At 61.0% G+C, this 52,553-nt stretch carries 47 protein-coding genes and 2 tRNA genes (1 of these 49 running past the window's edge); 26 read left to right on the top strand and 23 right to left on the bottom strand.

From position 1 onward, the window contains the following. Nucleotides 1-64 precede the first annotated feature (64 nt). The 7 genes from H5P28_RS18615 to H5P28_RS18585 form a co-directional block, all read right to left on the bottom strand. Nucleotides 65-652 carry a PD-(D/E)XK nuclease family protein gene (locus tag H5P28_RS18615; RefSeq protein WP_185677195.1) on the bottom strand — a complete coding sequence of 196 codons (588 nt, stop codon included), beginning with the start codon at nt 650-652 and terminating at the stop codon, nt 65-67. Beyond that, on the bottom strand, nt 643-1,239 hold the full coding sequence (locus tag H5P28_RS18610) for a RecB family exonuclease (protein WP_185677194.1): 597 nt from the start codon (nt 1,237-1,239) through the stop codon (nt 643-645). Before H5P28_RS18610 ends, H5P28_RS18615 begins: the two co-directional genes overlap by 10 nt. Next, nucleotides 1,236-1,760, bottom strand: coding sequence for a hypothetical protein (locus H5P28_RS18605; RefSeq protein WP_185677193.1), 525 nt, complete (start codon nt 1,758-1,760; stop codon nt 1,236-1,238). The genes H5P28_RS18610 and H5P28_RS18605 overlap by 4 nt, the downstream gene beginning before the upstream one ends. Nucleotides 1,761-2,018: 258 nt before the next feature. Further along, the gene (locus H5P28_RS18600) at nt 2,019-2,393 is read right to left on the bottom strand and encodes a primase C-terminal domain-containing protein (RefSeq protein WP_185677192.1); all 375 of its coding nucleotides are present in this window, start codon (nt 2,391-2,393) and stop codon (nt 2,019-2,021) included. A 14-nt stretch (nt 2,394-2,407) separates the two neighbouring features. Further along, the gene (locus tag H5P28_RS18595; protein ID WP_185677191.1) at nt 2,408-4,333 is read right to left on the bottom strand and encodes a phage/plasmid primase, P4 family; all 1,926 of its coding nucleotides are present in this window, start codon (nt 4,331-4,333) and stop codon (nt 2,408-2,410) included. A 727-nt stretch (nt 4,334-5,060) separates the two neighbouring features. Beyond that, on the bottom strand, nt 5,061-6,260 hold the full coding sequence (locus tag H5P28_RS18590; protein WP_185677190.1) for a tyrosine-type recombinase/integrase: 1,200 nt from the start codon (nt 6,258-6,260) through the stop codon (nt 5,061-5,063). Nucleotides 6,261-6,390: 130 nt separating this feature from the next. Further along, nucleotides 6,391-6,468, bottom strand: a tRNA-Glu gene (locus tag H5P28_RS18585). A 138-nt stretch (nt 6,469-6,606) separates the two neighbouring features. On the opposite strand from H5P28_RS18585, the gene H5P28_RS18580 reads away from it, so the two are divergent. Continuing rightward, the gene (locus H5P28_RS18580; RefSeq protein WP_185677189.1) at nt 6,607-7,524 is read left to right on the top strand and encodes a phosphoribosylaminoimidazolesuccinocarboxamide synthase; all 918 of its coding nucleotides are present in this window, start codon (nt 6,607-6,609) and stop codon (nt 7,522-7,524) included. 171 nt (nt 7,525-7,695) lie between these two features. Here H5P28_RS18580 and H5P28_RS18575 read toward each other — a convergent pair whose 3' ends face one another. Continuing rightward, on the bottom strand, nt 7,696-8,679 hold the full coding sequence (locus tag H5P28_RS18575) for an exosortase/archaeosortase family protein (RefSeq protein WP_185677188.1): 984 nt from the start codon (nt 8,677-8,679) through the stop codon (nt 7,696-7,698). Nucleotides 8,680-8,816: 137 nt separating this feature from the next. Continuing rightward, entirely contained in the window at nt 8,817-9,512 is a 696-nt protein-coding gene (locus H5P28_RS18570) for a hypothetical protein (protein WP_185677187.1), read from the bottom strand. Nucleotides 9,513-9,798: 286 nt separating this feature from the next. On the opposite strand from H5P28_RS18570, the gene H5P28_RS18565 reads away from it, so the two are divergent. Then, on the top strand, nt 9,799-10,302 hold the full coding sequence (locus H5P28_RS18565) for an aminoacyl-tRNA deacylase (protein WP_185677186.1): 504 nt from the start codon (nt 9,799-9,801) through the stop codon (nt 10,300-10,302). 127 nt (nt 10,303-10,429) lie between these two features. Beyond that, nucleotides 10,430-12,511, top strand: coding sequence for an elongation factor G (gene fusA / locus H5P28_RS18560; protein ID WP_185677185.1), 2,082 nt, complete (start codon nt 10,430-10,432; stop codon nt 12,509-12,511). Nucleotides 12,512-12,695: 184 nt separating this feature from the next. On the opposite strand, the gene proB is transcribed toward fusA, so the two are convergent. From proB to pyrH, 3 genes are all read right to left on the bottom strand, one after another. Next, nucleotides 12,696-13,805: a glutamate 5-kinase gene (gene proB / locus H5P28_RS18555; RefSeq protein WP_185677184.1), complete on the bottom strand. Its 1,110-nt coding sequence runs from the start codon at nt 13,803-13,805 to the stop codon at nt 12,696-12,698. A gap of 94 nt (nt 13,806-13,899) precedes the next feature. After that, nucleotides 13,900-14,460 carry a ribosome recycling factor gene (gene frr / locus H5P28_RS18550; protein WP_185677183.1) on the bottom strand — a complete coding sequence of 187 codons (561 nt, stop codon included), beginning with the start codon at nt 14,458-14,460 and terminating at the stop codon, nt 13,900-13,902. A gap of 109 nt (nt 14,461-14,569) precedes the next feature. Continuing rightward, complete coding sequence (gene pyrH, locus H5P28_RS18545; RefSeq protein ID WP_185677182.1) at nt 14,570-15,316, bottom strand: UMP kinase; 747 nt, start codon at nt 15,314-15,316, stop codon at nt 14,570-14,572. Nucleotides 15,317-15,436: 120 nt separating this feature from the next. Between pyrH and H5P28_RS18540 the strand changes: the two genes are divergently transcribed. The 3 genes from H5P28_RS18540 to H5P28_RS18530 all read left to right on the top strand — a co-directional run bounded on the left by H5P28_RS18540 (nt 15,437) and on the right by H5P28_RS18530 (nt 18,190). Next, nucleotides 15,437-15,510 (top strand) — tRNA-Gln (locus H5P28_RS18540). A 279-nt stretch (nt 15,511-15,789) separates the two neighbouring features. Then, nucleotides 15,790-17,442 (top strand): CTP synthase, encoded by a 1,653-nt coding sequence (gene pyrG / locus H5P28_RS18535; RefSeq protein WP_185677181.1) that lies wholly within the window; start codon nt 15,790-15,792, stop codon nt 17,440-17,442. A gap of 274 nt (nt 17,443-17,716) precedes the next feature. After that, on the top strand, nt 17,717-18,190 hold the full coding sequence (locus H5P28_RS18530; protein WP_185677180.1) for a hypothetical protein: 474 nt from the start codon (nt 17,717-17,719) through the stop codon (nt 18,188-18,190). Nucleotides 18,191-18,206: 16 nt separating this feature from the next. Here the strand turns inward: H5P28_RS18530 and H5P28_RS18525 are convergent, their stop codons facing one another. Then, entirely contained in the window at nt 18,207-18,920 is a 714-nt protein-coding gene (locus H5P28_RS18525) for a hypothetical protein (RefSeq protein ID WP_185677179.1), read from the bottom strand. Between the two features lie 406 nt (nt 18,921-19,326). Here H5P28_RS18525 and H5P28_RS18520 point away from each other — a divergent pair, with 406 nt between their 5' ends. The 5 genes from H5P28_RS18520 (at nt 19,327) to H5P28_RS18500 (ending at nt 22,856) form a co-directional block, all read left to right on the top strand. Beyond that, a complete protein-coding gene (locus tag H5P28_RS18520; RefSeq protein WP_185677178.1) occupies nt 19,327-20,217 on the top strand; it encodes a ParA family protein in 891 nt (296 codons plus the stop codon). Between the two features lie 14 nt (nt 20,218-20,231). Beyond that, complete coding sequence (locus H5P28_RS18515; protein ID WP_185677177.1) at nt 20,232-21,215, top strand: hypothetical protein; 984 nt, start codon at nt 20,232-20,234, stop codon at nt 21,213-21,215. A 93-nt stretch (nt 21,216-21,308) separates the two neighbouring features. After that, nucleotides 21,309-21,959, top strand: a complete 651-nt coding sequence (locus H5P28_RS18510) for a hypothetical protein (RefSeq protein WP_185677176.1) — start codon at nt 21,309-21,311, stop codon at nt 21,957-21,959. A gap of 227 nt (nt 21,960-22,186) precedes the next feature. Continuing rightward, entirely contained in the window at nt 22,187-22,417 is a 231-nt protein-coding gene (locus H5P28_RS18505; protein ID WP_185677175.1) for a hypothetical protein, read from the top strand. 31 nt (nt 22,418-22,448) lie between these two features. Then, on the top strand, nt 22,449-22,856 hold the full coding sequence (locus H5P28_RS18500) for a type II toxin-antitoxin system VapC family toxin (protein ID WP_185677174.1): 408 nt from the start codon (nt 22,449-22,451) through the stop codon (nt 22,854-22,856). A gap of 70 nt (nt 22,857-22,926) precedes the next feature. On the opposite strand, the gene H5P28_RS18495 is transcribed toward H5P28_RS18500, so the two are convergent. Further along, nucleotides 22,927-24,171 carry a hypothetical protein gene (locus H5P28_RS18495; protein WP_185677173.1) on the bottom strand — a complete coding sequence of 415 codons (1,245 nt, stop codon included), beginning with the start codon at nt 24,169-24,171 and terminating at the stop codon, nt 22,927-22,929. 337 nt (nt 24,172-24,508) lie between these two features. On the opposite strand from H5P28_RS18495, the gene H5P28_RS18490 reads away from it, so the two are divergent. From H5P28_RS18490 to rlmB, 4 genes are all read left to right on the top strand, one after another. Beyond that, a complete protein-coding gene (locus H5P28_RS18490; protein WP_185677172.1) occupies nt 24,509-24,877 on the top strand; it encodes an acyl carrier protein in 369 nt (122 codons plus the stop codon). Nucleotides 24,878-24,879: 2 nt separating this feature from the next. Further along, nucleotides 24,880-25,347, top strand: coding sequence for a 3-hydroxyacyl-ACP dehydratase FabZ family protein (locus H5P28_RS18485; RefSeq protein WP_185677171.1), 468 nt, complete (start codon nt 24,880-24,882; stop codon nt 25,345-25,347). A gap of 125 nt (nt 25,348-25,472) precedes the next feature. Next, nucleotides 25,473-26,723: a beta-ketoacyl-[acyl-carrier-protein] synthase family protein gene (locus tag H5P28_RS18480; protein WP_185677170.1), complete on the top strand. Its 1,251-nt coding sequence runs from the start codon at nt 25,473-25,475 to the stop codon at nt 26,721-26,723. A gap of 129 nt (nt 26,724-26,852) precedes the next feature. Continuing rightward, on the top strand, nt 26,853-27,428 hold the full coding sequence (gene rlmB / locus H5P28_RS18475) for a 23S rRNA (guanosine(2251)-2'-O)-methyltransferase RlmB (protein WP_221773482.1): 576 nt from the start codon (nt 26,853-26,855) through the stop codon (nt 27,426-27,428). A gap of 170 nt (nt 27,429-27,598) precedes the next feature. Here rlmB and H5P28_RS18470 read toward each other — a convergent pair whose 3' ends face one another. Next, nucleotides 27,599-28,324 carry a glycosyltransferase family 2 protein gene (locus H5P28_RS18470; RefSeq protein ID WP_185677169.1) on the bottom strand — a complete coding sequence of 242 codons (726 nt, stop codon included), beginning with the start codon at nt 28,322-28,324 and terminating at the stop codon, nt 27,599-27,601. A 152-nt stretch (nt 28,325-28,476) separates the two neighbouring features. Between H5P28_RS18470 and H5P28_RS18465 the strand changes: the two genes are divergently transcribed. Together H5P28_RS18465 and H5P28_RS18460 are read left to right on the top strand one after the other, a co-directional pair. Beyond that, nucleotides 28,477-29,223 (top strand): TVP38/TMEM64 family protein, encoded by a 747-nt coding sequence (locus tag H5P28_RS18465; protein ID WP_185677168.1) that lies wholly within the window; start codon nt 28,477-28,479, stop codon nt 29,221-29,223. Nucleotides 29,224-29,349: 126 nt separating this feature from the next. Continuing rightward, complete coding sequence (locus H5P28_RS18460; protein WP_185677167.1) at nt 29,350-29,817, top strand: NUDIX domain-containing protein; 468 nt, start codon at nt 29,350-29,352, stop codon at nt 29,815-29,817. A gap of 369 nt (nt 29,818-30,186) precedes the next feature. Here H5P28_RS18460 and gdhA read toward each other — a convergent pair whose 3' ends face one another. Further along, nucleotides 30,187-31,524 (bottom strand): NADP-specific glutamate dehydrogenase, encoded by a 1,338-nt coding sequence (gene gdhA / locus H5P28_RS18455; protein WP_185677166.1) that lies wholly within the window; start codon nt 31,522-31,524, stop codon nt 30,187-30,189. A gap of 194 nt (nt 31,525-31,718) precedes the next feature. On the opposite strand from gdhA, the gene H5P28_RS18450 reads away from it, so the two are divergent. Together H5P28_RS18450 and pyk are read left to right on the top strand one after the other, a co-directional pair. Continuing rightward, the gene (locus H5P28_RS18450) at nt 31,719-32,528 is read left to right on the top strand and encodes an MBL fold metallo-hydrolase (RefSeq protein WP_185677165.1); all 810 of its coding nucleotides are present in this window, start codon (nt 31,719-31,721) and stop codon (nt 32,526-32,528) included. A gap of 97 nt (nt 32,529-32,625) precedes the next feature. Then, entirely contained in the window at nt 32,626-34,059 is a 1,434-nt protein-coding gene (gene pyk, locus H5P28_RS18445; protein WP_185677164.1) for a pyruvate kinase, read from the top strand. Nucleotides 34,060-34,152: 93 nt separating this feature from the next. Here pyk and H5P28_RS18440 read toward each other — a convergent pair whose 3' ends face one another. Further along, nucleotides 34,153-34,863: an SOS response-associated peptidase gene (locus H5P28_RS18440; RefSeq protein ID WP_185677163.1), complete on the bottom strand. Its 711-nt coding sequence runs from the start codon at nt 34,861-34,863 to the stop codon at nt 34,153-34,155. 121 nt (nt 34,864-34,984) lie between these two features. On the opposite strand from H5P28_RS18440, the gene H5P28_RS18435 reads away from it, so the two are divergent. Beyond that, nucleotides 34,985-36,136 (top strand): MalY/PatB family protein, encoded by a 1,152-nt coding sequence (locus H5P28_RS18435; protein ID WP_185677162.1) that lies wholly within the window; start codon nt 34,985-34,987, stop codon nt 36,134-36,136. A 95-nt stretch (nt 36,137-36,231) separates the two neighbouring features. Here the strand turns inward: H5P28_RS18435 and H5P28_RS18430 are convergent, their stop codons facing one another. Both H5P28_RS18430 and H5P28_RS18425 read right to left on the bottom strand, forming a co-directional pair. Beyond that, on the bottom strand, nt 36,232-37,203 hold the full coding sequence (locus tag H5P28_RS18430; protein WP_185677161.1) for a DUF4886 domain-containing protein: 972 nt from the start codon (nt 37,201-37,203) through the stop codon (nt 36,232-36,234). A gap of 112 nt (nt 37,204-37,315) precedes the next feature. Continuing rightward, nucleotides 37,316-38,314 (bottom strand): sugar ABC transporter substrate-binding protein, encoded by a 999-nt coding sequence (locus H5P28_RS18425; protein ID WP_185677160.1) that lies wholly within the window; start codon nt 38,312-38,314, stop codon nt 37,316-37,318. 34 nt (nt 38,315-38,348) lie between these two features. Here H5P28_RS18425 and H5P28_RS18420 point away from each other — a divergent pair, with 34 nt between their 5' ends. Both H5P28_RS18420 and H5P28_RS18415 read left to right on the top strand, forming a co-directional pair. After that, on the top strand, nt 38,349-39,890 hold the full coding sequence (locus H5P28_RS18420) for a DNA recombination protein RmuC (protein ID WP_246456594.1): 1,542 nt from the start codon (nt 38,349-38,351) through the stop codon (nt 39,888-39,890). 46 nt (nt 39,891-39,936) lie between these two features. Continuing rightward, nucleotides 39,937-40,242 (top strand): Smr/MutS family protein, encoded by a 306-nt coding sequence (locus tag H5P28_RS18415; protein WP_246456593.1) that lies wholly within the window; start codon nt 39,937-39,939, stop codon nt 40,240-40,242. Nucleotides 40,243-40,281: 39 nt separating this feature from the next. Here the strand turns inward: H5P28_RS18415 and H5P28_RS18410 are convergent, their stop codons facing one another. The 3 genes from H5P28_RS18410 to H5P28_RS18400 form a co-directional block, all read right to left on the bottom strand. Next, a complete protein-coding gene (locus tag H5P28_RS18410; protein WP_185677159.1) occupies nt 40,282-41,181 on the bottom strand; it encodes a hypothetical protein in 900 nt (299 codons plus the stop codon). A gap of 170 nt (nt 41,182-41,351) precedes the next feature. Beyond that, complete coding sequence (locus tag H5P28_RS18405) at nt 41,352-42,263, bottom strand: cation diffusion facilitator family transporter (protein ID WP_185677158.1); 912 nt, start codon at nt 42,261-42,263, stop codon at nt 41,352-41,354. A 71-nt stretch (nt 42,264-42,334) separates the two neighbouring features. After that, nucleotides 42,335-43,219 (bottom strand): helix-turn-helix domain-containing protein, encoded by an 885-nt coding sequence (locus H5P28_RS18400; protein WP_185677157.1) that lies wholly within the window; start codon nt 43,217-43,219, stop codon nt 42,335-42,337. A gap of 76 nt (nt 43,220-43,295) precedes the next feature. On the opposite strand from H5P28_RS18400, the gene H5P28_RS18395 reads away from it, so the two are divergent. Then, nucleotides 43,296-46,409, top strand: a complete 3,114-nt coding sequence (locus tag H5P28_RS18395) for a glycoside hydrolase family 2 TIM barrel-domain containing protein (protein ID WP_185677156.1) — start codon at nt 43,296-43,298, stop codon at nt 46,407-46,409. Between the two features lie 92 nt (nt 46,410-46,501). Here H5P28_RS18395 and H5P28_RS20060 read toward each other — a convergent pair whose 3' ends face one another. Continuing rightward, nucleotides 46,502-47,167 carry a CerR family C-terminal domain-containing protein gene (locus tag H5P28_RS20060; protein WP_185677155.1) on the bottom strand — a complete coding sequence of 222 codons (666 nt, stop codon included), beginning with the start codon at nt 47,165-47,167 and terminating at the stop codon, nt 46,502-46,504. Nucleotides 47,168-47,400: 233 nt separating this feature from the next. Between H5P28_RS20060 and H5P28_RS18385 the strand changes: the two genes are divergently transcribed. The 3 genes from H5P28_RS18385 to H5P28_RS18375 all read left to right on the top strand — a co-directional run. Then, nucleotides 47,401-48,660, top strand: coding sequence for an efflux RND transporter periplasmic adaptor subunit (locus H5P28_RS18385; protein ID WP_185677154.1), 1,260 nt, complete (start codon nt 47,401-47,403; stop codon nt 48,658-48,660). Between the two features lie 77 nt (nt 48,661-48,737). Next, nucleotides 48,738-51,926, top strand: a complete 3,189-nt coding sequence (locus tag H5P28_RS18380; RefSeq protein ID WP_185677153.1) for an efflux RND transporter permease subunit — start codon at nt 48,738-48,740, stop codon at nt 51,924-51,926. A 24-nt stretch (nt 51,927-51,950) separates the two neighbouring features. After that, nucleotides 51,951-52,553 carry the start of an efflux transporter outer membrane subunit gene (locus tag H5P28_RS18375; protein ID WP_185677152.1) on the top strand. It continues 852 nt past the right edge of the window, so the window shows 603 of its 1,455 coding nt (coding positions 1-603); its start codon is at nt 51,951-51,953; its stop codon lies beyond the right edge, outside the window.

The following is a 52,553-nucleotide window of genomic DNA, read 5'->3' as shown; positions in this document are numbered from 1 at the left end:
GGCGGGTGGCGGTCCGCCCTGGCAGGCGACCGCCACCCCCACGGTGAGCAGGGCGAGGATGAGGTTAGGCCACATCGTTGCCTCCCCTCCAGCGGACGCAGGGTCCGCGATACGGACACCAGCCGCAGTGCATGCCCGGCTGCGGATGCCAGCGCTCGTGATAGACCCCGTCCACCATGGCCTGGGCCATGCTCCAGAAGCGTTCCCGGGCCGCCTCGTCGGCGGGCGGGAGGCGGTGGACGATGACCTTGGGTGTCTTCGTCTTGACAAGGAAGACCAGTTCACGGGCCGAGACGGGCTGGCCGGTGGCCTCCTCGATCAGCAACTGGTAGGCGCACAGTTGTCCTTCGTGCAGGAAGGCCTCCAGCTCGACGTTGGGGGTGGCGGCGACCGTCTTGAAGTCGCACACCACCGGGCCGTCCGCAGCGGGCAGGACCAGGTCCACGTAGCCCAGCAGGGGCGAGGGCAGTTCCGGGAAGTCGTCCTGGAGCTTGACCTCGACCCCGATGGGCTTGGCTTCGTTCTGGGCGTGTTCGCTCTCGCAGTAAGCCCGCAGGAGGGACTCGCCCTTGGCCAGGGTGGTTTCCCGTTCCTCCTCGGCGAAGGAGACGGAGGCCTCCTGCTCGTGGGCGGCGAAGGCCGTTAGGCGCACAGTTGTCCTTCGTGCAGGAAGGCCTCCAGCTCGACGTTGGGGGTGGCGGCGACCGTCTTGAAGTCGCACACCACCGGGCCGTCCGCGGCGGGCAGGACCAGGTCCACGTAGCCCAGCAGGGGCGAGGGCAACTCCGGGAAGTGGTCCTGGAGCTTGACCTCGACCCCGAGGGGCTTGGCCCCGGTCTGGGCGTGTTCGCTCTCGCAGTAAGCCCGCAGGAGGGCCTCGCCCTTGGCCAGGGTGGTCTCCCGTTCCCCCTCTGCGAAGGGGACGGAGGCCTCCTGTTCGTGGGCGGCGAAGGCCGTCTGGTAGTGGTTTATAACTACATCGGTCGAGGCATCCCCGCCGCGCCAGCGGGCGATCCAGTAGGCCTGGATGCCCGCGTGGACGGCCTTGCCCAGGTGCAGGCTCACGCTGCCCGGCTCCGGCAGGCCCAGCACGCGCTTGAAGTAGAAGCGCAGGGAGCATTGCAGGTAGTCGCGGATGGCCGAGGGGCTGACGTGGGCCAAGGCCCCGTCGCTGGAGCGCAGCGGGAAGGCCACGACATCCGCCGGGGGGCGGTGGTCGGGATCGGCGGGCCGGATCATGGCACCCTCCCGTCTGGAGCCGTGCGGCGGGTGCTGCCCCGGCGTGGGGAGCGGGCGGCCTGGCCCTTGCCCCCGTGGCGTTCCAGCAACTCGTCGATCAGCCCGGAGGCTTCGAGCTTGTTGAGGGAGCGCACGCCCTTGCCGAAGCGTTCCCGGGCCAACTCGTTGATGGTCTGTTTGTCGAGGGCGTGTTCTTCTACGAGCCTGAGGATCAGCTCACGCTGCTTGGGTGAGCAGGCCCAGGTGTCGGCTCCGTTGGACTCCACCCCGTCGGCGGGGATGGAGTCCAACCGCCGGGCAGGCCCGGGTGCGGGTTCCGGCTGCCTGCCTTGCGGCAGCCAGCCGGTCTGTTGGAGTTCGCGGTCCACGGAAGTTTGGAGCAGGCGGTAGACCCGCTCCGACTCCTCCGGGACCTGGTTGATGTCGCCCAGCTCCGCCCGGATCGTCACCCCGTACTGGTGCGACGAGTACCCCGGCAGACCGAGCTTCTTGCAATAGTTGGCCTCCAGCACGATTGCCATGGAGCGCCTCCTTTCCTGGTTTATCGACCGGTCCAGATACAAAAGACCCGGGCGGCGGTCGATCCGTCCCGGGTCTCAGATAACGGACCTTCCGCTATCAATCATATATAACCCGGAAACGGGGCGTTTTGCCGGGGAAGGAAAAAGCAGTGACGGCAGGATGAGCAGGGGGCTTTTACGGTATGATGGTCGGACGCTTCGGACGCCGATTAGCTGTTTCCAATTGGCACGGCATCGCTGCAGGCACTGCTTTGGGTCTTAGTCTTCTTTGTCTATGGGAGAGGTGTCTGTAGAACGCGTCCTCTCGATTTTCTTCAAGACGATTGAGGGCGGATATTTGTAGGGCCGGATGGGGATCATTTCTGGCAAGGTTCGAGGCAACCGATGTCGAGATGGGCGAAGAGGCTGGGCTTTGAGGGCATCGTCCACCTTATGGGCCAGTTCCTTTTCCGACCATGGCGGTTCGCAGCGGAGATTATACATCCGTAGTTGTTCCAGGGCTTCTTCACGACTCAGGAGGAATCTCTGGACAAGGGCGCAGGCCACCTTGAAGGTCTGGTTGTGGCCCCCCTGCCCGGAAATGGCAGGGGGGCATGTTTCCAGATAGGCACGAGCTTTGGATTTTCTATCCATCGTTATTGCAGTACTTAGTCCTGAATGGCCAGGCCGCGATAACCACGTAACTCCTTGTCACCGACACGAATGTCGTGGGATCTGCGCAGACCGTATCTTTCTTGGATCAAGGCCGGGAATTTTCTTATGGCCTTATGGTAGCCATAGGGTTCCCATCCTTGCTCGTCGCAATAGTTCTCGTAGGCGTAGAACAAGTCCCGAGAAGTTATCGTGCCCCCCGGGCTGAGAACCAGTTTCTCGGTGACAAATGCCCGAACGGAATCTGACTCGTTTAACAAAGTGTCTATGCGGAGGCGCTGAGAGTCATTTAGCAGAAAGCCTCCATGGCTAGACAATTCCTTGCTGTGTTTATGTAACCCCTCCAGCATCCAGTTTAGAATGCCGGAGCCTTCCTCTTGCAGGAGTTGTTCGCTGAATTTGGGAATATTTGGTCTGCCTGTATTCCGTTTACTCCATTCCAGGATGATCAACCGTCGGCGCCAGGCTTCGCTGTCTCCATCGACCATCACGTGCAAATCCGAATTAGACGTAATGATAATGTGAAAATCTCCCTGTAGTGTGATAACCGTGCTAAGTCCCTTCTTCTCTGCCGAGAGCGTGTCACCTCCAGACAGTTTCTTGAGTATGCTGGCACCCTTTTCCTGCAGGAAATGTCCCGGGACATCCTTGCCAGCGAGCAGCCGTTTACCCACGTAGAACTGAAGTTCGAAACGTCCATTGAGATTGTTCGTGCGAAGCTCGTAAATATTATCCTTACCGATAAGCTTTTCGGCCAGATCGACAAAGGTGGACTTTCCGCTTCCGGCAGCACCCGTTATCAGGATGATTGCCTGGGCAGCGTTATAGGGCAGTAAAATACTACCCATGATTCGTTGGATAAGATCAATATCCTCCGGGCCAAGGCAGGGTTCCAGCAATTCATGGACGAAGCGTGGACATGTCGCTTCTTCCACGTATTCAACGGGGATTTGGTTGCGGGAATAGAATTCCGGGCTGAATGACTTCAGCAGGTACTCCTCCCCAGATATGTCAATGACGCCATTGTGGACATGAATGATTGATTGCGGGTGCGTAAATGCACCTGGCTTCTCGACCTTGGGGCGAAACAGTGTGAGGACTGATTCAATAAAGGGGGCGGTAATCTTGGCCAGAGAGCAGGTGAGCTCGTTCTCGATCATTAAGCGTCGAACCAGCTTATCGATCATTCCCTTGATTGTCGTGAGTTGCTTGTGTTCCCACAGGCCGTTCTCACCGTTATAGCAATAGAACTCACCTTCTTCGGGGATATATATCATCAGGTGCTCCCGGCTAAAAAGCGCTGCCAGGCACCCCTGGTTCAGGGTGACTCCGCCCTTCTCCCCATGGATAAATGGAGGGCCTTGTTCGGTGAAAAGCTCCTCCAGGGTGTCATCTGAGTCCAGGGCTTCTACATCCCTCCAGGGGCATTGAAGGTCCGTGGGCCAGTTAATTTCCTCGAAGGGAATCTCCACAATGGGCTGCTCGGCTGCAATTGAGTAGTTGCATCCAGAAGGATGCTTCCCCCAGATCACGGTTTGACCTCCATCGGCACGGAATTCTCCCCAGGGGGCTCCTTGCTTGTTCTTGAGCTTGGTGAGTTTCGGGTGCTCGCCGACAATCCGGACCCAGATGTTCGCTCCTCGTGCCCCTCTTGTTCGCAGTGAGGATTGAAGGGTGGGGTTCAACTGTAGGAATGGTTCAACCGCCTCGTCCTGGTCAATGTCGATGGAGCATAGGCCAGAAGAGGGTTTACCGAGAAGAACACCAATGTTGAACCGACCTGATGAGAGCTCTTCAAGATAGTCGGGCGTCATTTCGGCAAGGGTGGTTTTCTGCCAGTTCTTGTTAGAGGGATATTTCTCCCCACAGGGGAGCTTGAGAAGGACTGTGTTTTCTCCTAGTATTGTAAGAAGGTTATGCATGTGATTAAATCTATTTTTGTGTTTTTGTACCTGAGGTACGCGGTAAACACTCCTCCCGGGCGAAGGATTGAGTTCCAACGCTAGGAGGAGTATTTTAGGTTTGGGGGTTAGTTATCTCGAGCGCACGGTGCACTCGTTCTCCAACGCACTCCGAACGGCTTCGATATCGAAGCGAACCAGACCTCCAATTTTGAGGTAGGGTATCGTGCGTAACCTTGTCATTTGGCGTACCCAGCGCACCGAAGGTCTACTGCCTTCGTCAAATAGCGCGTCGATAAGCCCCTGGGCATCGACATATCGTTTTGTCGATGCATTTTCATTATGCATTTACTCTTATTTGATTGAGTATGCTTCCCTTCAGCAAAAGGGCCGCTGAATAAAAAACGGGTACATCTGTTTCTTACAGTACGACCTGTTTTTCTAGAACTCTCCAGCCTGACGGAGTGTTCTTGGTCTATGTATTCCGCATTGGCGATCTCGCCCTTGGCGTCACCGCGGAGGGAGTCGATATCCATCGTTTCTCCCGATCGCTTACGAAATCCCACGTCCAGGCGTTGCTGAGCCTGGTTGATACGGGTATTTGGTAAGCGCATAGAGATTTTCATTGTTCTTTATCGGATTTCCGAAATCCGAGTGGCGAAAAATGGAAAAATCACTCGACTGTGTAAAGACCTTTCTTGGAAAAATTCTCCCAAAAAAGAAGTTCGGAGAATTTGTTCACTTATCTTCATTTATGTTCCTCAATATACCGTCCGTCCTGCTTTTTCATGCGAGGCGGCAGGGACATCCCTTTGGGAATAATGTGCCAGAACGCGTCCGCTTCCACTTCGGACTTCAGGTCCAGATAATGCTTACGAATAATGGACTCCGAGTTGCCAGCTTGAAGCGCCGTGTCTCCGACTGACCGAAACGCCCCTACTGTCATCGAGATATACGTGTGGCGTAAGACGTCGTGCGTCAGAGAAAATCGTTGCCGCACTTGAGCTGACATGTCGTCAAATCGTTTGGTCCTGACGATGGGGTACTCAGAAACCGGGTATTTCTTCAGCCACAGTTGGAGATTGGGCTGGAGTTTGATCGTTCGCTTTTCATTGTTTTTGGAGACTTCTGGCTCAATCAGGATAACGCCGGTGTCCTGACGAATGTCTTTCAATCCCAGCTTGCTGATTTCCCCATTACGCCAGTCCGGGCGAATGCCAGCGAAGAGCGTCAGGGCAAAGTAGGGGACCATGCAGCCCGGTTTGTTCCACCACTGCCCGTTTTTGTTTTGCTCGCCTCGATAGTCTTCCAGCCAGTGCATCAGGGCTTCAGCCTCCTGGGCACTCAGCGTTTCTGCCGTCCCACGGGACTTTTGAATCTTGTACTGTTGAACTTTGGCAATCGGATTATCCGCAGCAAAGCCTTGGTTCAGGCAGTATTCGAAAAAAGTATTCAGGTAGCCCCGTCGATTGTTCCAAGTTTTGAGTGACGGACCTGAACTGCTTTTCCCTTCCGTTGTGGTCTCCAAGTAGGTTTTCAGTTCTGCGGAGTCAATACTGCTGACCTGACGCCCTTCGAAGTAGCGGGAGAATTTGTTCATCTCGAAGCGGATCGCCTGTTCTTGGCCAAAAGAGAGCGCACCCCGGTTGCGTTCTTTGGACTTTTCGTCGTAATATTCTGAGGCCGCTTCATTCGCCTTCTTGATGATGGCGGTTTCCTTGAAGTGCTTGAGGAAGTAATCCGTGGCAAAGGTCAGAGAGCGTTTTGACCCGGACTTTTTCAATAGGCTCAGGGCGGCTATTGCGTCCTGGTTCTCTTTCTGGCTAAGCGTTGTCCAGATGGTTTTGCCCTCGGGTTCTTCGTTTAGGGCACGTACATCCAGCCTCTGTCTTTCGGCGACGGCATGACTGCGATCTTTGAAGTTCTGGCGAATGCGTTTACCGTTCAAAGTGCCGGATAATCGCCAGACTTTTTCGCCGCTCGGGTTCGTGAATCGTGTAATCTTAAATCGACTTGCCATCTCTTTCTTGGATTTGCCAATTCAAAATGGCAAATATCCTTGAAAGGTCGATAAATAATGGCGTCCCCACGGGGATTCGAACCCCGGTCGCTGGAATGAAAATCCAGTGTCCTAGACCTGACTAGACGATGGGGACTTAGCCAGTTGGAAGCGGTTGAAGTTAGGATGAAACGAGGGAGGTGCAAGCACTTTTTTGCTGAAAATTAAAAAAATAAACAAAGGGCTAATTCCGCGTTTGCTCCCGAGGGGGCGGCCTCCTATGCAAAAGGGCATCATGACGTTCGACGAAGTCAAGGCGGCGCTGCCCAGGCAGGCCATGCGTGAAGTCTCCGGCCTGCCTTTCCGGCATCTCGGCTCGGGCAAGGTGCGCGAGATTTACGACCTCGGGGAGACTCTCCTCCTGATCGCCACGGACCGCTTGTCGGCCTTTGACGTGGTCCTGCCGGACGGCATCCCCGGCAAGGGGATTCTGCTCACCCAGGCCAGCTTGTGGTGGTTTCGCCAGACCGAGGGGCTCATCCCGAACCACTTGGTCGAGGACCACGACGACGTGCTGCGCGAGACGCTGAAAGACTTCCCGCAACTGGTCCCGTACAGCATGCTGGTGAAAAAGCTTAAGCCGGTGAAGCTCGAGGCCGTGGTGCGCGGGTATCTGGCCGGGGGCGGCTGGAAAGACTACAAGCAGACCGGCAAGCTCTTCGGGATCGACCTGCCCGTTGGCCTTGAAGACAGCTCGAAGTTGCCGGAGCCGCTTTTCACCCCGACGACCAAGGCCGACGAGGGGCACGATATGCCGATTGACGAGCCGGGCGCCAAGGCGCTGATCGGTGTGGCCGCCTATGACCGGATCAAGGCCGTCAGCCTGGAAATCTTCCGCATGGGCACGGAAAAGGCCGCTGCCTCCGGACTCATCCTGGCCGATACGAAGTTCGAGTTCGGCACGGACGCCGAGGGCACGCTTTACCTGATCGACGAGGTGCTCACGCCGGATTCGTCGCGCTACTGGCCGCGCGAAGATTATCACCCCGGCGGCCCGCAGACCGCCTTCGACAAGCAGTACGTGCGCGACTATCTGGAGACGCTCGACTGGGGGAAAACCTATCCGGGACCGAGCTTGCCCGACGAGGTGATTGCCAAGACACAGGAGCGTTACCTAACGGCGCTGGAAAAGCTTTGGCTGAGCCTTCGCTAGGGAGCCGTTACCGAAGTTCTGACTTAATTTAACAGGAAGGCCGGTAAGTAAGGGAAGAGCTACCTTCGGCCTTCCTTGCCGTACTTTCCGCTCTTCCTGTTAAATCCCTTGTCTGGTCAATGCGGCTGCAAGACGGGTCTGCTTCTTGTTCAGAAACGGTATCGGGCCGCTTCATCCGCGTTGCGTCAGATAGGCGGCTGTGGCGACGAGCACGCCGATGAGGGTGGTGGCCACCAATGCCCGGGCCATGAGCTTTGCGCCGTCGGGCGTGGGCAGGTGGTCAGCGGGGATGGCCGGGACCGGGATTTTCTTTTCCAGAGCGGTAAAGGCTTCTTCCTTGATGAAGAAGCCGAAGATCAGGATCGCGGCCATCGAGATGAGTTCCGAGCCGAAGCCGTGGTGAAAAAACTCGAACAGCTCGGGCCGTCCGACGATGAGCACGAGAAAGTCGATGCGCAGCACACTGACGATGAGCCCCGTCCCGGCCGCGGCGAAGAGCATTTTCCAGAAAATCCGGCGCAACTCGGGCAGGGCGAGCTGGAGGATGGCGAAAAAGGCGAAGAGCATGAAAAAGAGCTTCAGTCCGGAGCATTCGGCGATGATCTCGACCGCGTGGCCGTGGATCAGGATGGTGTTGCCCTCCGACTGCACGGTAAAGCCCACGTAGTGCAGGGAAAAGGCGGAGAGCTTGGCGATGAGGGTGGAGTAGTGCAGGCCGTGTTCGATCAGGTTTTCGATCGTTCCGGCGGGGATGGCGGCCAGCGCGAACAGCCCGAGGCAACGCGCCTGCAAGCCGCTGACGGTAAAGCCGCACGCGATCAGGGAAACGCCTGCCGCTCCGAGGATGAAGCCCAGGCCGGGGTCGCGCAGGTTGCCAGCGGCGTCGGCCAGCGTCAGCACGCCTCCGAGCAGGATCAGGCCGAGGCCGGCGGCGGCTCCGGCGGGGGAAGGGCGCAGGCGGAAGCGGGCGCGGTTGAGCGCGACGCAGCCGATACCGGCGGCGATGGCCACGGCCTTGATCGCCATGCGGGATTTTTCCAGCGAGGTCGTGTTGACCAGAAACGGCCCCAGGCAGACCGCGATCAGGGCGGCCACGGTCAGGCGTTGGAGCCAAAGGGTGCTGGCGGGAGTCGTACTGGTAGCCGGAGGGTTCATAGGTCAGGCAGGCCGGAGCATGGGAGTATCCGGCGGCGGGTTCGACTCAAATCGGACGGAATGGGCGGGCATTTACCCGCTTGGGAGATATTTTCGGGGGCTGCCGGGACGTGCCGAATGCGAGTGGGGGGAGGAGATCAGTCCTCCGGGTCGTCCTCTTCGCTGATGGCCGCGCGGGTGATGCCGACGTGCTCGCCCTTACCGATAGCGTCCTGATGGAGCAGGTAGCGGTAAACCCCGGTCTTGAAAAACAGCAGCAGAAAGCCGGTCGCGGCCAGCAGGCTGAGAATGCAGCTCTGCACGGTCGAACCCCAGAGCGCGATCCTGATCAGGCGCAGGTCCTCCTGCGGGTCACCGGTACGGGGGGCGGAGAGAGCGCGTGCGAGCTGGGCGGGAAAGTCCGTGGGCAGCGTGCTCTGGATCGAGGCGGTGAGGGCTTCCTGGGCGCGGAGGGTAACGATGATGCCGTAGGGAACCAGCAGGACGGCGGCTATCCCGGCGGCCAGCGCGACCCAGGTCACGGCCCCGCGCAGCTTCAGGTGGCGGAAGGAGCAGACCTTGGAAAAGGGAATCAGGATGAGCGCCAGCCCGATGAGGGGGAGCCAGGCGCAGCGGATGAGGCAGCCGAACAGTTTGTACTCCCAGAGAGGGTTGGCGAAATCCACCGGTACGTAGCAGAAAAGCGCCTGGACGATTCCGGCGATGAGCAGCACCAGCCCGAGCGCGGGCAGCAGGTGCTGGAGGTCGAAAAAGACCTTGGCGCGCAGCCGTACGCGGCGGTCGCTGTAATCGTCGTCTTGATAGGAGGAGCGGCGGGAAGAATGTCTGGGCATCGAGGGCGTCGGTCAAAGAAGGTTACAGGGCCGATCTTGCTGTATTTGTCGGAAGGCGGGCTGCGTTCTTAAGGCCTGGGAGGCGGACATTTGTGGCACTGGCGGTTAATTTGGGGAGAGCTTATGACTTATATGGGCCTGACTTATCTCTGCGGCAAGACTTACTGCATGGGGGGATTAGGTTTGCTTTTGGGACCGTTTACCCGCATGCTCAGGTTACCGCAGAGCGCCGTACCCCTCGGCCAATCCCGTTCTTTTTATCAACCCCCAGCCCCATCATCCGCCTATGTGCATAAAAAAACTGCGTGAGTATCTCGACCGGCACGGAGTGAAGTATGTATCCGTGAGCCATTCACCGGCCTACTCGGCCCAGGAGGTGGCGGCGAGCGTCCATGTCTCAGGCCGCGAACTGGCCAAGGTCGTCATGGTGACGATGCACAACCAGTTGGCAATGGTCGTCCTGCCGGCCAGCTACCACATCGACTTTCAGCGGCTCAACCAGGCGCTGCACAGCAAGGAGATGTACCTGGCGTCCGAGGAGGAGTTTGTACGGCGTTTTCCGGACTGTGAGCCGGGCGCGATGCCGCCGTTCGGGAACCTTTACGGGATGGAGGTCTTCGTCGCGCAGAGCCTGAGCGAAGACTCCACCATCACCTTCAACGCCGGGACGCACACGGATGCCATTTCAATGGCTTACACGGACTTCGCCCGGCTGGTCGAGCCCAGGGTGATCAGTTTCACCGACCGGGTTCGTTGCGGCGATGAGCGCCGCGAACCCGCCCCTCTCTGAAAGATGGAGCCATGAACGGGGATTTTCAGACAAAACGGAGAAGGTATCAGCCTTCTCCGTTTTGTTTACCAGTTTCCGGCTCGCGGGCTCTTTTTTTAGCTAAAATCTATTTAATCTTTTTTCTACGATGAAAAATTATCACGCCGCTGATATTCGTAATTGTGCCGTAGTCGGGCACGCTTCAACCGGAAAGACCCTCCTGTGTGACGCCATGCTCGTGTGTGCCGGGCAAATAGGCAAAGTCGGCAGCATTGAGGCCGGATCAAGCGTGTCCGACTATCATGCTGACGAGCGCGAGCACCAGATGTCCATCCACGCCTCGTTGCTGCATACCGAGTGGCTGGGCAAGAAGTTCAACCTCATCGACTGCCCAGGAGCGGCGGACTTCGTGAGCGAGCCGCTGAGCGCGCTGCGGGTGGCGGACTTCGCGCTGGTCGTGGTCAACGGTTGCCACGGCATCGAGCCGGGCACGGACATGGTGTACGACACCGCGCGGGCCTACGACATCCCGCGCATGATCGCGGTCAATCTGCTGGACAAGGAAAATACGGCCTTCGAGCTGGTGCTGGAGGAGGCCCGTTCGCATTTCGGAGCCAAGGTTTTTCCCATGACCATCCCGCTCAACGCCGGGCCGGGCTTTAACCGCGTGCTCGATGTCATGCGCACCTCGGTCATCACCTACCACACCGACGGCAGCGGCGGCTACGACGAGGCCCCGGCCACGGGCGAGCTGGCCGCCCGCGTCAAGGCGCTGCACAAGGAGCTGATCGAGTACGTGGCCGAGACCGACGACTCGCTCATGGAGCTGTTCTTTGAAAAGGAAAGCCTCTCCGAAGACGAACTGCGCGAGCACCTGCACGCCGCTATCCAGCAGCGGGTGGTGGTGCCGCTGTTCGCCGTCTCGGGGCAGGCCAATGTCGGCGTGGCCCGCATGATGGACATCATCGCCAAGTACGGCTCCTCCCCGCTGGACCGCCAGCGCGTGGCCGCTCGTGACGTTGCCGGGGACGAGACCGAGGTGGCACTCGATGGCGAGGAGCCGTGCCTGTTTGTGTTCAAGACGCTCAACGAGCAGCACGTCGGCGGACTGTCGTTTTTCCGGGTGTACTCGGGCGGCGTCAGCCACGGGATGGACCTGCGCAACGTCTCCCGCAACGGCACGGAGCGCATCGGGCAGATTTTCCTGCTCAACGGGCGCGAGCGCGCCGCCGTCGATCACCTCAACTGCGGGGATATCGGGGCCGCCGTCAAGCTGCGCGACACGCACACCGGCGACACCCTCTGCGGCGGCAAGCTCAGCGTCACTCTGCCCACCGTGGCCTTTCCCGAGCCGAACATCCACGGCGCGCTCCGGGTCGCCTCCCGCAGCGACGAGGAAAAAATTTCGCAAGGGCTGCACGAGATTCAGGAGGAGGACCCGACCTTTGTTTCCCGCTACGACCCGGAGTTGAAGCAGACGATCATCTCCGGCCAGGGCGAGGTGCAGCTAAAGGTCGCCGCCGAGGAGATCAAGCGCCGCTACAACGTGGACATCGAACTGATCGAACCGCGCGTGCCCTACCGCGAGACCATCCGCACCGGGGCCGAGAGCCGCTACCGTCACAAGAAGCAAAGCGGCGGGGCCGGGCAATTCGCCGAGGTGTGGATGCGCATCGAGCCGCTTCCGCGCGGCTCCGGGGTCGAGTTCACCAACTCGCTCGTCGGTAACAACGTGGACCGGGTCTTCGTCGCCTCGGTCGAGAAAGGCGTCCGCTCCGCCTGCGAGGAGGGCGTGGTCGGCGGTTTCCACGTTCAGGACGTGAAGATCGACTTCTTCGACGGCAAGCAGCACCCGGTCGATTCCAAGGACATCGCCTTCCAGATCGCGGGTAAGGCCGCCTTTCAGGAAGCCTTCCGCAACGCCCAGCCCAGCCTGCTGGAGCCGATCCTGAGCGTCCGCGTCACCGTCCCCGATGAGTGCGTGGGCGATGTCATGGGCGACCTCTCCAGCCGCCGGGGCCGTATCAACGGCGTCGAGTCAGAGGGCAAGTTCCAGGTCATCGACGCGAGCGTCCCTCAGGCCGAACTCTACCGCTACGCCACCCGCCTGCGCTCCCTCACCGCCGGGCGTGGCCGCCACCGTGAATCCTTCAGCCACTACGAGGAAGTTCCCCCCGACCAGGAAGCCCGCATCCTCGACCGCGCCCAGCAGCTCGCCACAGCGGGGTAGGTAGGGGGAGGGGAGTTCCGGGCTTGCGCAGCCCAGACCCGCGGCAGACAGAGTCTGCACTTTCGGTCCAGCGCCCGGGCTTCGCCCGAACGCTGGACCGAGGATTGAAACTCTCCTGACACGGTGCCGCCAAAGATGAATTTCCCTGCGTCGCCGGTCTGGGCTGCGTAAGCCCAGAAAAAAACTACTTTCCGATGAGGACGAGTTCGTCGCGGTGGATGACTTCGACGTGTTTGCGGTCGGGGTGGAGGGTGTGGATCTGGTCGGAGTCTTTGCCGAGGATTTGTATCAGTTCTTCGATACGGAATCCGGCCATGCCGCGGGCGACGGCTTCGCCGCCGGGGCCGAAGACCGAGACGACATCGCCGCGCTTGAAGTTGCCCTCAGCGGCGGTGACGCCCTTGGCCAGCAGGCTGGAGCCTTTTTCGCGCAGGGCGCGGGCGGCTCCGGCGTCCACCGTGAGACGACCCCGGGGCTCCTCGAACCAGGCCAGCCAGCGCTTGCGCGAGCCCAGCGGCAGGCGACTGGGGATAAAGATCGTGCCGGTGGCATGCCCGGCGAACAGGTCGGAAATGATGGCGGGGTTTGCTCCCGAGCCGATGAACGCGCCGCAACCGGAGCGCATGGCCAGGCGGGCGGCCTGGATCTTGGTAATCATGCCGCCGGTGCCCACGACGGTGCCTGAGCCTCCGGCCATGGCCTCGATCTGCGCGGTGATGGACTCGACCACGGGGACGATCTCGCCGCTGCCCTTCATGTCCACCAGGCCGGGGGCGGTGGAGAGGATGACCAGCAGTTGCGCCTTGGTCATGGAGGCGACGAGGGCGGAGAGCACGTCGTTGTCCCCGAACTTGATTTCGGCGGCGCTGACGGTGTCGTTTTCGTTGACGATGGGGACGATGCCCTCGGTCAGCATTTCCTCGAACAGGTCGCGGATGGCCAGGTGGCGCTTGCGTGAGCGCACGTCTTCGCGGGTGAGCAGGAGCTGGCCGACGATGATCCCGTGCGGCTCGAAGGCGTGCCGCCAAAGCTCGGTCAGGATGCTCTGCCCAACGGCGGCGCACTTCTGGAGGGAGGAGAGCTTTTTCGGGCGCTGCTTGAGCCCGAGCTGGCCGCGCCCCAGGCCGACCGCGCCGGAGCTGACCAGCACGACCTGGAGGCCGCGCTGTTTGAGAGCGGCGATTTCACGTGCGATCCCCTCGACGACATCTGTGTTGAGATCGCCCGAGCCGGAGGTGAGCACGCCGGTGCCCAGCTTGATCACGACGCGACGGGCGTTTTCCAGAAAGTGCATGGCGAAATTGGCCTTGGTAAATAAAAAAAGCGGCCGGGCCGTCTTTGGAACACGGGCCGGCCGCCGGGTGGGAAAATTACGGGACGTGGGTTGCTTAGACGGTGGTCAGCTCGGTTTCCTTGGCCTTGAAGGCGTCGTCGATCTTTTTGACGTATTCGTCGGTAGCGGCCTGGACATCCTTTTCGCCGCGCTTGGCGTCGTCCTCGGAGAAGAGCTTGTCCTTGAGGCCCTGCTTGAGCGCGGTCATGCCTTCCTGGCGGGCAGCGCGGATGCCGACCCGGCCGTTTTCGCACAGGCCGCTGGCCATCTTGACCAGTTCCTTGCGGCGTTCGCCGGAGAGGTCGGGCAGCGGGCAGACGATGACGGTGCCGCGAACAACGGGGTTGAGCCCGAGCCCGGCGGTCTGGATAGCCTTTTCGACGGCCTTGAGCACACCCTTGTCCCAGGGCTGGATGGAGATCGTGCGCGAGTCGGGGGTGGTGATGGCGGCGACTTCCATCAGGCGCATGTTGCTGCCGTAGGCGTCGACCATGACGTTTTCCACCATGGCGGGAGAAGCCTTGCCGGTGTGGATGGTGCTGAATTCGTGCAGGGTATGGTCGAGGGCTTTTTGCATCTCGGACCGCGTGTTTTTCAGAATTGCTTCGGGCGTCATAGTTGGGATGGGTTCAGTTCTTTAAAGGCTTCTTTAGAGGATTACAGGATTTCGCTGGATGAACAGGATATTTTTCCGTCTCAAGATGCGAAAGAGGCGCGGGTGGGCTTTACTCGTGGACGAGGGTGCCGACCTTGTTGCCCATGACGGCGTTGAGAATGCTGTCGGGCTCGTGCATGTTGAAAACGAGAATGTTGACGTGGTTGTCCATGCACAGGGAAAAGGCAGTGGCGTCCATGATCTTGAGGCGCTTGCCGAGGGCCTCGCCGAAGCTCAACTCCTCGTACTTGACGGCGTCGTCGTACTTCATCGGATCCTTGTCGTAAACGCCGTCCACCTTGGTCGCCTTCATGATGACATCGGCGTGGATTTCGCTGGCGCGCAGAGCGGCGGTGGTGTCAGTGGAGAAATACGGGTTGCCGGTCCCGGCGACGAAGATGACGACGCGGCCCTTTTCCATGTGACGGACGGCGCGGCGCAGGATGAACGGCTCGGCCACCTTGTCCATGGGGATGGCGGTCTGCACACGCACGGGCACGCCGTTCTTTTCCAGGCAGTCCATGAGGGCGAGGCCGTTGATGGTGGTAGCGAGCATGCCCATAGTATCGCCGGTGGTGCGATCGACGTTGCGGTGCTCGGCCCCGAGTTGCCCGCGGAAGATGTTCCCGCCGCCGACGACGAGCCCGATCTGCACGCCCAGTTTGTGGACTTTTTTCACTTCGGCGCAAACGGTCTGGAGAATATCCCCGTCAATGGGGTCGCCGTTCTCGGTATTGCGGAGGGCTTCGCCGCTCAGTTTGAGCACGATGCGCTTGAATTTCGGTTGTGCGGGTTCGTCAGCCTGTTGATCCACCATGCATGAAAGTCATAGGGCCGAGCCCGCCGCCGTCAACCACTTGATTGGCCGTTCCCGACAAGAGTTGCAGCAAATACTTGACGCCGCTCCTGAAAGTGGTACTTTCCCGCGTTTTCAGCTAGGTCCGTGGTGTAATGGTAGCACAGCAGATTTTGGTTCTGCTTGTCGGGGTTCGAGTCCCTGCGGACCTGCCAGGGCATAGCCCTGGACCCGTGATCCTGCGGATCACCGAGGGGCTTCGCTCCTGCGCCGCCAGAAAGGCGGCTACCCCGGATAGCCCCCGATGGGAATGGGGTGGAGGATAATTCTGGAGGTTGGATGCCTTGGGCGCGTTCTATATAAGAGGGACGGATTGTGCCCTGCGGCCGGGGTGAAAAGTTTCCGGCGTAAAAAGGTTGCCACTGCGGGGGCGGAGATTTTCTGATATGGCCCCGGACGAGGGCACCCAGCCATCGCCAATTACTTTTCAAACGATGGCAAAGAGCAAACAGCTGAAATATATTTTTGTAACCGGCGGCGTGGTTTCCTCGCTGGGGAAGGGCCTGACGGCCGCCGCGCTCGGGGCCCTGCTCGAACTGCGGGGTATGAAAGTGCGTCTCCAGAAGTTCGACCCGTACCTGAACGTCGATCCGGGCACAATGAGCCCGTACCAGCACGGCGAGGTGTATGTCCTCGACGACGGGGCCGAGACCGACCTCGACCTGGGGCACTACGAACGCTTCACCAGCGGCAGCCTGTCGCGCTTTAATAACCTGACCTCGGGCCAGATTTACGAGTCTGTTATCCAGAAAGAGCGCCGCGGTGACTACCTTGGCAGCACCGTGCAGGTCATCCCCCACGTCACTGACGAGATCAAGAAGCGCATCCGCGAAGCCGGGGAGGACATTGACGTGCTCATCACCGAAATTGGCGGGACGGTCGGGGACATCGAGGGGCTTCCGTTCCTGGAGGCGCTGCGGCAGTTCGCCCTGGAGGCGGGGCGCAGCAACGTCCTTTTCATTCACTGCACGCTGATTCCGTACCTCAACGCCGCCGGGGAGCTCAAGACCAAGCCCTCGCAGATGTCGGTCGCGCGTATGCGTGAAATCGGTATCCAGCCCGACGTGCTGGTCTGCCGCACGGAAAAGCCGATCAACAACGAGATCCGCTCCAAACTCAGCCTTTACTGCAACATCCCGGTCCGCAACGTGATCGAGGAGATGGATGTCGAGTTCTCTATCTACGAGTTGCCGTTGGCGCTCGCCCGCGAGGACCTCGATGACATCGTGGCCGAGGCCCTCGGCCTGGACGCGCCCGAGCCCGCCATGACCGAGTGGGAGGACGTGGTGCGCCGCCTCAAGTACCCGGCCCACCGGGTCGAGATCGGTGTTGTGGGCAAGTACATCGAGCTTCAGGACGCCTACAAGTCCGTCTATGAGTCGCTCACCCACGGCGGTATCGCCAACGACTGCGGCATCAATATCGTCCGCCTCGACTCCGAGGCCATTGAGGAGGACGGGCCGGAAAAGCACCTGAAGGGGCTGGACGGCGTGCTCGTGCCCGGTGGTTTCGGAGACCGGGGGATCGAGGGCAAGATTATGGCCGCCCAGTGGGCGCGTGAGAATCAGGTTCCGTACTTTGGGCTTTGCCTGGGTATGCAGATCCTGGTGGTCGAGTACGCCCGCCACGTGGCTGGCTTCGAGGATGCCAACAGCACGGAATTTGTTCCCGAGTGCAAGCATCCGGTCATTGATATCATGGAAGACCAGAAGGAGCTGACCGAAAAGGGCGGCACCATGCGTCTGGGAGCCTATACCTGCCAGATCATTCCCGAGACGCATGCCGCGCAGGCGTACTTCCCGGGTCTGTCCCCGGCCGACTTCGCCAAGGGCGAGCCGAAGACCGTGGAGGAGCGCCACCGCCACCGCTACGAGTTCAACAACAAGTACCGCGACATTCTTACCCGCAGTGGCCTGCGCATCGGCGGGGTTAACCCGAAACGGGACCTGGTGGAAATTGCCGAGGTGGTGGACCATCCGTGGATGGTCGGGGTACAGTTCCACCCCGAGTTCAAGAGTAAGCCGAACAAGGCGCACCCGCTCTTCGCTGATTTCGTCAAGGCCGCTCTCGTGCGCAAGCGCGGTTGATCGCCAGAATCGAAGGACCCGAATCGTTTTTTATCCACCCGGGATGGTTGAGAGGCCGTCCCGGGTGTTCTTTTGCCCGGCGGCTCGCGGCGGGGAAACCCGGATTGATAGAACTACCGGGATGCGGTGTGAATGATGAGGAATAGGGGCTATTGGATGTGGGGGCTATGTGCTCCACTGGCACCGGACTTACCTCAGCCCGCATGCCCTTGATTGACAGGGCATGGTGTCGGGCAATCGTGGCGGATTGCGCCTTGGGCGTATGGTGTCGGCTATGTCTTTACCGGTTATTTCTCTTCAGACGATTCGCAATCGCCTCAAAGCGGGGCGGGTGAAGCCGTTGGCGCTGGATTATCCGGTCGAGCTGAGGCCGCCTCCGATCGACATCCGGATGATGGACAGTGTGCTATACCGCAACGGCAAGGAATCGGTCGCTTTGTTTTGCCGGGGGCGGAAAAAGGCGCTCTACCGGGTTCGGCTGTGGCTGGACGGCGAAGACCTGCCACAATTGGCACGAGTGTGCTACCGTTTCCCGACGGGGGCGGGGCTGCCGGATATCCCGATGCCGCGCACGGTGGAGAATGTTCGTTGCGAGACCCACATCTGGACCGGCGAACTGCTGGAGATTGTGGCCGAGTTGACGCTGAAGGACGGCCGCAGCTACCACCTGCGGCACGAGTTGGCCTATGGGCAGGAGCTGAAAGGCGCGCGCACGACGTTTGTCGAAGTGGCAGCGACAGGCCTGTGACGAGCCGGTAGCAGGCTTAGCGCGGTTCGAGGTCGTCGATGGTCGGCAGGTTGCTGGAGAACTGGATGTCGCCCCAGCTTTCTTCGCTGTCGGTGGAGGAGGACGGCCCGGCTGTGGCGGGTGTTTTGTCCAGGATATACTGGGCGATGGCTTTTTCGACCGCGTTTTCGGCCCAGTAGCCGTTACGAAGTTCCCAGTCGGAGGGTTCGTAGCCGTATTTTTCCAGCACGGCCAGGATGATGGAGGATTCCGGGGTGGCGCTGGTGCCGTTGAGCAGGCCCTTGTCCTCGTGCAGGCGGATGGCTTCGGCCGCGATAAAGGGAGGCAGTACCCGCTCGTAGCGGGGATGCAGGGTGTAGTTGGAGGCCCAGCGCGACCAGGCTTCCCGTGAAATGGAGCGCTCGGTGCCGGTGACGGCCTCGTAGTAGTACACGCGGCGCTTCGACATGCGGCGCACCAGTGCGACGGTGGACAGACCGTCCTGCGAGATTTCCAGCCAGTCGAGCGGGCGGGGATTTTCGACCGGGCTGCGGGTGCCGGAGATGTCTTCCGGGGCTTCGAGGAACTTCACCCCGAGGGCACGCGAGAAGCGGACGCTCTGCTGGGCGTCACGGGTCAGCGTGAGTTGTTCCTGGGTGATCAGTTCGCTCTGGTACTTGGCGGCGTCCTCGGGGGACTCAGCCCAGATGTAGGTGACAATCTCGGTACTGACTTTGTATTTACGCATCATAGCGGGGGTAAGGTAGGAGTTATGGGCGCTCGTAACGTCCGGGTGGGTGAGTTTATGTGAATGGTTTGCTTGAAAGTGGTCAAATGAAAAGTTTTAACCTTCCCACCTTCTGTGTGGAGCATTTAATGCTAGGGCGAACACTTTTGAAAAGTCTTTGACATACCCGGATTTCCAGTGCCTTTGACCCCGGTTAAATACAGAAATTTTACCAGTCGGATTAGGTGATCGCCCGCATGTTATTTTCAGCCGCGTTCTGTTATGCTGATTCCCCTTAGGCCCCTGTAAATCAAGATGATTCCGATTCCTCTTTCTAAGTCTGCCGCGCTACTTTTAAACTGGAAGAATAGGAAAAACTCCTTAGGCTCAGCCGTTTTGACTTAGACCAGCCTGAGAACCGCGTTCCCCTATGCCACGTAAAATTTGCTTCGTAAACTACAAGGGCGGAGTCGGGAAAACCTCGATGATCGTCAACATTGCCGCCTGCCTGGCCCACACCGGTAAAAAGGTGCTGCTTGTTGACCTCGACACCCAGTCCAATGCCAGTATCTGGCTGATGCGGCTGGACCGTTGGAACAAGCTGAATATTAACGGCGAAGGCTCGATTTTTTCCATCTTTGAGCCCGGCCAGCAGACGCTTTCGGATATCCTCGTGCGCGATGTGGTCTCCAGCAAGACCGATGAGAACCTCTTGCCCGGCTTCGACCTGCTGCCCACGACATTCAACCTCGTGGACCTCGAAAACGAGTTTCCCGCGAACCCGGCGGAGCCGCCCTTCCTGCGCTTCTACCGTCAGTTGCGCGAGATCGAAAACAACTACGATTACGTCCTTTTCGACTGCCCGCCGAATGTGCTGCGAGCCTCCCAGTGCGGGATCTTCTCCAGCAACGAGATTTATGTCCCGGCCAACCCCGACGCGCTCAGCCTTATCGGCTTCACCCTCCTGGTGGAAAAGCTCCTGCTCTTCCATCAGCGTTCGGCCAGCTTCCGCGAACCGGGCATGGGCCGCCCGGCCCTCTGCCGCGGGGTCATTTTTAACTCGATCAAGGCCAACGTGGACATTGAGGTGCCCAAGATGCGCATGCAGTTGAGGATTAATCAGTTCCGCAATCAGCGTCGCATCGACCCGACGACCAAGATTTTCGAGGCACAGATCCGCGACGCCATGGTAGTGCGCCGCGCGGTCACACTCGGGCTACCGGTGACGCTCGTCGGCCAGGTGGCCAAGGAGGAGGACTCGGTGGCCACCGACTACCAGCGAGTGGCGGCGGAGCTTGATCAACACGAGGCAATGGCGTAACGTGAGGTAAAGCAATGAACTCGACCATGGCCGACGCGGACACGACAGGACACAAATACGGGAAAAAAGACTGGGACGAAGTGCGTTCCGGCATGACCCCTACGATGTCCGAAGTCCGCCTCAAGGCCCTGGCCGAAGAGTCCGGCCTGCCTGACTGGCCCCTGCGCGGCAAGGGTGAAGTCGCCTCCAAGTACATCGACTACACCTGGGAGGAACTGCACGAGTTGCACGGCCTGGCCGAGAGCCCTGAGCGGATCGACCTGCTGATTGAGATCCTGCGCGAAACCATCGCCTTCGAAGACCCCTTCGGTGACATGGTGGCCACGGTTGACGCCGCCACCAAGCGCGAGGACAAGATCGGGCGAAACCTGGCCCGTTTCGAGATCGACAAGGAATTTCCCCTGCGCTTCAGCGGCCTCTCGTCCGAGACGGTCGATTTCTGCCAGGCCGAGGACATTCGCACGCTGGGGCAGTTTGCCGACTTCTCTCACCGCATGGCGCAGAACATCGTGGTCGGCGGAGACTTCAAGGGGCTGCTCACCGCCCTGACCGCTGCCGACGAGCAGGGCATCGCCCACTACCTGCCTTTCCGCCCCGGCCATAAGGGGCTCCATCTGCCCGAGGCGATCGGACTGGTCCTCAATCAACTGGCCGAAAACGAAAAATACACCTTGCTCAAGCGCTACGGGGCCAAGCTCGGCCCGGTCGAAACGGCCAAGGCCAACCTTAACAAGGAGCAGACTATCCAGTTGGAGGAAGTCCTTATGGGCAAGGTGATGGAGCAGTGCCACTTTTTCAGCAAGCAGGTGCCCGAGTTGGACGAAAAGGTCCGCTCCGGGGTCAGCCTGGAGCGCATTTTCATGGTTCTGAACGACCCGGAAAAGGAAGCCATCGCCGCCCGTGTCACCGCCCGCTACCTCAAGCAGCGCCGTGGCCTGGCCGACGAAGACGAACCGGCCCGCAAGAAAGGCTTCTTCGGACGCCTTTTTGGCCGCTGAGGCGAGAGCCTTCGCGCCCGGCGAGGGCTTTGGACGGGGTGTTCGTTGCCATGAGCCAACCGCCTGGAATCCCGAACCCATCCCCGGACCCGCATGGCCAAGCCCTTCATCCCGAAAAAACGCGTCCTGAGCCTGCGCCCGGAAGCCCGTCGCACGGCCGAGGTTTCCATCCAGTCGCGCGAGACCATCGACGCCTTTGTCAAAAAGACGCGCCACCCCTTTGGCGAGCCTCGCACGCTGGAGCAGTCCGAAGTCGAGGACGTGGAACGCACCCTGCGTACACTGGAAAAAGACCTGCTTGAGCGCGAGCGGGCGGTTCAGGAGCTGGAGGTGCGCCTGAGCGAAAAAGAGCGCGGTCTCTGGGAGGCCGAAGCGTTACTGGAGGCGCGGCGCAAGGTTTTCGAGGCTCAGTGTCGCCAGCTTGCCCGGCGGCAGGAGTCAAGTCGTGACGCCGCTCCGGTTTCCAAGGAGGAGCGGGCGGCCTTGCGCGAGTTCCAGATCCAGTTGGAGCAACGCGAGCAGTCGCTGGCGCAGTCGCGTGCGCTGCTGAAGGAGCGCGAGGACTATGTCGAGCGGGCCGAAAACCTGCTTTTTGACAAAACGATGGAGCAACAGGAACGCGAAACCGAACTGGAGGTATTGGCGGACGCCCTCGAAGCTCGCCGGGCCGCGCTTGAGGCCCGCGAGGAGGGTGCCAGTACCCGGCGTTCCGCTTCGTCTGGGACAGAATCCCTCGACCAGTGATCTTGCTGATCACTGATGCCCCCAGCCCAGGAATCATAAGGTGTTGCGGTTGACCCCGACGCAAATAGACTCCGCTCGTCTGTCCGTATGCCGGGGCAACCTGTAGGCAAAGGGATATTGGATGGGGAGGCCCTTTTCCTGTTCCGTATCTTTGGGTGAAGGCACGGTTGGGGGCTGTTCGTGGGGGCCGGTTGACAGGGGCGGAAACAGTGCTACTTATTTGAGGTATGGACGATGTTAATATACCCCCGTTGCTCCTGCGTCGCCTGAAATTCCGTGCCCATCGTCGCCACACCAGTGTGGCTTCCGAGCTGGCCGAGTGCCTGCAAGTGGGAATGGATAGCCTGATCCGCCGCGAAGAGCGTTTTCGGCAGACCGCGCCCCGCCTGCGCCAGAAATCGACCGGCTTTCTCGGACGCGGTCAGCTTGAAGCTCTCATCGAAGAGGGCCGGGCGTGAACGTTGATTTCAACCCCCGTTGCTTTTTATCATGATTGTCGTCGATACGACCGTACTGGCCCCGCTGCTGCTGCCGGGCGTCAACACCCCGTGGGCGCAACAGGCCTACGAGCGGGACAGCGCCTGGGCATCGAGCCCGCTGTGGCGTTCGGAATTCCGTAATGTGCTGGCGCGCTATCAGCGGGAGCACCGGGTGGAGCCTGCCGCGTGCCTGGAGATTATGAACGCGGCGGAAGAAAAAATGCACCCGCGCCAGTACAACATCCTTTCCGAGACTGTCATCATGCTGGCGGCTCAGGGCACCTGCTCGGCTTACGAGTGTGAATACGCCGCCCTCGCACAGGAGTTGAATGTCCCGCTGGTGACTGCTAATGAGCGCCTGTTGGCTGCCTTTCCTCGCACGGCCTGTTCACTGGAGAGCTTCGCCCGGGGGGAGTAAGTACCGCTCCCCAATGGCAGGTAGAACGGGTTGCCTGCGATGGGTGCGCGAAGTCGCCTTGAGCTTCGAATCAGGATTGCTGGGACGGGCTGGAAGGCGTTTTTCCTGATTGTGGCAATGACAACAGGCGCAGCAGGGAGGTCAGCTTTTGGACACCGGAGCGACAGGTGCGCTTGGCGCGGGCGCGGAAGATGCGTTTTTGCCGGAGCCGCTGATTGAGCAGGCGGGCTAGCTCCTGGCTGCGGCACAGGTCCCGGTTGGCCGTGACGAACCCCTCCCGCAGTCGGATGAGCAGGTCTTTTTCCAGCGACCCCAGATTGTTAACCGGCGGGAGGAAGGGCTTGCTCGTGTCCGATGGGACGGGGACTGGAGATGCCTTGGCGACGAGTTGTTGGAGGTCCGGCGGTAGCTGGGCGAATATCTCGTGCTGGATTTCAGCGGGCAGATCGGTGTCGGGCGCTTGCCGGGCGAGGGCCTCTCGCTTGGCAAGCGAATGCTCGATCCAGGAAGGGTCTTTGAGCAGTTTTGCCTGATACTGGATGAAGGCGAGGCGCCTGTCGTTAAGACGGAGCTCGTCTTCTGAGACGAGCGTGCAGCGGTAGTCGTGGTTTTTTAGGTCGATGCCCAGGACTGCGTGCAGGAGTCGCCAGAAGTTGTCCCGTCGGATGGGGGAGTAGGCCAGTTGGTACAGGAACATGACGGCACAGTCGGACTTGGTCGTATTCGCGTCTTCGACAGGGCGGAAGGCGTCACTGTGCCGGATGCCCAGCGCCTGGCAAAAGTCCTCAATCGTCCCGCCTGTCTTTTTGGCGTCATTGTAGGAGCGCACGATACAGGCGTCCTCCCCGAAGACCTTGATGAACTGCTTCAGGTGTCCGGCAAAGGCCAGTGGCCCGGAAGAGAATGTCTCCATTCGGTGACCATTGATGGCCATCTGCTTCTTGTAAGACATGAACAGCGAGTAGATGTCCCGCAGGTACACGACTGGGCGCACGTCGAAGCCTTTGAACCACTTCTTGAAGCGGGCGGGATCCTCGAAGACAAACTCTTCGTAGGTGACGATAATCTTGTCGGTGGTGGCCTGTTTGAGATCTTTTTTCAGCGGGCGCAGGTTGTCACGCACGGTGGGGAGATGTCCGACACTCTTGTCGTTGTAGTAATGAGAGATACCGGAATGGTTCTCCGGAATGGCGCCGACCGGGACGGCGTAGTGGAAGCCCTGTTCGCGGAGATGGTCGCGGTTGATAGTCAGGAACTTCTGGAGTGTGGTCGTGCCCGTCTTGGGATAGCCGATGTGGAGAAATAGTTGTTTCATTGCAGGGGGTCCGGGCGGGGTGAGAGCGTTCCCCGGAAAGCGAGCATGTAGCTGTTTTCGTGCCCCGTTTTATCTTATGTCGCTGGATGGATACAGCCTATAAAACCGGAACCCGGAAAAGGTTGCATCCGGTGGGAGAATATTTGCCCTTTGCTCGGTCGGCGGTTGTCGGCGACGATGGGTGGGCCTTTGGTTGGGAAACCGTCTCAAAAATCTGCTTATACTGGAATTACCCGGGGCAGGGGAGGTCGAATAGTTTATGAGGGATTCGATGACGGAGCCGTCCCGGGAAAAAGAAGTTTGCCAAAGCCGCCCTGTCTCTCTTTTAAAATCGAACATGGAAGCTAATGAACCCAAGCCCTTTACCGCCGAAGACGAGGCGGAAGTGAGGGAGTCCCTCAAGCGTTGTTCCCCCGAAACGGTCGAGGCGGCTATCGCCTACCGCAAGAGCGGCGATACTTCGCAGGTGCCCGTTATCATCATGGGCATTCTCGAACGGGTGATGGAGCCCGAAGCGCGCCCCAAGCTGCTGGAGGGTAACGACGACACCCGCATCAACGAAGATCTCGGGATCGACTCGCTCACCATGGTCGAGGTCATCATGATGGTCGAGGAAACCCTCGATATCACCGTGGACAATGAAGAGCTCCGCGGCCTGGCCACTATCGGCGACGTCAAGACGTTCATTACCGGCAAGCTCGCCTGAGCATGGACCTTCCCGTCTGTCAGCTCGACGCGGCGGCCATCGCGGCCGCCATCCCGCACGACGACCCGTTCCTCTTTCTCGATTCGGCCTCGCTGGAGGCCGAATCGGCAAGCGGGACCTACCGTATCCGGGGGGACGAGTTTTTCCTGCGCGGCCATTTCCGCGAAAACCCGGTGTTCCCCGCCTCCATCATGCTGGAGGCGCTCGGGCAACTGGCGGTGCTGTTTCTGGTCGCCGCGCCTTCGCCGCAATTGGCCGAGAAGCAGGTCGATCCGGCGAAAATCTTTTTCCATTCCAGCGACGAGGTGCGCTGTTCGCGTTTCTGCCGCCCTGGCGACGTACTAGATATGTCGGTCAAGCTGAAGCGTATCCGCCACCCCCGGGCCAGTTTCCAGGGGGCGATCACGGTGGCTGGCGAGCGTGCCGCTTACGCCGAGGGCATCAATCTGATGTTCGATTGGAAGGCCTGAGCCGGCCGTTCGGGCCACGGCTGGGGTAAAGTTTTTCCCGGCCTGTTTATCAGAGGCGGGTTTAACGGTTGGGCAGGTTGCTTTTCCGTTTGAAGCCCGCTGGTTCATCCGCATAGTGCCACACCATGAGAAATGTTGTTGTTACGGGCCTTGGATTCATTACCAGCATCGGCAATGACAAGGCGAGCGTTGCCCGGAGCTTGCGTGAGCTTCAGCACGGCATCGCCGTTTACGACCGCTTTGAGCAGGCTGGCGAGCGCATCCACCTGGCCGGAAAGGTCAAGGACTTCGACGTTAGCTCGAACGATCCGGAAGACTGGGTCTACCCCGAACGCTACGCTCTCAAGCGTGAGCAGCTCCGCAGCATGGCCCCGCACGTGCTCTACGCGCACTGCGCGCTGGTGCAGGCGGTGGAGGATGCCGGACTGACGCCGGAGGAGATTTCCAACCCGGAGACGGGGCTTTTTACATCCTCGGCCGGGTCCGTCCGCCTGCTCACCCACCACATGGAGCGGCTGAAAAAGGGCGGCCTGCGCCGCGCCAGCCCGATGGGAGTGGTCTCCTCGGTGACGGGTACGCTGTCTTTCAACCTCGTGGCCCTGCACAAGATCCTCGGCTCCTCCGGGGGCTTTGTCTCGGCCTGCGCCTCCTCCGGGCATGCGCTCGGCTACGCCTGGGACGAGATCGCCCTCGGGCGGCAGGAGCGTGTGATCGTCATCGGCGCGGAGGACGGCGACCTGGAGACGATCTTGCCCTTCGGGGCGATGCGCGCACTCAGCCCTGATGCCGAACCGCCCGGCTCGCGTCCCTTTGACAAGGCCCGCAACGGCTTCGTCGGTACCGGCGGGGCAACCGCCCTCGTGCTGGAATCCGAGGCCTGCGCCGCCGCCCGCAACGCCCCCGTCTATGCCCGTTTCAGCGGCTGGGGGCAGGCGTCCGACGGGTACAATGTCGCCATCTCGCATCCCGAGGGCGACGGCCTGGCCCGCGCGATGGAACTTGCCCTCAGGGCCACCGGCACGGCGGCTTCCGAGGTCGAGTACATCAACGCCCACGCCACCTCGACGCCGATTGGCGACACTTCCGAGATGAAGGCGATTCGCAAGGTCTTCGGCGCTGGCGGCCCGGCCCTTGCCAGCACCAAGGCCCTCACCGGCCACGGCCTGTCGCTGGCCAGCGCGATGGAGGCGGGCTTCACGGTCCTGGGGATGAAGGAAGGCTTCACGCCCGGCTCGGCCCACATCACCGACCTCGACCCCGAAGGTGAGGACTTGAACATCATCCGCGAAACCCTCGACAAGGGGCCCCGCGTCGCGATTTCCAACAGCAGCGGCTTTGGCGGTGCCAACGTCGTCACGGTCTTTAAATCGGCCTAGCCCGATTTTACAAATTCGTAGATTTAATCATTCGCAAATTCGTAAATCTACCAGTCAGTAGGCTCCGAAATACGCGAATGGATGAGCTTACGAATCTACACATCCTCAAATCTACGAATTTAAAAAAAGATGAGCAAACGCCGCTACGGCCAACATGGCCGCGACAACGCCCACGCCAGTGACCGCATCGCCATCGAACCGATGGACGAGAAGCAGTTCCTGGCCAAACTGCGCGAAACCGAAGATCCGTTCGTGCTGGTGATCGACGGCGTGCAGGACCCGCATAACCTCGGCGCCTGTCTGCGCAGCGCGGACGCCGCCGGGGTGGACTTCGTCATCGCCCCGCAGAAGCACACGGTCGGGCTGACCGAGACCGTCCGGCGCATCGCCTGCGGCGGGGCCGACAAGGTCCCCTACATCCAGGTGCAGAATCTCAACCGCACGCTTGAAAAGATGAAGGAAATCGGCCTGTGGATCGTCGGGACCGGCGACGAGGAGTCGCAACTCCTGTACGAGGTGGACATGAAAGGCCCGCTGGCCATCGTGCTCGGGCGCGAGGATCTCGGGGTGCGCAAGTCCATCGCCGACAAGTGCGACTTCCTGGTCAAAATCCCCATGTGCGGCCACGTTGATTGCCTCAACCTGTCCGTCGCCGCCGGGATCTGCCTGTTCGAGGCGGTCCGCCAGCGGCACAGCGCCGGTTGATCAAGGCCGATCGCCATCGGTTCACAACTTCGGATTCTTGTGTTTTAACCACAGAGAGCACAAAGGACACAGAGGCGATGCGCTAGCATCGAAAGTGCAGGCTATGCCTGCCGCGGGTGTGGGCTGCGTAAGTCCGCAATCATTATGCCGAGGGTTTGCAACTTAGGGCACTAGCTGCCGTAGCCGTAAAAGCGCCGGTGTTTGCGGAAGAGGTTGTATTTAAGGATGGCGTAGATGGCGCGGACACCGTCGCGCCAGCCGATCTTCTTCCCCTCGGAGTAGGTGCGACCGTCGTAGCTGATACCGACCTCGTAAATGATGCAGCCGGAGTGGGCGAGTTTGGCGGTGATCTCGGGCTCGAAACCAAAGCGGTCCTCCTCGATCTCGAACTGCTGGATAATGTCCCGGCGGCAAACCTTGTAGCAGGTTTCCATGTCGGTGAGGTTGATATTGGTGAACATGTTCGAGAGCATGGTCAGGAAGCGGTTGCCGAGCATGTGCCAGAAATAGACCACGCGGTGCGGGCCGCCGCCCAGGAAGCGCGAGCCAAAGACCACATCCGCCCCGCGGTGCAGGATGGGGGAAATGAGCGTGGGGTAGTCGCGCGGGTCATATTCGAGGTCGGCGTCCTGGATGATGACGATGTCTCCGGTGGCGGCGGCGATGCCGGTGCGCAGGGCCGCGCCCTTGCCGCGGTTGGCTTCGTGGTGGAGGAGCTTGTGGTAGGCGTCGGGTTGGGCGCGGAGAATGTCGAGCGTGCCGTCGGTCGAGCAGTCATCGACGACGATCAGCTCCAGATCGTGTTCTGAAAAGGCTGGGCTGTCCTGAACGCGTCGCAGGATTTTCAAGACCGTATCTTCTTCGTTATAGCAGGGGACAACAACGCTCAGGATCATACTGCGCCCAGTAAAAATAGGCGGTTGCCTTTTGGCAAGACGGGAGAGCCGGTTCCCCTTCTAAGCTGTGGAAGCGCACGCCACGCTTTTTCACGGTGTGATACCGGGTTTCGCGCTTGAAGGCCGTATTTTTTGCCGGATAATCCGTCCTTATGCATCGCTTTCTCGGACGGCATCTGGATGCCGCGGCAAAAGTCTCTCTGCATGCGCGCCAGCATTGGCGAACGTTGCTGGTGCGCGGGTTGATCATCACTGTGGCCATTGTGGGAGTCGTGTTGCTGGGGAAGTCGCTGGAGGCGGATATTCCGCAAATCGAGACCTGGATGCGCGATCAGGGCGCGTGGATGCCGGCCATCTTTTGTACGGTCTTTCTGCTGGCCTCGCTTTTCTGTCTGCCAGCGGATATTTTTGTCTTTGCCGCCGGGACGCTGTTCGGGCTGTGGTGGGGATTTTTCTACGTCATGGTGACTGAATACGTGGCGATGGTGATTCAGTTCGCCCTCGCCCGGGTTTTTCTTAAAAAGCGGATCGAGGGGTTCATGGCGCAGCACCCGCGCTTCCAGGCGATTGACCGGGCGGTCAGCCAGCGGGGGCTGAAGATCGGCTTTCTGCTGCGACTGGGGCCGGTGCCATTCAGTGCGCTGAGCTATGTGCTTGGGGTGAGCCGGATCAGCTTTCGTACCTACATGCTGGCCAGCCCCGGTATGCTCCCGAGCCTGTTGGCGGTGGTTTACTACGGGGTGGTCGCCCGTCACCTGACCCGTCTGGCCACCGGCATGGAGCACCACAGCGCGGTCCACTATATCAGTATGGTGGGCGGCGCGGTTGTGGCCCTGTTTGTCTCGGTATACATTGCCCGGGTGGCCCGCAAGGCGCTCAGGGATGCCAACGTGCTCTGAGCTTCGGATAGAGGGCACGGATCCGTTGCCGGAAGACGGTGGCGCTTTGCGGCCGGTGCGGGGCGAATATCATTCCCGTCGGATGCGGGCTTGCCAATGCCGGGGCCGTGGGGTTTTCATTAGCCCATGTTGAAATGGGTACGCAGCGCCGCCCGTGCGCTCATCATCCGGAATGGCGAATTGCTGGCCATCCGCATGCAACGGGTGCCCGATGAGGTCTTTTACATCCTGCCCGGCGGTGGGCAGCGCCACGGTGAAACTCTGATGGACACGCTCCAGCGCGAATGCCGTGAAGAAATCGGGACCCAGGTCCGGGCTGGTGAAATCGCTTACGTGCGCGAGTACATCGGGCGGCACCACCACCTGCGCAAGCTGCACAAGGACTTCCACCAGCTTGAAGTCGTCTTCCACTGTGAACTGCCCGAGGGGGTGGAACCGCGCCCCGGCCGGGATCACGACAAGCATCAGATCGGCGTTGAATGGCTGCCGCTCGACCAACTCCAGGGCATGGAGTTTTACCCCGAAGTGCTTAAGACCCTGATCGTTGATGGCCAGGTCAACACCCGCCATCTGTATTTGGGCGACATTAATTAGTTACCCATCCCTATGATTTGGGGTGCAACCCCGGAGGAGATGCGTAGCATCGAAAATAGCAGGGTCCGGCTGGACCAGCAATCTGGGGTAGCGGCCTTTTGGGACGCGTAGGGGAACTTGCAGTCAATGGTAATTTGCCTACATGTCTCGCGCCTCACGCAGTGGTTCTTGCGAAGTTCGTTTGAGTCGGCGTCCATCACCGTTGCCCATGTCGCCGCGTTGGCGGCGGCATCAGTGATGCGGCAGCATCACAGGTGCAGGACTTTGTCCTGCAACTTGTTCCCCTCAGTGCCACCGGGTGCAACCCGGGGCGGGGTTTGGGGGCGCAGAGCCCCCAAAATTTAGTGTAAGAACTTGGCTAACGGTACACTAGATCAGGCCCTGGCAGATCATGGCCTCGGCCACGCGGAGGAAGCCGCCGATGTTGGCACCGCTCACGTAGTCTCCGCGGCGGTGGTACTGCTCGGCGTAGCGCAGGCAGGACTCGTGGATGCCGCGCATGATCTTGTGCAGTTCCTTGTCCACCTGCTCGAAGCTCCAGTGTTCGAGACCGGCGTTCTGCTGCATTTCCAGGCCGGAGACGGCGACACCGCCGGCGTTGGCGGCTTTGCCGGGGGCGAAGTTCACCTCCGAGCCGCGGAAAATCTCGATGGCTTCGGGCGTGCAGGGCATGTTGGCGCCTTCACAGACGAGGCGGCAGCCATTTTTGACCAGCTTGCGGGCGTCGCCGGCGTCGAGTTCGTTCTGGGTGGCGCAGGGGAAGGCGGCGTCGCACTCGATGTCCCAGACCTTGGCGTCGGGGCGGAAGGTGGCACTGCCGTGCACATCGGTGTACTTGCCGATGCGCTCGCGTTCGACTTCCTTGATCATGCGCAGGGCGTCGAAGTCGAGCCCCTTGGGATCGTAGATGACACCGCTGGAGTCAGAGCAGGCGACGACGTTGGCCCCGAGCTCCTGAAGCTTTTGCAGGGCGTAGAGGGCGACATTACCGGAGCCGGAGATGACGCAGGTCTTGCCCTGGAGGGAGTCGCTCTTGACCTTCATCATTTCCTCGGCGAAGTACACCGTGCCGTAGCCGGTGGCTTCGGTACGGCCCAGTGAGCCACCCCAGGAGGCGCCCTTACCGGTGATGACGCCCAGTTCGAAGCTGTTGGTCAGCTTCTTGTACTGGCCAAAGAGGTAGCCGATCTCGCGGGCACCGACGCCGATGTCACCGGCCGGTACGTCACGCTTGTAGCTGACGTGGCGGAACAACTCGTTCATGAAGGCCTGGCAGAAGCGCATGACTTCCTCGTCACTCTTGCCCTTGGGGTCGAAGTCGGCCCCGCCCTTGCCGCCGCCGATGTTAAGGCCGGTGAGGGAATTTTTGAAAATCTGCTCGAAGGCGAGGAACTTGATCACGCCCATGTTCACGGTGGGGTGGAAGCGCAGCCCGCCCTTATACGGTCCCAGGACGCTGTTGAATTGCGTGCGGAAGCCGCGGTTGACCTGGATATTGCCCTTGTCGTCGCGCCAGGGGACGCGGAAGATGATTTGCCGTTCCGGTTCGCAGAGGCGCTCCAGCAGGTTTTGTTCTTCGATTTCCGGGTGCTCCTCGATGACGGGGCTGAGGGTTTCCAGCACTTCCTGCACGGCCTGGAGAAAGACCGGTTCACTGTGGTTGCGGTGTTGAACGACTTCAAGGGTACGGGTGATGGCTGGATGCATGGGCAAGGGTTATAAGATATATTTGAAGTGTGTGAATCGTGAATTAAAAGCATTCGATCCGGCAAAATCAATGCCGCAAAACGATTCCTAGCCCCTGAGATGGAATTAATGCTCAGGCGTGCACAATAATTCTGTTAAAAACCGCCAATTTCCTTGCCAGTGCCCCGAGCCGGTGCTGTGTATATTCTCCGTTCATGTGCCTGCAATTCCGCATACTCGGCAGCAGCAGTTCGGGTAACGCCGCGCTGCTCACCACGGCGGGCTGCAAGGTCCTCATTGACGCCGGATTCAGCGCGCGCAAGCTCGATCAGCTCCTGGGCCAGTGCGGGGAAAGCCTCGCAGGGATTGATGCGATCTTTCTCACGCACGAGCACAGCGACCACGCCGCCGGCCTTAAGGGACTGCGCCGCCACCCGCATATCAAGGTCTTCGCCAACCACGAGACCATGCAGGCCGCGCAAACCCGGCTTAACCACCGTCCGCCCTGGCAGGTCTTCGAGACCGGACGCACCTTCGCCTTCCATGATCTGGAGGTGACGGCGTTCAGCGTTCCGCACGATGCCTACGACCCTGTTGGGTACTTTTTCGAGAGCGGGGGAGACACACTGTTTTCACCGCGCCGCAGCGTGGCCTGGGCCACCGACTTGGGCTACATCCCCGCTAATGTCTCCGAGAAAATCCGTCACGCAGACCTCCTCGTGCTGGAGGCCAACCACGACACCGAAATGCTCGAACGCGACGAACGCCGCCCGTGGTCGCTCAAGCAGCGTATCCTCGGTCGGCACGGCCACCTTTCCAATGACGCGGCCTTTGAGCTGCTGTGCGGGGTGGAGTCGCCGCGCTGGCGGCATGTCTGCCTGGCCCACCTCAGCCGCGACTGCAACGATGTGGGGCTGGTCGAGCGGCACTTCGCGGGCTTGCGCTCGCGGGGCCGCAGCTTCGGCCTGAGCGTGATCGATCCGGTAAACGGCATTGGACCTGCTTACGATTTGGCGACGCTTTAACTTCTGCACGGGCTTGCCTCCGCCGGGAAAAACCACATCCCTGTTGGCGGCTGGCAGATGAGCCTGGGCCACCTTCATCCTTATCCATCCGACACGCATGTATTTCGACTACCGACACACCAAGATTATTTTCACCCTCGGCCCGGCCACGGAGAGCGAGGAAATGCTGCGCGAAATGATCGTGACCGGCGGCGTCGATGTCTGCCGCCTGAACATGGCTCACGCCAGCCACGAGTGGACCGAAATGGTTATCAAGCGCGTGCGCAAGGTCTGCGCCGAGGTCAACCGCCACGTCGCCATCATGATGGACGTGAAGGGCCCCGAGATCCGCACCGGTGATTTACCCGAGCCGATCGATCTGGAAGAGGGCGAGGTTTTTGACTTCCTCGTCAACGGAGATCGCAGCGGCCTGGAGGAAGGTATCCGGGGGGTAACTGTCAACTACCCGCGCCTGCACCGCGATGTCCACGAAGGCGACACCCTGCTGGTCGACAGCGGCCTGGTACGCATGCGCATCGAGGAAATCATGGATGACCGTATCCGCTGCAAGGTCATCATCCCCGGCCCGATGGGCAACCGCCGCCACATCAACTTGCCCGGCGTCAAGGTCAACCTCCCTGCCCTGACGGAGAAGGACAAGGCCGATATCGAAGTCGGCCTGCGCCACAACATCGAGTTTTTCGCGCTTTCCTTTGTGCGTGAGGCGAACGACCTGGACATCCTCCGTCGCCACCTCAAGAGCCATGACTCCGAGGCGCGCATCATCGCCAAGATCGAGGACCAGTCCGCCATTTCCAACCTCGACGAGATCATCACCGCCGCCGACGCGCTCATGGTCGCGCGGGGAGACCTCGGGATCGAGTGCCCCTACGAGGAATTGCCGCTGATCCAGCGCCGGGCGGTCAAAGCCTGTATCCAGAAAAAGAAGCCGGTCATCATCGCCACGCACATGCTGGAGAGTATGATCGAGCAGCCCATCCCGACCCGGGCCGAGGTGACTGACATCGCCAACGCCGTCTTTGAGAAAGCCGACTGCGTCATGCTTTCCGGCGAAACCACCACCGGCAAGTACCCGGTCGAGTGCGCCCGCGTCATGAACCGCATCGCCCGGCAAGTGGAGCGTTCCCGCGAGACCAAGGACTACGAAAATATCCCGCTGAACAAGCCCAAGGCCAAGATGCTCCGGGCCGCCGTCCACCTGGCACAGGACATGAACAAGGCCGGGATCGTGGTCTTTACCCGCAGCGGCTACCTCCCGCAGATACTTTCCGCCCTGCGCCCGACGCGGGTGCCGATTTTCGCCTTCACCGACCAGGAGCTGGTTTTCAAGCAGATGCTTCTGATGTGGGGGGTGGAGCCGTTCCTGATCGACTTCGCCGAAGACTCCGAGACGACGATCAAGGCCGCTTTCGCCCGCCTCTACTCGGGCCGTATCGAGTGGGCCAGCCCTGGGGACTGGATGGTGGTTATCACCAACGTCCTCGTCGGCGAACACATCATCGACAGCATCCAGCTCCGCCAGATCGAGTGACCGGCTCGGGCTCTGGTGTCCTGAGGCTCAAGTAATCAGGGGTAGCGGCCTTTCCGGATGCGCAGTCCCGCAACGGAATTTTCAAACAGCACCCTAGAAAAGCGTGCCCTGCTGAAGCGTGGGCGGGGGTGGGGCGGCTTGCTCGATGAGTTCGGGTCCGTCGTTACGGGCGTTGTTCACCTGCTCCGAGACGCGGTGGCGAACGAGAAAATCCTCGGGCGGGGGCTTGAGCAGGTCGGCCACGTCGGAGGCACGTTCGAGCGAGGTGTCGAGCCAGCGGTCGAAGTTGTCGGGGGCGATCACGACGGGCATGCGGTGGTGCAGGGGCTGCATCCAGGAGTTGGCGGCGGTGGTCAGGATCGAGCAGGACTCGATCTCGGAGCCGTCCGGGCTGCCCCAGTGGTCCCAGAGTCCGGCCAGCGCGAGGCGTTCGCCATCGGCCCGGCGAACGTACCAGGGCTCCTTGCGCCCGCTGCCGAGGTCTTTCCATTCGTAGAAGCCGTCCGCCGGCAGCAGGCAACGCTTATGGCGCATGGGGCCGCGAAAGGCGGGCTTGCCCGCGGCGGTTTCGGAGCGTGCGTTGATAAGCTGGAAGGCGATGCCGGGATCTTTGGCCCAGAAGGGGACGAGCCCCCACGTCAGCACCGCGCATTCGCGTCCGCCGAGGTTGCGGTCCTCACGGATGGCGGCCACGGGTTGTCCGGGGGCGATGTTGTAGCGGGCCTTGAACTCGGGCGCATGGCGCAGGACGAACTGCTTGATCAGGTCGCGCATCTTGGCCGTTAAAACGAATCGTCCGCACATGCCGGAAATCTTTACGTTCGCTCCCGCTGCGGCAACGGAAAATCCCAGGTCGGAATGATGGACCCGTAATCCGGGGGGATTGGAGTTTGCCAAGGGCGGGGGAATTTCCCAAAGCTTGGGGATGTTTGATTTCGACCAGGTAATCGACCGTACCGGAACGGGCAGCCTCAAGTGGGGCAAGTACACGGGCCGGGATGTGCTTCCGCTGTGGGTGGCGGATATGGACTTTGCCTCGCCTCAACCGGTGCTGGAGGCGCTTCGTCGCCGGGTGGAACACGGGATTTTCGGCTACACGCTGGCTCCGGAATCGACCCAGGAAGCCGTGCTTGCCTACCTCAAGCGCGTTCACGGTTACGAGGCCAAGCGCGAATGGCTGGTCTGGCTGCCGGGGCTGGTCCCTGCCCTCAATGTCGTGGCTCGCGCCTTCGGTGAGCCGGAGGACGAGGTGTTGACCTGCACGCCGGTCTATCCGCCCTTCCTGTCAGCTCCCGGCTGGCAGGCCAAAAAACTGGTCACCAGCCCGCTCAAGCTGGAAGGCGGCGAATGGACGTTCGACTTCGACGACCTGGAAGCGAAAGTGACACCCCGCACGCGGGCCTTTATCCTGTGCAACCCGCACAATCCGGTGGGGCGCGTTTACCGGCCTGAGGAACTGAAGCGGATCGTCGCTTTTTGCGAAAAACACGATCTGGTGCTGTGCTCGGACGAAATCCACTGCGACCTGCTTTTCGACGGTTACCGGCACACCGTCACGGCGACGCTCTCGCCGGAGGCTGAGCGGCGTACGATCACACTGATGGCTCCGAGCAAGACCTACAACTTGCCGGGCCTGTGCTGTTCGTTCGCGGTCATCGCGGACCCGAAGCTGAGGCTGCGCTTTCAGCAGGCCGCACGGGGGATGATTACCGAGGTCAATTGCCTGGGCTATGCCGGTTGCGAGGCCGCCTACAACGAAGGTGAGCCGTGGCGACTTCAGCTAATGGAGTATCTGACCGCGAACCGCGATTTGCTTTACCGCTTCGTGCAGGAGCGGCTGCCCGAGATCACGCTGCGCCCGATGGAGGCCACCTACCTGGCCTGGCTCAATATCGAGGGGCTGCGTGAGTTGGGCTGCGAAAATCCGCACCGGCTCTTCGAGGAGCACGGGGTGGGGCTGTCGCCGGGGGCTGACTTTCAGGGACCCGACTGCGTGCGGCTCAACTTCGGCTGCACGCGGGCCATGCTGGAGCAGGCGCTTCTGCGGATGGAAGCCGCCGTCACTACGCTGCGCTGATCCGTTTTTCCCGATTGTTAACCAAAACAAAAGCTCCCCCCGGACGGAGGGAGCTTTTTGGTGCAGGAAGAAAAAGGCGGGGCGCCGTTGTCGTCTTACTGCGCGGCGCTGGCGGAGGGCTGAGCCTTTGCCTCGGCAACGGTGGCGTGCGCGATCTGACGCAGAGACTCGGCCTGCTCGTCGGTCAGGCCCTCGGGCTTGAAGGTGATCTCCCGGGCGTCCCCGCCGGAGAGGAACTCGAACCAGACCAGTGCGCCGAGGTACTCGCCGGCGGTGTTGGCGTGGAAGCCATCGCTGCGGACGTACCACTCGTCGTTTTTGTTTTTGCTCCAGGTATAGTCGCTGTTGAGGGACTTGCTGGAGTTGGGCAGGTTGTCCTTGTCTTCGGGGTAGGCGAGGTCGTTGTTTTTCGGGTCAAAGCCGTCGGGCTGGAGGTCCCAGAGTTCGGTGGCGCGGGCGTTCTCAAAGGCGGTGCCGACAGGGATGACACGCAGGCCGTTTTCAGCAGCGATTTTAGCGTAATTGGCGTGCAGCTTTTCGTACATCTCGTCCGGGTTCAGCCCCCAGTCCTTGGCCCGGTAGCTGTTGACACTGTGCGACCAGGTTTCATGCACGACGATCTCGGCCTCGGGGCGGTATTGACGGATGTATTCGATTAACTCCTCGGCGTAGGGGTAGAAGGTTTCCTCTTTGTAGCTGCCGGTGCTGACCTGCTGGATGCTGATGATGTCCCAGTCCTCCGCCAGCAAAACGTCTTTGAGGGCTAGCTTGTTGCCAGCGGTTTCCCAGTTGCGGCGATAGTAGTATTCCTTGCCGGTGTTGGCGTCGGCCTCGTGCTCTTTGGCATGCCGGACATGGCGCTCCAGCGAGCAGCCGCCGATGGTGACTGTGCCGATGACGGCGTCCTCATCCGGCGCGGAGGCATAGACATCGCTCAAATAGTGATGTGCGTTGTTGGTAAAGCTGTTGCCGATGCCGAGGATTTTGACCGTTTCGGTCTGCGCGGCGAGGGCGTGTGTCAGCAGGATGAATAAGGGAAGGGCAAGTGCGAGTCTGCGGATGTGCATTTCTCTACGGAATGGGAGTTTGGCGGTGCGGGCAAGTCCAAGCGGTTTTATGATTCGGTATATAAGGTCTCTTGTGTGGTACGATAGCCTGCACTGGCCACCGGGAAAGCGCTTACTTCATCCACTGCGTCCAGTCGGACTGGAATTGCTTGAGGTTCTTCCGGGTGATGACGACCGGCTCGACGAAGTACACGGCTTGCTCGGGCTCTTTTTGGTTGTTAATCTTGTCGATGAGCAGGCTCAGGCCGAGCTTGCCCATTGAAAAATAGTCCTCCGCGATCACGGACTGCACCTGTCCGCTGGCGATGAAGGGAATGATGTGCGGCTCGGCGTCCATCGCCACAACGGTCTTGTCACCGGGTTTCCAGGGAAAGGGACGACCTCCGAGCAGGGGCCAATTGCCCAGGACGAGCCAGCCGCGCAGGTTGCGTCCGTAGTCGGCGGCGGTGACTTCCTCGATCTTCTGATAAGTGGCGCTGAAGGTCTCCGGCGTGTGGAACGGCCCCTGCACGTGCAGGTCGGCAACGGTTTGGAGGACGGCTTGCGCCCCGGCCAGCCGCTGACGCGAAACCGGATCTTCGGCGCTGCCGGCGATGAGGCCGAGGTTGTCGCGGACGTAGCGCAGGTTTTCAATAAACGTCTCGGCGGCGAGGCGTCCGGAGGCTTCCTCATCGGTCATGACGGCGGCCAGCCGGGCGGTGCCGATGTCGCTGCCGACCGTGACGACCGGGATGCCGTGGCGGGTCAGGAAGTCGATTTCGTCGGCGACTTCGGAGGAGGTGGCGATGTTGAGCAGGACGGCGTTGTACCCGTCCAGAAAAGCCCGGTGAAGCGCGTCCCGGCAGCCCTTGGGGGTGTTGTCCACGGCGGAGAGGTTGTCCACCGTGAGGGCGAGGTTGTATTCTTTCTCCAGCTCGGGGGACTGGGCGCGGGCTCCGGCCTCGATGGCCTTGGCGGCGGGGGACTCGCCCTGGCCGGTAATGACGGCGATCTTGTAGCGTTCCCAGACTTCGCGGGGCTGAGCCGAAAGGCTCAGCGGCAGCAGCGCGAGCGCCAGCCACAGGATGAGGTTTCGCGGGCGAAAGGGGGCGGAATGTCGGGGTGGGTGCATCTGGTCTTTGACAGGCTAGGCGGGATCGCCCAGTATGAACAACACTTTTACGCGTATGGACCCCATCGTTTCGGTTTTGTTGTTTATTTTTGGCGGAATTATAGGCGCCGTGCTGGTCTGGGCGGTGACGCGCAAGACCGCCGCCGCCCTGCAAGCCCGTGTCCTGGCCGAGAGCGAGACCGAAAAGGCCCTCCTCTCCCAATCGCTGGAGCAGGCGCAGGAGGAGTGGACCCGCGCGCGGGCCGAGCTGCAGGAGAAGTCCGCCGAGGCCGCCCGGCTGGCCGGGGATCTGCGCGAGAGCGAGACCCGCCGTCAGGAGGAGGCCCGGGCCGCGCAGGAGAAGCTCGCCGTGCTCGACCAGGCCGAGAAACAGTTGCGCGAAGCCTTCAAGGCGCTCTCCGCCGACGCTCTGCGCAGCAACAACGAGAGCTTCCTCAAGCTGGCCAGGGAGTCGCTGGAGAAATTCCAGCAAGGGGCGCAGGGGGATTTGGAAAAACGCCAGGTGGCCATCAACCAACTTGTCCAGCCGGTGAAGGAGTCCCTGCAAAAAGTGGACGAGAAAATCCACCAGTTGGAAAAAGCCCGTGTCGCCGCCTACGAGGGGCTGCATGAACAGGTGCGCGGCCTGATGGAGACTCAGCGCCACCTCCACACCGAGACCGGCAATCTCGTGCGAGCCCTGCGCGCCCCGCAGGTGCGCGGGCGCTGGGGCGAGATGCAGTTGCGCCGTTGTGTGGAGTTTGCCGGGATGGTGGCACACTGCGATTTTTCCGAGCAGGAAAACGTGACCACTGAAGAGGGCCGCCTGCGTCCGGACATGATTGTCCGTCTGCCTAACGGACGCCAGATCGTCGTGGATGCGAAGATGACCTTTGACGCTTTCGGCGAGGCGATCCTGACCGACGACCCCGACCGCCAGAAGGAGCTTCTTCAGAAGCATGCCCGCCAGGTGCGCGACCAGTTGAAAAAGCTGAGCGAAAAAGCCTACTGGCGGCAATTCGAGCCGACGCCGGAGTTCGTCGTGCTGTTCCTGCCGACGGAGTCGTTTTTCAGCGCGGCTCTGGAGCAGGATAGTAGCCTGATCGAGTACGGCAGCGAGCAGCGCGTCATTCTCGCCACGCCGACGACGCTCATCGCCCTGCTCAAGGCCGTGGCCTACGGCTGGCGGCAGGAGGAAATCGCCCGCGAAGCCCGCGCCATCAGCGAACTGGGCCGCGACCTTTACAGCCGCCTGGGCACGCTGGCCGGGTACTTTGACGAACTGCGCAAGGGCCTCGAACGTGCCGGTGACGCCTACAACAAGGCCGTCGCCTCGATGGAGACGCGCGTGCTCGTGACCGCCCGCCGCTTCAAGGATCTCCACGTCTCCGCCGACAAGGATATCCCCGACTCCCAGCCGGTGGAAAGAGTCCTGCGCGAACCGCTCGCCGACGAGCTTCGACTCCCCGAGGACGGTCTGGCGAGCGGCACCTCTGATGACTCCTCTGAGCGCGGGTCTACCGCCGAAGGCGCATCTCCGGCCGCGGCCAAGCCCGCGCCCGACGATTCGCCCACCTCCTCCGAAGATAAAGCCTGACCGCAGACCACGCCCACTGTTTTTTCCCTCTTTACCATCAACCCTGATGAACTCCAGCCCGGACAGCCCTCACATGGACGACGAGCCGGTTGAAGTGCCGATCACCGATCAACTCGACCTGCACACTTTCCGTCCACAGGATGTTGGTGAGCTGCTCCCGGCCTACCTCGAAGCCTGCCGTGAAAAGGGTCTGCTGCGCGTGCGCATTATCCACGGCAAGGGTACGGGCACGCTGCGCGAGACGGTCCATGCGCGCCTGCGCCAAGTCGATTACGTGGCAGGTTTTCGTCTGGCCGACGAGTCGGCAGGCTCCTGGGGCGCGACGTGGGTGGAGTTGCGTCCGCTGCGGTAGGATTGCTTGATCGCGCGGCGAGTTCGCCGCTGAGCCCTGCTACGGCTGATCTTCCTGGCTTGAGTCGGCGATAGCCTGGAAGCGCGTGCGGATTTCCTCAATACTGCCGAGGGTGAGGTAGGCCGTGTACTCGAAGGTCATGGGCCGGTCGAAGGCGAAGCTGCGGATCGGTGCGAAATAGGAGCAGGCGTCTCCCTTGGTGCCGGTGCGGCCTGAGCCCTCGTAGCGGTAGGTCGTGATTTGGTCGGCCTCGGGCACATAGACGCCTACGCCCCAGCCCCGTTTGTTGACGAAGGCGGCCCAATGCTCGGTGATGTCGTAGTATTCGTTGGGCCAACCGGGGTCGAGGGTGGTCAGTTCGCCGCCGCTCCAGGGCCTGTCGCCGCCGTAGTAGTAGAGGTGCGGGAATTCCGCGTTGATAAAAACGGCGGGTGTTTCCTGGTGGGTGACTGGGTGGATGGTATCTCCCGAGTAGGTGCAAGAGAAATGGATGACGGCCACATCGCCCTCAAGCGTGATCGTTTCCTCCATGACAACATCCTGAAGCAGCTCGCCGCTGGCCCAGTGCCGGGGGCGGGTTTTGACGTACAGGGTGGTGCCGTCGTTTTTCCATTCCAGTATCTCGGCCTCGTTGCCCCGGTAGTCACCGCCCTGAACCGGGTTCCACCGCCAGGGCTTGTCGCCCCAGTGCGAGCCGTCCTTCTGACCGTAATAGGACTGCTGGATGAGGCGGCCCTCGTCGAAAGTGTTGAGCAGGTTGGTCCGGCTGCGGGCTTCGCTAAAGTACGAGATGCCTCCGCCCATGTCGAGGTCCACCCCGATGCGAAGCTGGCTGTTGCGCAGGTAGGATTCGCGGGCAAGGGCTGTTGCTGGCAGGAGTCCGGCCAGGCTGGCGAAGGTGAGCAGGCAGAGAAACCTGCGAACTGTTTTTGGGCTCATAAGAAATCTGACGTGAGGGGCTGAAAAGATGCGTTACGGTGAAAAGTCTGGGCAAAGGGACGTGGCCGCAAACATTCCCGTTATTTGTGGTCCAGTTATCAGCGTCAGTCACCGCCGGGCTGGGGCTGAGGTGGTGTGGCCTCATTGTCCGTCGCGGTCACGCACACACCCTAGTCGTCACCGGAAGCGCGGCGGGCCCAGTACTCGTCACTGACAAAGGCTACGTCGAGTGCGACGTAGGGGAAGTGCTTCTTGAGCGTTTTGTCGATGGTGGCGCGGCACTGGTCGAACATCTGTACGGTACCGCTGTTGACGATGAAATAGACATGCACGGTGATGAGCCGTCCGTGCTGCTGGATGCGGATTTCCCGCTCGGGCCACTGGCTGACGGGGGCTGCTTGCTCCAGCAGACCTTCGATTTCGGCAATCAGCTCATCCGCCGGGGCGCGGGCTACGATTTGGGCCCAGTTGTCACGGATGATGCGCGCCGGGACTGGCATCACCACGAGAGAGAGAAATGCCACCACCAGCGGGTCCACGTAGCGGAGGTAGTGCGTGTGTCCGCTGAGCGAGAGCACCCAGCTCAGCCCGAAGGCCACGGCGACGGCGGCGCTCAGGATCGTGTCGATGACCCAGTTGCGCGCGTCGGTCTCCACCAGGGTGGAGTGTGTACGCACGGCAACACGTTTGAAATAGGCGGCCATCCCGGCGCATCCGGCGGTGGCCACGATGGCGTAAAGGAATGCCATCTTTGTATGAATCTCCGTGCCCCCGGCCATCAGACCCGCAATGGCGCTGAAGAGCGCGTACACCGCCACAGTGAACAACAGCAGCCCTTTGAACAGGTTGACCAGCGGCTCGTACACGACGTAGCCGAAAGGGTACTTGTCGGAGTCCGGCAGCATGACCAGGTCAGCCACGTGCCAGGTTACGACGGCGAAAATAAGTGTGACCAGCGAGTAAACCCCGTCCAGCAGGATCGCTTCGGAACGTGTGCTCAAGGCAAAAAGAAACCCGCCGATGGCGAAGAGCGCGTTTGCCGCGATGTTGGTTTTCAGGGCCCGTTTTTCCGTCTTGAACATGGGGGTGGGGGTGGAAGCCGTGACTGTTCTCCGAGCATGTGACTTTCCGCGCCGACTGGCGATTGCAATTTTCAGGATTCAGCGAGCAGATTCAATTTGCGGCGCGGCAAACGGCGTTCGCGAAAGGTACTGGGGGAGACGCCGACGCGCTGCTTGAACTGCTTGGAAAACGCGAAGGCGTCGCTGTAGCCGAGTTGGTCGGCGATTTCCTTCAATTCAAGCCCGGTCGCCTCAAGCAGGGAGCAAGCCTGGTCGATGCGCACCTGCACCCGGTATTCGCCGGGGCTGGTGCCGTAGGCCTCCCGAAACAGGCTGCGCAGGCGCGAGTAGCTCAGCCCAATACCATCCAGTAACTTCTCCAGGTCGAGCCGGGTCGAGGCGTGTGAGCGGATGCGCTCGCGGGCCAGCTTGAGCTGTTCGAGCTGGAATGAGCTGGCACCCCGGCTTTCCAATGCCTGAGTAAGTGTCCAGCGCATGAGCGCGGCGATGTCGAACTCGACATGAGCGTTGTCACCGGGGGTGTCGGCCGTGCGCAGGCGTTGCATCAGCGCGTGGATCTGCTCGGGGATATGGGGCACCGTTCCCAGGTGGAAGTGGACGGAGGCGGCGGGGAAAATCTCCATGCGCCGGAACAGCTCGTACCAGTCGCTGCGAACGGAGACGAAGGCCTCGTGCCAGCCGCTGGCGGGGTCGACCTCGTTGGTGTGCCGCCGGTCCGGGCAGCGAAAAAAGACATCCCCGGCGCGTAAGCCGGCCTGCTGCCCGAAGCTGTCGCTGTAGTGGCCCTTGCCCCTGATCAGATAGATCATGGCGAAACGGCCATAGCGCTCGTCTGTCACATCGGTCCGTAGCCCGTTTTTATTCAAAAATCCGCAGCTGAGGGTTTGATGGAAGGGCCTTCCGGGAGAACCCCGGAAAATGGCATCCTCGATCAACCAGCGTTTGAGTGTGCTCATAGTTTAATCAGATTTTACATGAGTGTAGGCACTTCGACCATTCCGGCAAGTCGGGTTTTCCGCTATAGTTGGGCCCATGCCCGAAAGCCCTATCGACCGCCAGTGCGGAAAAACCTATGAGCAACCCTCCCTGACGGAAATCAACCGCCTGCCCATGAGCGCGGTGTCAGTCTCCTTTCCCGAGCCGGAGCAGGCGCTGGCCTCTGTGCGCGAAGCGTCTCCCTGGTGGCGTTCGCTCAACGGACAGTGGCGTTTTCTTTTTCGTGAATCGCCTGCCGGCCTGCCCGAAGCGGTCGAGCTCGACGAGGCCACCAGTCCGGACTGGGCGGATATTCCGGTTCCGAGCTGTTGGCAGATGCACGGCTACGGTCGCCCGCACTACACCAATGTGAAGATGCCCTTTCCGGACGAGCCTCCCTTTGCTCCGGAGTACAACCCGACCGGCGTGTACGTGCGCACTTTTAGCGTGGACGAGTCCTGGCGCGAGCGGAGGGTCGTCCTGCACATCGGCGGGGCTGAGAGCGTTTTGCAGGTTTACCTCAACGGCGAGTTTGTCGGGCTGGGCAAGGACTCGCGCCTGTCTTCGTCTTTCGATGTGACCGAGCGGGTCCGCTTTGGCGAGGATAACCGCCTGAGTGTAGTTATTATTCAATACAGCGATGCCAGCTTTGTCGAAGATCAGGACCATTGGCGTCTTGGCGGGATGCACCGCGAGGTTTGGTTGACCAGTACGGAAAAGATTTATCTGGAAGATGTATTCGCCCGCGCCGACTACGACTCCGAGACCGGCAATGGCCGGATCGACATGGATGTGCGGGTGGAGATGGGGCGTGAGGCACAGGAGGGCTGGAGCATTTCATGGCAGCTCTTTGATCAGGAGCTACACCCGGTTATGGGTGAGCCGGAATCCCAACCTGTGCTGACCCGGCGGCACCATCTGGAGCATTGGCCCCGGGTGGGGGCGCGCCTGAGCCGCGAGTTTGCCGGAGTCCAGCCTTGGTCGGCAGAGGTTCCGGCCCGCTACCGGCTGGTGGTCAGCCTGGTTTCTCCAGCGGGGAAAGTGGTCGAGAGTACCGCGCTGTGGACCGGGTTCCGCCGGGTCGAGGTCAAGGACCGCCAGCTCTTGGTTAACGGTAAGGCTGTGCTGTTCAAAGGCGTCAACCGCCATGAACATTCCGATACGCACGGAAAGGTCGTGGACGAGGCGCTCATGCGCAAGGACCTTGAGGTGATGAAGGCTTTCAACGTAAACGCCATCCGCACCTCGCACTACCCGGCGGACCCGCGCTTTTACGATTTGTGCGACGAGTATGGCTTCTACGTGATCGATGAGGCCAACATTGAGTCACACGATTTCCATAACCAGATTTGCCATGACAAGCGTTACCTTCCGGCCTTTGTCGAGCGGGGCATGCGCATGGTCATGCGGGACAAAAACCACCCTTGTATCCTTATGTGGTCGCTCGGTAACGAGTCAGGCTACGGGGCCAACCACGACGCGATGGCCGGATGGATGCGCCGGTACGACCCGAGCCGACTCATTCACTACGAGGGCGCGATTTCCCGCGGACAGTCGGGGTCGGAGTGGGATCAAGGGCATTTGTCCACGGATATCATTTGCCCGATGTATCCGGAAATCCATGACATGATCGAATGGGTGAAGACCAGCGACGATCCGCGCCCGCTCATCCTATGCGAGTACTCCCACGCTATGGGCAACAGCAACGGCTGCCTGCGTGAGTATTTCGAGGCCTTTGAGAGCCATCACGGTCTGCAGGGCGGTTTCATCTGGGAATGGCTGGACCACGGCCTGCTTGAAAAGACCGAAGACGGACGCGAGTACTGGGCCTACGGCGGCGATTACGGCGACGAGCCCAATTCCGGTAATTTTATCGCAGACGGGCTTGTCTGGCCCGACCGCCGCCCGCACCCTGCGCTGTACGAGTTCAAGAAACTTGCCCAGCCCTTCGCTGTGCGTCTGATTTCTTCCTCGCCGCTTTCGGTGGCTGTGCGCTCGAAGCAGGACTTCCGCTCGCTGGATTACCTGAGCGCGCGCTGGTCGCTGTCCGCCGATGGCCGAGAGCTGGCCACCGGGGAACTTGGCCTGGATGGGATCAGGCCGGGCGAGGAAAAAGTCTTCACGCTGCCGCAGGCTGACGAACTGGCCGGGGCATTTGATGGCGAGCAACTGGGGCTGCATTTGTCCTTTTGTCTGAAGGATGGGGACGGGTTGTTGCCAGCCGGGCATGAAATCGGTTGGGAGCATCTTGTGCTGGCTGGAGCTGCCTTACTTGCCCGTGACGAACTGAAGCCTGCCGTCGCGGAGGCGGTGGAGCAGGGCGGTCTGACTTGGCTCTCGGGTGAGGGGTGGCGGGCCGGTTTTTGTCCTGATCAAGGCGGGCTTGTCCACCTGGGTACGACGGACGACGAGAACCTGCTGGCCGCGCCCTTGCGCTTTACCTGGTGGCGGGCGGCGACGGACAATGACGGTATCAAGATCTGGGATGGCCAGGAGGAAAAACCGCTCGGCAAATGGCTGGCGGCAGGGCTTCCGGAGACGCAGATGACGCTGGTCGGGCAAACGGTGGATGACGGGAGGGTCCGTGTGCAATGGGAGCTGGCCACCGACTCACATCCGCAGGCGGGGAGCTTTGTCCAGGTCTTTCGAATGACTGATCGCGGCCTGCTGGTGGAGAACGCGCTCCAGGCATCGCCTGAATTGCCGGATCTGCCGCGTATCGGGACGCAGTTCGCGCTCGTGCCCGGCTTTGAGCGGGTACGCTATGTCGGGCTGGGGCCGTGGGAAAATTACCGCGATCGTTGCGCGGGTGTCTGGGAGGACGCTTTCGAGCTCGCAGTGGACGATTTCTACGTCCCGTACATTATGCCGCAGGAGTGCGGAAGCCGCTCAGGCGTGAAGCGTTTCGAGTTGCGTCATGAAAAAGCGGATACGTGTATGCGAATTGATGCGGTCGAAGAACCGATGGAGTGTAAAGCTCTCCATTTGACCGACGCGGATCTCTTCGCCGGGCGGCACACGTGCGATCTCGCGATGAGGCCGGAGACGTGGGTCAGCCTGGATTACCGCCAGCGCGGTCTTGGGACGCGTAGTTGCGGGCCGGATACACTGGAGACGTACCGTATTCAGCCGGGCACCCGGCGCTGGAGCTTCCTGCTGAGCCTGAGGTAGGCAATTGCATGTCGGCCGGGGTGGGGGCGATGTGGCTTCACCCCGGTGGCTGGGCTGTGCGCGAGCCCTGAGACGAATTTTGAAACAGGCTCTTAGTCGGTGCCCTTGCCCTTGTTACGGGCGCGGATTTTGTCCCGCATTCCGTAGAGGCCGTCGAGCGAGAACTTCAGGATGTGGTCGATGATTTCTTCGCGCTTGTGCTGGTTGGCCAGCTTGGGGTGCACGCGTTGAAGGACTTCCTGGTGGTAGACGTGCAGGAAGTTTTGCCCTCCGATGCTCATGCCGGCGTACGCGAGTTCCTTTTCCGTCGCGCCCGGCCCCAGAATTTCGTTGATGATTTCGTTCATGACGACGATTCGTGGCCGGATGAGATCCTCCATCACCGCGTCAAGTGCAGCGGTCGGCTGGGCCAGCTCGTGGGCGACGAGAGTGGTATGCCAGCTCGGTCGTGCACGTGAGTACACATCATCGATCTGCATGCCGATGTAGGCGCGCAGACGCTCTTCGGCCGTGGCGCCGGGCTCGGCCGGGGGGATGGTGCAGGGGCTGTTGGCGACGGCATAGCGGATGACGGCTGCATACAGCTCAAATTTATCGCTGAAGTGGTAGTTGATCGCCGCGCAGTTGACGCCTGCACGTGTCGTGATCTCCTTGATCGTCGCTGCGTGCAGCCCGCGTTCGGCGAATATCTCGCCTGCTGCTTCAATTAGTTTGCGGCGGGTTTCCTGGGTGGAGGCGTTGTTTTTTGTATTGGCCACGGGTTAGCGAGTAATGGGGTAGTCTCCTGTTAACTGGAACAGAGTGCGAGGTAAAGTTTTTTGCAATTATTCAAATTTAATTAAGAGTAATCGCTTGACAGCGCAAGCGATAAATGAAATTCGTATTTGAATAATCAATGGTGCAAGTAGTCGGCTGGCCCGGCTCGATCATTCGCCCGTCGGGTTGTCTCTCGGCGGGCGAACTTTCCACCACCGTTCCTTTTTTTTCAGCTATGAAGAATTCTTTCCGCATTTTTATACCTGCCGGCGCTGCCGCCGTTTGCCTTTTGCTGGCTGGCTGCGACAGTGGCGAGCAGGCTCCAGCCGCCGCCCCCAAGCCGCTCGTAACCACGGTGACACTCGAACCGGAGACAGTAGTCCTGAGGACGGAGTTGCCGGGGCGTACGGCCAGCTACCGGGTGGCGGAAATCCGTCCGCAGGTCAGTGGCCTGTTGCAGAAGCGGCTCTTTACCGAAGGGGCCGACGTTGAGGCGGGCGAGGTGCTTTATCAGATTGACGCGGCCCCGTTCGAGGCCGAGGTGGCCAGCGCGAAAGCAAATCTGGCCGCTGCGGAAAAGGCCGCCGACCAGGCACGGGCCACACTCGCCCTGGCCAAGATCAATGAGGAGCGCTACGGTGCGCTTTATGAGGAGAAGGCGGTGGCCGCCTCCGAGCGTGACCAGGCCGCGACGGACTACGATGTGGCGCAGGCTTCGGTGCTGGCGGCAGAGGCCGCCATTGAGCAGGCCAAGGCCGCGTTGTTGACCGCGCAGATCAATCTGGACTACACGAAGATTCGCGCCCCCATCGCCGGTCGCATTGGGCGCTCCTCGGTCACCGACGGCGCGATTGTGATGGCCTATCAGGCGCAGGCGCTGGCTTCAGTCCAGCAGATTGACCCGATTTACGTGGACGTGCCGCAGTCTACCAGCGAACTGCTGGCCCTTCGTCGTCATCTGGACGCGGGAAATCTCGACCGCTCGGGCGAAACGCTCAGCGAGGTTGAGCTCATCTTTGAAGACGGCACCCGTTACCCGCACAAGGGCACGCTCCAGTTTCAGGAAGTGACGGTCGATCCGAGCACCGGATCGGTTATCCTGCGGATGGTTTTTCCGAATCCCGAGGGTCTCCTGCTGCCGGGGATGTACGTGCGCGTCGAGGTTAAGGAGGGTGTCAACGACAAGGCTGTCCTCATCACCCAACAGGGCGTGGCCCGTAACCCAAAAGGCGAGGCCGTCGCGCTGGTGGTGGATGAATCGGGCACCGTCATCCAGCGGCTGCTGGAGATCGACCGCTCAATCGACGGGCGTTGGCTGGTCACTTCGGGCCTGAAGGCGGGGGACCGGGTCATCGTCGAAGGCTCGCAGAAGGTTCGCCCCGGCGCCGAAGTCAAGACCATCGCCTTTGATCCGAATGCCGGGCCCGCGACCGCTCCGGCTCCCGCCGCGCAGGAGGACTCATCCACGGAGAAGACCGCCCCGGCTGCCGAGTAAACGTTTGCCAATAGCGGGCCGCGGTTGGGCGCTCCCAGACGGGGGCGCTTCCGCCAGGCCAAACACGAATTGCCGTCATGTTATCAAGATTCTTTCTAGTCCGTCCCGTTTTCGCCTGGGTCATCGCCATCATCCTCATGGTGGCCGGTCTGCTCGGCATTTACATCCTGCCGATTTCGCAGTACCCGCCGATCGCGCCACCCTCCATCGCGATCACCGCGTTTTATCCGGGGGCATCCGCCGAGACGGTGGAGAACAGCGTCACCCAGATCATCGAGCAGAAGATGACCGGCTTCGACCAGTTGCTGTACATGAGCGCGACGAGCGACTCCTCGGGCAGTTCGCGTATCGAGCTGACCTTCGCGCCCGGTGTCGATCCCGACATGGCCTGGTCTCAGGTGCAGAACAAGCTTCAGCTCGCCATGGCCAGCTTGCCCGAAGTGGTGCAGCGCCAGGGGGTCAAGGTCAGCAAGTCTACCCGGAACTACCTGATGATCGTCGGCCTGGTCTCGGAAGACGGGAGCATGGACGGCAACGACCTGCGTGACTACGCCCAGTCCAATCTCGAAAAAGTCCTTTCTCGTGTGCCCGGCGTCGGCGAAGTCGAAGTCTTCGGCACGCAGTACTCCATGCGTATCTGGGTGGACCCCGATCGGCTGACCGAATATCAGATGACGGTGCAGGATGTGATTAACGGTTTGCAGTCCTACAACGTCGAGATTTCGGCCGGGCAGTTCGGGGCCACTCCGTCCGTGGAGGGCCAGCGGCTCAATGCCGCCATCATCGTGCAGAGCCTGCTGAAGACGCCGGAGGAGTTCGCGCAGATCCCGCTGCGAATCAACCCGGACGGCTCCATCGTGCGAATCAGTGATGTGGCCCGGACCGAGCTTGGGGCGGAGTCCTACGATGTCGAGAACGAGTACAACGGCCTGCCCGCCGCCGCGCTGGCCGTCCGTCAGGCTGCCGGGGCGAACGCGCTGGAGACGGCCAATAACATTCGCACTCGTCTGGACGAGATGAGCCACTTTTTCCCTTCCGGGCTTCAGGTCGTGTATCCGTACGACACTACACCCTTTGTCGAGGTGGCCATTGAAGAAGTGGTCAAGACGCTCTTCGAGGCGATCATCCTCGTCTTCCTCGTCATGTACCTGTTCATGGGTAACATGCGCGCCACGCTCATCCCGACCATCGCCGTGCCGGTGGTTATCCTGGGGACGTTTGCCGTGCTCGGACTGTTCGGGTTCTCGATCAACATGCTGACCATGTTCGCCATGGTGCTGGCCATCGGCCTGCTGGTGGACGACGCCATCGTGGTGGTGGAAAACGTCGAGCGTATCATGACCGAGGAGGGCTTGCCGCCCTTCGAAGCCACCCGCAAGTCGATGGACGAAATCACCCCGGCTCTGATTGGTATCGGCCTGGTGCTCTCGGCGGTGTTCGGGCCGATGGCGTTCTTCGCCGGATCGACGGGGGTGATCTACCGGCAGTTCTCCGTCACGATCATCGCGGCCATGTTGCTGTCCGTGGTCGTCGCCCTTGTGCTGACCCCGGTGCTATGCGTTTCACTGCTCAAGCCGGTGGAAAAGGGACACGAAGCAGCGGAGTCCGGTTTCAAGTTGTTCCGTCCGTTCTTCGTCTGGTTCGACAAGATCTTTTTCCGCTCGCGTGACCTGTACCTGCGCGTGGTCGGACAGGCTCTGCGCAAGCAGTTGCGCTATGTCTTCGCCTTTATCCTGATCACGGTGGCGATGGGCTGGCTCTTTGTCCGCATGCCCACTGCCTACCTCCCGAATGAGGACCAGGGCGTGCTCATGGTGCAGGCCATGCTGCCGGGTAACTCCACGCTGGAGCAGACCCGTGAAATCATGCGCGAGGTCTCGCGCTACTTCACCGAGGACGAAGCCGACGCGGTCGAATCCTGTATGGCGATCTCCGGCCAGAGCTTTTCCGGTCGCGGGCAGAACTCCGGTCTGGCCTTTATCAAGCTGCGTGACTGGAAAGACCGCGACAAGCCCGGCCTCGATGTCAACAGCGTGGCCGCCCGTGCCACCGAGCACTTTGCGACCATCCGCAACGGCCTTGTCTTTGCCTTCCCGCCCCCGGCGGTACTTGAGTTGGGACACGCCAAGGGCTTTGACTTCCAGTTGCTCGACCGGGGCGGTCTCGGCCACGAAAAGCTGATGGAGGCCCGCAACCAGCTTCTGGGCATGGCCGCGCAGGACCCGACACTGATGAAGGTCCGTCCCAACGGCCTCGAAGACGTGCCCGAATACCGCATTGATGTGGACTGGGAAAAGGCCGGTTCGCTCGGCGTGCCCATCGACGCCATCCACAACACGATTTCGGCCAGCTTCGGCAGCGCCTATGTGAACGACTTCATCCAGGCCGGCCGCGTCAAGCGTGTCTATGTGCAGGCCGACGCACCCTTCCGCATGCAGCCTGAGGATCTGGAAAGACTCTACGTGCGCAACACGCAGGGCAAGATGGTGCCGTTCTCCTCCTTCGCGACGGGTTACTGGTCCTACGGTTCGCCCAAGCTGGAGCGCTACAACGCCTTCCCTTCGATCAACATCCTGGGCGAGCCCAGCCCCGGCAGCAGTTCGGGGGACGCGATGGCGAAGATGGAGAGCTTTGTCGATCAGTTGCCCGAGGGCATCGGCTTCGACTGGAACGGCCTGTCCTATCAGGAGCGGCAGGCCGGTTCGCAGACCGGGCCGTTGTACGCCTTCTCGATTCTGGTCATCTTCCTCTGCCTGGCCGCGCTCTATGAGAGCTGGACCATCCCGGTCTCCGTCCTGCTGGCGCTGCCGCTGGGGGTCATCGGGGGCGTGATCGCCTCGTCCCTTCGCGGTCTGCCCAACGACGTGTACTTCCAGATCGGTCTTCTGACCACGCTCGGACTGACCACAAAGAACGCCATCCTGATCGTGCAGTTTGCCAAGCAGCGGCTGGACGACGGTATGCGGGTCTTTGACGCCACGCTGGAGGCGGCCAAGCTGCGTCTGCGCCCGATCCTGATGACTTCGCTCGCTTTCGGCTTCGGTGTGCTGCCGCTGGCCATGGCCAGCGGGGCCGGAGCCGGAGCGCAGATGGCGATCGGCACGAGCGTCATCGGTGGGGTGGTGACCTCGACCTTCCTTGTCACAATTTTCGCGCCGCTGTTCTACGTGATCGTGGAACGCTTTGGTCGGCGCTTCAGCAAAAAGAAACGGGAACAGGCCGCCCGTAATCAGGAGTCTGCCAGTAAGCAGCAGCCCGCTTCCTAGAATGGCCTTCCAACGCTCAGTTCCATGAACAAGCACGTATATTTCCTGACCGCCGCGACCGCCGCACTCCTGACCGGGTGCAGCATGGCCCCGGACTACGAACGCCCGCCAGCGCCCATCCCGGCTGACTTCCCGGAGGGAGGGGCCTACCAGGCCGACGACGCCGTTTCCTCCGCTCCTGCGGCAGGGCACCTGCCCTGGGCGGAGTTCTACACCGACTCCAAGCTGCGCGAAGTCATCACCCTGTCGCTGGAAAACAACCGCGACCTGCGGGTGGCGACGCTCAACATCGAACGCATGCGCGCGCTCTACAACATCGAGCGCTCGGCGCTGCTGCCCACGGTCAACGCCGGAGCCAGTGCAGACCGTGCCCGCACTCCGGCGGACCTCTCCTACTCGAATACCTCTGTCACAGCTTCTCAATACAGCGCGGACTTCGGCTTCGCCTCGTGGGAGCTGGATTTGTTCGGGCGCATTCGCAGTATGTCCGATGCTGCCTTGCAGGAGTACTTCGCCACCGAGCAGGCCAGCCGTAGTGTGCAGACCATGCTGGTCTCGCAGGTTGCCACCGCGTACCTGACACTGGCCGCCGACCAGGCCCGGCTCGAACTGGCCAAGACCACGCTG

Source organism: Ruficoccus amylovorans, assembly GCF_014230085.1.
Taxonomy (GTDB): Bacteria; Verrucomicrobiota; Verrucomicrobiia; order Opitutales; family Cerasicoccaceae; genus Ruficoccus; species Ruficoccus amylovorans.
This window is presented reverse-complemented; position numbering and strand designations above follow the sequence as displayed.

Coding starts and splice junctions, on each gene's coding strand:
- H5P28_RS18595 (WP_185677191.1), bottom strand. CDS start 4,333: ATGCATAACCTTCTTACAATACTAGGAGAAAACACAGTCCTTCTCAAG.
- H5P28_RS18600 (WP_185677192.1), bottom strand. CDS start 2,393: ATGGATAGAAAATCCAAAGCTCGTGCCTATCTGGAAACATGCCCCCCT.
- H5P28_RS18450 (WP_185677165.1), top strand. CDS start 31,719: ATGTGCCTGCAATTCCGCATACTCGGCAGCAGCAGTTCGGGTAACGCC.
- pyrG (WP_185677181.1), top strand. CDS start 15,790: ATGGCAAAGAGCAAACAGCTGAAATATATTTTTGTAACCGGCGGCGTG.
- H5P28_RS18430 (WP_185677161.1), bottom strand. CDS start 37,203: ATGCACATCCGCAGACTCGCACTTGCCCTTCCCTTATTCATCCTGCTG.
- H5P28_RS18580 (WP_185677189.1), top strand. CDS start 6,607: ATGACGTTCGACGAAGTCAAGGCGGCGCTGCCCAGGCAGGCCATGCGT.
- H5P28_RS18465 (WP_185677168.1), top strand. CDS start 28,477: ATGCATCGCTTTCTCGGACGGCATCTGGATGCCGCGGCAAAAGTCTCT.
- proB (WP_185677184.1), bottom strand. CDS start 13,805: ATGCACTTTCTGGAAAACGCCCGTCGCGTCGTGATCAAGCTGGGCACC.
- H5P28_RS18515 (WP_185677177.1), top strand. CDS start 20,232: ATGAACTCGACCATGGCCGACGCGGACACGACAGGACACAAATACGGG.
- H5P28_RS18385 (WP_185677154.1), top strand. CDS start 47,401: ATGAAGAATTCTTTCCGCATTTTTATACCTGCCGGCGCTGCCGCCGTT.
- H5P28_RS18420 (WP_246456594.1), top strand. CDS start 38,349: ATGAACAACACTTTTACGCGTATGGACCCCATCGTTTCGGTTTTGTTG.
- frr (WP_185677183.1), bottom strand. CDS start 14,460: ATGACGCCCGAAGCAATTCTGAAAAACACGCGGTCCGAGATGCAAAAA.
- H5P28_RS18510 (WP_185677176.1), top strand. CDS start 21,309: ATGGCCAAGCCCTTCATCCCGAAAAAACGCGTCCTGAGCCTGCGCCCG.
- H5P28_RS18435 (WP_185677162.1), top strand. CDS start 34,985: ATGTTTGATTTCGACCAGGTAATCGACCGTACCGGAACGGGCAGCCTC.
- pyk (WP_185677164.1), top strand. CDS start 32,626: ATGTATTTCGACTACCGACACACCAAGATTATTTTCACCCTCGGCCCG.
- rlmB (WP_221773482.1), top strand. CDS start 26,853: ATGAGCAAACGCCGCTACGGCCAACATGGCCGCGACAACGCCCACGCC.
- H5P28_RS18505 (WP_185677175.1), top strand. CDS start 22,187: ATGGACGATGTTAATATACCCCCGTTGCTCCTGCGTCGCCTGAAATTC.
- H5P28_RS18380 (WP_185677153.1), top strand. CDS start 48,738: ATGTTATCAAGATTCTTTCTAGTCCGTCCCGTTTTCGCCTGGGTCATC.
- H5P28_RS18470 (WP_185677169.1), bottom strand. CDS start 28,324: ATGATCCTGAGCGTTGTTGTCCCCTGCTATAACGAAGAAGATACGGTC.
- H5P28_RS18460 (WP_185677167.1), top strand. CDS start 29,350: ATGTTGAAATGGGTACGCAGCGCCGCCCGTGCGCTCATCATCCGGAAT.
- H5P28_RS18525 (WP_185677179.1), bottom strand. CDS start 18,920: ATGATGCGTAAATACAAAGTCAGTACCGAGATTGTCACCTACATCTGG.
- H5P28_RS18480 (WP_185677170.1), top strand. CDS start 25,473: ATGAGAAATGTTGTTGTTACGGGCCTTGGATTCATTACCAGCATCGGC.
- H5P28_RS18410 (WP_185677159.1), bottom strand. CDS start 41,181: ATGAGCCCAAAAACAGTTCGCAGGTTTCTCTGCCTGCTCACCTTCGCC.
- H5P28_RS18500 (WP_185677174.1), top strand. CDS start 22,449: ATGATTGTCGTCGATACGACCGTACTGGCCCCGCTGCTGCTGCCGGGC.
- H5P28_RS18440 (WP_185677163.1), bottom strand. CDS start 34,863: ATGTGCGGACGATTCGTTTTAACGGCCAAGATGCGCGACCTGATCAAG.
- H5P28_RS18610 (WP_185677194.1), bottom strand. CDS start 1,239: ATGATCCGGCCCGCCGATCCCGACCACCGCCCCCCGGCGGATGTCGTG.
- H5P28_RS18405 (WP_185677158.1), bottom strand. CDS start 42,263: ATGTTCAAGACGGAAAAACGGGCCCTGAAAACCAACATCGCGGCAAAC.
- H5P28_RS18490 (WP_185677172.1), top strand. CDS start 24,509: ATGGAAGCTAATGAACCCAAGCCCTTTACCGCCGAAGACGAGGCGGAA.
- H5P28_RS18565 (WP_185677186.1), top strand. CDS start 9,799: ATGTGCATAAAAAAACTGCGTGAGTATCTCGACCGGCACGGAGTGAAG.
- H5P28_RS18605 (WP_185677193.1), bottom strand. CDS start 1,760: ATGGCAATCGTGCTGGAGGCCAACTATTGCAAGAAGCTCGGTCTGCCG.
- H5P28_RS18425 (WP_185677160.1), bottom strand. CDS start 38,314: ATGCACCCACCCCGACATTCCGCCCCCTTTCGCCCGCGAAACCTCATC.
- pyrH (WP_185677182.1), bottom strand. CDS start 15,316: ATGGTGGATCAACAGGCTGACGAACCCGCACAACCGAAATTCAAGCGC.
- fusA (WP_185677185.1), top strand. CDS start 10,430: ATGAAAAATTATCACGCCGCTGATATTCGTAATTGTGCCGTAGTCGGG.
- H5P28_RS18520 (WP_185677178.1), top strand. CDS start 19,327: ATGCCACGTAAAATTTGCTTCGTAAACTACAAGGGCGGAGTCGGGAAA.
- H5P28_RS18495 (WP_185677173.1), bottom strand. CDS start 24,171: ATGAAACAACTATTTCTCCACATCGGCTATCCCAAGACGGGCACGACC.
- H5P28_RS18530 (WP_185677180.1), top strand. CDS start 17,717: ATGTCTTTACCGGTTATTTCTCTTCAGACGATTCGCAATCGCCTCAAA.
- H5P28_RS18575 (WP_185677188.1), bottom strand. CDS start 8,679: ATGAACCCTCCGGCTACCAGTACGACTCCCGCCAGCACCCTTTGGCTC.
- H5P28_RS18395 (WP_185677156.1), top strand. CDS start 43,296: ATGCCCGAAAGCCCTATCGACCGCCAGTGCGGAAAAACCTATGAGCAA.
- H5P28_RS18485 (WP_185677171.1), top strand. CDS start 24,880: ATGGACCTTCCCGTCTGTCAGCTCGACGCGGCGGCCATCGCGGCCGCC.
- gdhA (WP_185677166.1), bottom strand. CDS start 31,524: ATGCATCCAGCCATCACCCGTACCCTTGAAGTCGTTCAACACCGCAAC.
- H5P28_RS18400 (WP_185677157.1), bottom strand. CDS start 43,219: ATGAGCACACTCAAACGCTGGTTGATCGAGGATGCCATTTTCCGGGGT.
- H5P28_RS18415 (WP_246456593.1), top strand. CDS start 39,937: ATGAACTCCAGCCCGGACAGCCCTCACATGGACGACGAGCCGGTTGAA.
- H5P28_RS18570 (WP_185677187.1), bottom strand. CDS start 9,512: ATGCCCAGACATTCTTCCCGCCGCTCCTCCTATCAAGACGACGATTAC.